The sequence below is a fragment of the Nostoc sp. genome (assembly GCF_036917615.1).
Classification (GTDB): domain Bacteria; phylum Cyanobacteriota; class Cyanobacteriia; order Cyanobacteriales; family Nostocaceae; genus Nostoc.
In genome coordinates this window covers 115,343-157,095 of sequence record NZ_JBALCZ010000057.1, presented here as the reverse complement: position 1 = coordinate 157,095, position 41,753 = coordinate 115,343, and the positions used below count along the sequence as shown (strand labels likewise).

Sequence of the window (41,753 nt, the reverse complement as noted above, 5' to 3'; positions counted from 1 at the left end):
AAGGAAACTACAGCACACAACGTATTAAATTTAACTATAATCGAATTGGTTAAATTTTCGTTACATAGTTAAAAATTTTCCCGCCGATTTACTTAGTCTATACTTCTCAAAAAATAAACTCACTCAAATTAGCGTTGTCAAAAACTCATCTGGCAGCATTGCCGGAACTAAAGAAACCACAAAATCGGGTGTGTTTCGCGTCACAATTATTTCTAAACCTGTCGTAAGCGCCGCAGCACTCGTTACCGCATCCTCAAAATCCTTAATTGGGCTATTTAAAGCTTGCCGAATAACTTCATCTGTCACGCTGGCAACTTGAAGGTGCTGCAATAACTTTGCTAATAGTTCACGCGCTACTTCATTACCAACTTTACGACGCAGAATATAGAAAATATTGGTTACTGCATGACCTGAAACATAACCTTGTACTTGATTCTGCATTACTGTATTTAATGCTCGTGCAGAAGCTACAATAAATGGTTGACGCTGTGCCAAAATATCGAGCAACACATCGCTGTCGAACAACACTCGTTTCAACCGTATTTCTCCTCTAAATAATCCACATAATTTTCTGTCGGATTTTCTTCTCCTAGCTGGATTACACCTATTAAACTCTGAGTCCAGGGGTCAAGGTCAGTTAAAGGTTCTAAGGTTGGACTGCCAGTAATAGACAATAGGGTTTCTTGTTGAGTCACATCTTTTTCAATCTGTTTATCCCAGGCTGCTGGATAGAATTCCGTAAACCAGGCATGAAAAGTAGCCAGACCCTTTGGTGAAAATACACTAATATCGGATTCGACATTTATAACCTGCTTGTCGTTTAAGTTTAATTCCTTCTTTTGTTTCTCATTTATTAAATCTCCACATAATTCTAATGCGAAAAGAAGGCTGTTCTGAAGTGTTAAATTTCTCCTTAATTCTTCTTTTTTATCCGGGGATGCTGTATAGAATTCTGTAAACCAGGTATGAAAAGCAGTTAGACCCTCTGATGATAGTTGACTAATAGCGAATTCGACTTTCCATTCCGCTAACAATTCACGAACCAAAATGTCAAAATTATGTACAACTGGCAAAGTTAGGTTTTCAATATATCCGTGAGCAAGACGATTACGAACTTCAAAACAAGCTTGAGCAAGGTCAAATTGAGAGATTGATAACTCTCCCAAAGAGTACAGATGTCTTAGTAATCCTATGACTGGGAAACGTTCAATAGGAATTGACACATCAATTGCTCGCTTTCTTAAAGCCCCCTCAAAAATCCTCCAAATATAAAGAAAAGCAGGTTCAATTTCATTATTTTCAATAAGCTTATGTGCTTGGTCAAACCGATCAGTTAGCTCTTGCCATGAAGGAAGTTGTTCCGATGTTCCAGGTAATGACTTAGCTTCTATATCTTCAAGAGTTACCAATAAAAAATGCCAACCTGGATGCATATTAACTTCTTCTGCTAAAGTCTGTAAACGCTCCACAGAAATTCGGCTCAAGCTGGTTCTTATTTCGATTACTAAACCTGAGTTATTCTTAGTAGCAATCATATCTGGTTGGTAGTTATCCAAATTGAAGGGTAATTCATCCGTTTTTGGTTTAATCAAAACTTGAAATCCTTCATTAACATACTTATCTGTCAGAGATTTTATCTTCTCATCATGTAGAGCTTTAGTATTGTTAATCATAAGTATTTTTCCAGTGGTTGAGGTTCACTAACTTTTACATAAACACACTCTTTACCTGTGATGACAGCACGCTGTAATAAGGAAGGTAGACTTTTAATCTCAATCGGATCAGACAGAAACCGACGATGACTATCTACATCTGATACTAAACTATCATCTTCAAAAACTAAGTCTACAAGTGCATCCTGAATTGGCTTGATAATGTTGTCGATGTCAGCCGGAAACTCATCACAAAGATAAACTAGCGTCAGTTGTAGATCACCTTCTTTAATGGGACTATTATCTTTCCAAACCTTTTGGGCTTCAAGCCGCACATAATTCTTCCATGCCTGAAGATTTTCTTTTTTCTTTGTCTGTAACGATACAGGCCGTCTGGGAATGAGAAATTCAAAAGATATTATTCGCATTCCAAGTGCATATCTTGATAATTAGTTAACAAACTTATAGCAATTTTAACAGATGACTCCTGATATGTTGGGCATATCTACACTTATACAATAGGTACATGCGAGTTAATTTTATTTGTACCTACCTACTTAACATTAGGCAGGAAATACATCCTTAATCAGTTCAGCCTCTATGAAAAGACCAAAATTCCCGACCTTTTACAAAAGTCGGGAATATATGTTTATCACGAATGACTTAGGGATGCTATCTGACCAAACACTTTGACTGCTGCATAAGTTAGGAGTTCTCCCCATCTCCTTCATCTCCCTCTATTCTGACTGAATCGGATTGTCTCTAGGGTTAACCAACCTCAGCAGTTTTTGCTTAATTTGAGTATCGAATACTTCCCATTTCATTTTCGCATAGGCGGAATTTTCGTTGCTACCAGATAAGAAGCCCATTGGAATTTCAAAGCCGCCTGCGCTTGTCCTTCCACCACCAAAAAACCGCCCGGCGCTATCTTGCCCAAAGGCTTCTTTAATGAATTCATCAGGATCAAGGGTAAGTTTGGTGGTTCTCAGGGAGCCGATGACTATTTCTAGTTCTTCGTCTTCATCGTGAACAATGCCATAAACTACGGCAGTGTGGACGTTTTCTTCGGTGACGAGAAAATCAGCCGCTTGGGGGATGGCATCGCGGTCATCGTAGCGTAGGTAACCAACACCAGCAATGGAAAAGTTATTTTGAACGATGCGGTTTTTGAGCGATCGCTCGATCACATCCATTACCCGCTTGGAACAGTTCGCCTGTAAAATGGCGTTCAGCAGTTGGGCGTCATAAAATCGGCTTAAATACGCAGCTGCCATAAAGTCTTCTTCTTGCGCTTGCATTAGCCGATTTGTATCCGATCGCAAGCCGTGCATCAAGGCAGTAGCGCATTTGACGTGTTGATTTATGCTGGTATCTAATGCTAGTAATCCCGTTTGCAGGTATTGAGTAAAAATTGTTGCCGTCGCTCTTACATAGGGACGGATATCCTCAAACTCTGATTGGAGATCACCTTGGATACTGTGATGGTCGATGAGGACTACTAAGGGAATTCCAGCCTGCTGCACCGCTGAGAGTAGCTGTGAAGTGGTTCCCTGGTTATCAATTAATACAAAACCTTGATAAGATGACAAATCTTTGGTTTTCAAGGTTTGCGGCGTCCAGCGTTGGATAGGTAAATTAGTCAGCCTCACCAAGGCAATATTCTCTTGATGGCTCAACGCGCCAGCATAAATGATTTCACATTTGATATCATATTGCTGGGCAATTAACTGGTAAGCCCAGGCACAGGAAAGGGCATCAGGGTCAGGAAAATCTTGCAGAATTACCAGTTGGCGATCGTGTCGGTGTGCCAGAAGGGTTTTTTGCAGTTCTTCTGACTTTTGTTGTGCCAGAGAATTACCACGGTGACTGAGATATATAGCTCCTTCACCTACCGATGGCGGTAATGACGGACTCTTAAATGTAACTTCCACTGGCGCTTTCTCGATTTCAGGTTCCTCTGGGTTTGGCTCTGTAGTCAATGACAAACTCTCAAACTGAGTAACGGGAGAATTCAAGTACATAGGGAACTTTTTTAAAGTGTGAGGCTCCTTTAATTCAGAAATACTACGATCAGCAATTCACTGAATTTGGCCACATTATTATGATCTTCGCAAAAATATCAAGACATTGCACTATACATCTAAGTATATTTTTTATCAGTGACAGCGCTCAACATCAACTAATATTTCAGTAGAGGCTGTATAGGTGCTGGAAACAAGGAAGTTTAGTATATCGGACTGGATCTGGCAGCATAAATCTGTTTTAGGAGCTTTTTTTCTCTTCCGTAAATTGAATAATCGAAATTTTTATCTGACTTAGGGTATACTTTCTATCTTATACTTTGGGGCTAGTCTTTGATATTTGAAATATTCTTATGCTCATACTCTCATTCTTGTGACTATTGAGCAATTAACAATTATTTTTGATGAACAACGCGTGTTTCATATCCCCTTTGAAACTTCTGATAATTCCGGGAAGATGGGGAGCAAAAAGGAAACCCCATACACAAGTGTAGAGGCTTGAACGTTGACCAATTGCGCCTGTCTACCAGACGCGATCGCGTTCGTTGCAAGCCATAGGATTGCCAATTTAACAATCCATAACTCAAGTTATTGGCACTTTCCAAAGGCAAGAGGGCATCTCTTATTTCTCCTCTGCCGCTCTGCTTCTTTGCTCAAAGACCTATAACATACTTTTGCCACTCTGTGTGCAGTCCACTTTTAAGATGTTTGCTGACCTCGAAATAGAGACTGCTATAAGGTTGGCGGGGGGGATGACGCAAAGGCATATGAGCTTCGTGGGGAGTGCGACTACCTTTTTTGACATTGCAACGGACACAAGCGGTGACAATGTTTTCCCAGGTATCGCCGCCGCCGCGCGATCGCGGTATTACATGGTCTAGGGTCAACTCATCCCCTGTGTAACCACAGTATTGACAGGCATGACCGTCACGGTGCAATATATTTCGGCGAGTCAGAGGAATTTCTTTATAAGGAACACGTACATAATGACGCAACCGGATCACGGTCGGCAACGGGAAATCCGCATAAAGGAATTTACCGTTGTGTTCCACGCGTTCTGCTTTGCCCTTGATTAACAGAACCGCAGCGCGACGCCAGCTCGTTATATTGAGAGGTTCGTAAGAGGCGTTTAAGACTAAAACCTTCCCCATTTATCTGCGCTCAGGGTATTAGCTTTACATAAATGTTAACACAAATACACCCTGCTAGGGAGATGAGAATAAATTATACTTTCGGGAGAACTCTAAAATTAAGTTCTGAGTGAGGAGTTAGGAGTTTGGAAGTAAAATTTATTACCTGACGCCAAGAGGCTTACCGGAGGCTAACGCAATCGCGCAGCGTCTGGTAGAGAAGAACGCAGCCAAAAGTTGAGCGCTAATATTTACTTCTAACTCCCAACTCATAACTCTTAACTTTTACTTTAATAACGCAACATCTTGTATCAATTCCAATATGAAGGGTAAACTTCCTATTTAATCTGATCTCGCTTTCAGGAGCGTGTATAGATAGATAGCTTGGAAGTTTAGCCGTAGTGCGATAGGAGTCAGTACAAATGTTAAGTCGTAAACAAATCCCTGGTGTAGTTCCTAATCAGCAGTGCGACACCTATGCGTGGTTTTCGCAACGAGCCTGGGTAGAAATTGATTTAGGGGCGTTGTCGTACAATGTACAGCAATTAGTGCAGTTTTTATCGCCGCATACCCAGTTGATGGCAGTAGTAAAAGCTGATGCTTATGGACATGGAGCGGTAACAGTCGCCCAAACTGCAATCCAATCGGGAGCTAGTTGGCTGGGAGTCGCTACAGTTCCAGAAGCTATTCAATTGCGAGAAGGCGGGATTCAAGCCCCCATTTTGATTTTAGGGGCAACTCATACACCAGAGCAGATTCATGCGATCGCCCACTGGAAACTTCAGCCGACACTCTGTAGCCCTAAACAAGCTTTGGTATTTTCCGATATCCTAAAATCGATGAATTATGGTTCCCCTATCCCAGTACACATCAAATTAGACACGGGAATGTCTAGGTTGGGAACTAATTGGCAGCAAGCTGGTGAATTTGTGCAATTAGTGCAGCGCTTACCACATCTTTCCATTGCCAGTATTTATTCCCATTTGGCAACAGCAGATGATCCTGACACCACGGCAATGGAAGAACAGCATAAACGATTTGAGGAAGCGATCGCCCAAATCAAAGCAATGGGAATCCAAGCGCCCTGCTTGCACTTGGCAAACTCAGCGGCTGCACTCACAAATCCGGCATTGCACTACGACATTGTCCGAATAGGTTTAGCTGTTTACGGACTCTACCCAGCGCCGCATTTACAAAATGCGATCAATCTCAAACCAGTTTTGGAACTTAAAGCACGAGTTACCCAAGTTAAAACAATTGCCGCAGGAACAGCTGTTAGCTACGGTCATCAATTTATTGCCCCGCGTGAACTGCGCCTCGCCGTCGTGGGAATTGGCTATGCTGACGGTGTTCCTCGCAGTCTTTCCAACAAAATGCAGGCGTTAATTCGCGGTCAGCGGGTGTCGCAAATTGGGACAATTACAATGGATCAGTTGATGCTGGATGTGAGTGCCATACCCAATATCCAAGAAGGAGAAGTAGTCACCTTACTAGGGCAACAGGGAAAAGAACAAATTTCAGCCGACGATTGGGCAGAACAATTAAACACTATTTCTTGGGAAATTCTCTGCGGGTTCAAGCATCGTCTGCCTCGTGTTGCAGTCATGTAATTGGGTATGGGGCGTAGGATATTAATTTCTCCCTTGTCCCCCATTTTTCCTTTCCATAAATAATTTATTATGGTATTATGATAAACTGATGCGGATATGGCGGAATTGGCAGACGCGCTAGATTTAGGTTCTAGTTCCGAAAGGAGTGAAGGTTCAAGTCCTTTTATCCGCATTTTTAATTTTGCGATCACTCAGTTATTTGATAAACGCTGGTTTGCTTTACAGAATCTGCTGCGTTACACCACCTAACACACCCTAAATATTTGAGATAAATTTAAGATTAATAGGATTTATGCAATCGTGACGAAAAACCAAGCCTTTGCGATTATTTCGCTTCTCTACGAGAGGCTGCGCCAACGCTCGTAATGACGTAAAATCGTAGTCCGTGCGTAAGTCCGGATTATTTTCTCTATAAATTCAGCCTTTGATTTTCAAAAAAAATTAGATCGTTCCGCTTCGCTACACTCAAAAAGGGTAAAGAAAATAAGAGCAAAGGGCTAAAGAGCTAAACTGTAAAGGGCTAAAGAGTCCTCACAACGGCGCAAACTACACGAAAACCAATACTGTTGCCGCGGATGTCGCGCGAGTAGGTGATGTAGCGAGACGCGGAACGGCAGACTTCAGGATTGTTACCCCAGGAACCGCCCCGCCGCGTGTGATATTGATTATCATTATCTATCCATGCACCGCCCCGCCGCGTGTGATATTGATTATCATTATCTATCCATGCACTTCCATCTTTAGGCGCTCCTTTATAGCTCTCATGCCAACTATCTTGACACCACTCCCAGACATTCCCGTGCATATCGTATAATCCAAAGGCGTTGGCTGGAAAACTGCCTACTTCTATAGAAGCGTAAGTAAAATTTCCATCGTAGTTGGCTAACTCACTTGTAATCGTCTCGCCAAAATTAAAGGGTGTCGTTGTTCCTGCACGACAGGCATATTCCCATTCAGCTTCACTAGGTAGACGATATTGCTTGTTTGTATATTCGGAGAGGCGATCGCAAAACTCAACTGCATCGTTCTCAGATACTTGCTCTACTGGTCGTTTATCTCCCTTGAAATAAGATGGGTCTGCTTTCAGATCACGATTAACTTTGGGTAGTGCTGCTACTCTTTTCCATTGCGCTTGGGTAACTGAGTATTTACCCATCAAGAATGATTGAACCGTCACTTCATGCTGAGGTTTTTCCCAATCACTTCCTTCCCCGAATGGTGAACCCATCATGAATGTGCCATCGGGAATATACACCATTTCCAAGCTGACACCATTTCCTAAGTCTTCGGTGAAATATTGGGCTTTACTTCTGTCTCGTTTCACCTCTTGACCATTTGCATTTACCTTCACCACCTCAAACTGAAAAAACTGTAGTTCAGCTTGATATGCTGTAGGTGCTGGTTCAGAAACTACTGATCTATCTTCCCTTGGTAAAGTAATAACTTCAGTAATTTTTGGAGGTACAGAAGACTCTCCAAGTCGCTGGGCAATTCTAGAAAATGCCTCAATTGCTTGCATATCGGAACCCCTAGCAGCCACATTCACGCGAATCCATAACTGTCTGGCTAATTCCCACTCTCCTTTGACTTCCGCTTCAAAAGCGTCATTTTTTATCGTGGTAATATCATGGAGAGTGGCATAATCAGGCAACAAAATTAAGTGTAATTTGGTGGCTGGTTCGGCGATCGCATAGGGATGTTGTGGAGTTTTCCGGTGCGCTTGATTTATTTTGGGAACTCTCCATTGTAAATATCGCTCCAGCCTTTCTACTGTGGCACAGTTTCCTTCACCTGCTATCCTCAACCCTTCTAACAACGCTTGGGTAAATGAGCCGTGTTGCAACTGCTCAATTTCATAAGACTTTTGACTGGGACTGCAAGAGTAAAAGGTGACTACTCCCTGATGTTCTTCACCAATACCCTTTCCTCGCCTGCTTCCCTCATCGCGGCAGGCATCTAAAAACAACACTACATTATCTGCTCCACTACGGCGCAATCTTTGGGTAACATAATCAACAGGGATTGCCGTATGTTCTACATCGCCTGGGTCGCTATCCATCAGCATAAGATAGTCTCGATCAGCTTCACGACAACCGTGGCCTGCAAAGAAAAACCAGAGATTATCCTCTGGTGCCAATAGTGGGTTTTCAAAGTTTACCCTTAAAAACCGCCGCAAATTACCGTAAGTAGGCTGAGTGGGAATATGTGTTGGAGAGGCGGGAATTGGGGGAGAATCCTCTGTAAACAGAAACACTCTGTCAAACCGCACTTCCTTTTCAAACCAATCGCGCATAGCAAGGGCATCAAGTTTGGCGTAGTTTAAGTGCTGAAGATTGTTGTACTGATTAATGCCGATCGCGATCGCCCAATTTTTAGCCATTTCTGCGTTGGTGTTGACTAATCTCTTCTTCTCTATTGCAAGTTTACGTGTTACTACTGAATAATAGTAATGCACTGTCATGCAGTTCGATAGTCTAGAACTAAAAAATAATTGCCTGCCATGACCAAACCTCAAATTGTCGTCAGAATTCCCCCGTATCTTCTAGAAAAGCTTAACAACTACGCTCAACAGACTGGCACATCTAAAACTGAGGTAGTAGTTGGCGCTTTGGCGCACTATTTAGGATGTGTTGAAAATTTACCATTAAATCAAAGAGTTGCCGAACTCGAAGCGAGAACGGCGGTGCTAGAAGCTTTGGTAAAAGCTAGTTAAATCAAGAATAATTTCAATAATTAAATTTATGTCAGCAGAAAATTCCACCCCAAAAACCATCTGGATTATTACCGAAGAAATGGCTGAAACATCAAGTACCACCAATGAAACATTCAGAAATATTGGAGCAAGAAGCAGTGGAGATAGAGGAGGACGACTCGGAGTTGAAACCACTGAAGAAATAGTTGTGAGTCGAAAAAAAGACGAAATAGTAATTACTAGACACAAAGTAGAGGTAACTAAACTAAAGCAAGAAATGAAGGGGTTTCTGGAAGCAATGCGGGAAATGCTTGATGAAGCTGACCAACCCGATTCTAAGATGCAGCTTAATGAGGTGGAACTCTCAGTAGAAGTCAATGGCGAAGGACAAATCAGTTTGTTCGGGATTGGTGGTGGTAAAGCCGGGGGAAAAGGAGCGATGACTTTTAAATTCAAACGGAAATAATTGGTACTTGAATATGGGAAGGAATTGGGCGATTGTTGTTGGGATTAATCACTATGAGAACCTGCGATCGCTAAACTTTGCCAAGCGAGATGCTTCTGTGATGGCAACTTGGTTTCAACAAGAAGCCAGATTTGATCGAGTTTTCCTCTTCACTGACGATTCTCCCCCAATTGCAGCAAATTCACCAATTCCCACTCAGCCGACTTTCGGTCATGTGCGGAGATTCTTACGGGCACAGTTTGAGAATATTCAACCACCTTTATTAAAGCCAGAAGATAATTTATGGTTTTTCTTTGCAGGTCATGGCAATCGATATAAAGATCAAGATTATTTAATGTTCTCAGACAGTGACCCAGGGGATGTAGAACATACTGCTATTTCTGTTGATTTTATAACTCAAAGACTACGCCGCAGTGGTGCTGATAATGTGGTGTTGTTTTTGGATGCTTGCCGAGATGAAAGTAGTCGGGGGGGATTGGGAATTGGTGAGCAAAGGCATCAAGGAGTTATTACCTTTTTTTCCTGCACACCTAACCAAAAGTCTTGGGAGATTGAGGAATTACAACATGGGTCATTTACCCATTCCCTATTAGAAGGATTGCGACTACAGGGAGAGGCTAATTGTGCCACAGTAGAGCGTTTAGCACAATATTTAGGTTATCAAGTTCCCCATCTGAATACTCGCTATGGAAAGCCTGCACAAAATCCTTATCTCCAGGCAGAACCGCCCTACAAAATGTATTTTATTTTATTAGAGCAAACTGCCACACTTAGAGACGTAGAGCCATTAAAATATCAAGCTTCTCAAGCTGAAAACAGAGGTGATTTATCATTAGCAAAACAATTATGGGTGAGAGTGTTAGCTGTATCCCGTGGTGATTGGGAGGGAATTGAAGCTATTGAAAGGATTGCTGTGCGTCAGCGAGGAAACTTGCAACAGATAAGCCCAACTTCTGATAGCAGTGATTCGTCAAGCGGAGGTAGATCGGTAAGTTCTGAACCAGTGCAAAAATCATTTGTTCAAAAGCAAAAAGAACACCAGCAGAATTTAGTTCGCTATGAGCAAGCATTCTTAAAAGAAATTAAGCGACAATATCCCCTCAGTCAAGTAACTCGTAGTGAGTTGAACCAATTGCAGCAATCTTTGCAAATTAGTAACGATGAAAGGGAGCAAATTGAACAGCCAATTCTTGCTAAAAAGGATACAGAAAATCGGAAACGTCAGCAAGAAGAAGCAGAGAGATTACAGCGGCAGCAAGAGGCAGAACGGCAGAAGCAGCAAGAGGTAGAAAGACGCCGACAGCAACAAGAAGCGGTAACAACAAATGGTACAACCCCAGCGAGAATAACCAGACAAAAGTTTTTACAATGGGTTGGCTTTGGAGGAGCAGGTTTGCTGACAGCAGTTGTAGGTCGTGAAATTTTTAAGAGTCAATCATCGACACCTAAATCTACTAATCAACCTGCTAATAAATCGACAACTATCTCTGTAGCTGAACCTAAGTATATTACCCCTACTGAAGGAGGATCTAAAACATTTGGATTACCCTTGTGGACAGTTAAGTTTGAAACGGTAACGGTAGATAAAAAGGGACAGGTAATTAAAAGAGATCCTAACAAGCAAGCTAAGTTCTTTAAGGAGGACTTAGGCAATGGTATAACTCTGGAGATGGTTGAGATTCTTGGAGGCTCCTTTAATATGGGTTCGCCACCCGGTGAAAATGGTCGAGCCGTAAGTGAAGAACCACAGCACATTGTAAATGTGCCTGCTTTTTATCTGGGCAAGCTTGAAGTGACTCAAGAACAATACCAGCAAATAATGGGCAGCAATCCTTCCTACTTCAAGGGAGCAAAACACCCTGTAGAGAGCGTGTCCTGGAATGAAGCAGTAGAATTTTGCAAAAAGCTGAGTCAAAAGACTGGGCGCAAATATCGTCTACCTTCGGAAGCTGAATGGGAGTATAGCTGTCGCGCAGGAACGACAACACCATTTTACTTCGGCGAGACGATTATAACTGAGTTAGCTAACTACGATGGAAATTATACTTACGTTTCTGAACCAAAAGGAAAAAAACGTGGAGAAACAATAGAAGTAGGAAGTTTTCCACCCAACGCCTTTGGATTATACGACATGCACGGGAATGTTTGGGAGTGGTGTCAAGATACTTGGCATGACAGTTATAAAGGAGCGCCTAGAGATGGAAGTGCATGGATAGAGAATGATAATCAATATCTAATGTTGCGGGGCGGTTCCTGGATCGACTATCCTAAAGACTGCCGTTCTGCGTCCCGCAACTACCTCAATAGGGCGGAGCGCGGCAGCATCATCGTCCTCATTATTGGTTTTCGTGTTGTCTGCGCGGTTGGGAGGACTCTTTAGCCCTTGACACTTTAGCTCTTTTACCCTCTGCCCTTCTTTCCTTTACCCTTTTTGAGTGTAGCGAAGCGGAACGATCTAATTTTTTTCAAAAAACAGAGTTGATCAAATTAGGATTGGGGGCTACTGTGGCAATCCTAATTCGGGTTTTTTGTATGAATCGGAATTTCCTGACCTTTTATCGCGCAAACTTTTTGGACAACCAGAAAAATTCACCTGGAGACGCCGATTAATTTCATACCTTTTTTTGGTATATTTATTAGCCATTCTAAATTAACCTGAGTTCGGGATAATAAATCCTCAAAAGTCTTGATTTCTCATTGTTTGGTCTAAAGCTCTGTTTGAATCTATTATCAATAAGGTATATTGTTGAGATTAGGCTCATTTGTGAACCTTATTAACAAAATGATTCCACTTTAATCGCTTCTTTTATCACTTAGAGTTTTGCTCAGTCATTACAGAATAAGCTTTTTAGCTTCTGGCTTAACCCGAACTCAGGTTAAATTATGTTTTATTTTTGTCAGTAAAGTCAGTATTATTCCTGTGGTCAAATTGAAGTTACTTGATGGAAAGTAGCTTCATCTAGTCCTTAGCTAGTTAAAGACTAGATTTTACTTAAGTGTAAATACAGAAGTTCAAATATATTACCGTCAATAAAATCAGTATTATTCCTGTGGTCAGATTGGGGTTACTCAATGGAAAGTGGCTTCATCTACTCTTGGCATTTTTATGTCTTATTCTCGAAAGATGTTTATAAATCTCAGTAACAGTAAGTAAATTAATCACAATTTACGAATTTACTAAGATTTGCTCATCTGAAAATAACGCTACTGTCGTTGAGTTTCACCACAAACCTATATGTAAACTGATGTAATTTAAAATACAAAAGTTGGATGCCTTTTACTTGATTTCAATTGTGGAATAACTCTGCACGAATTTAGCTTACACATATCGAACTTAGCTGAAGTAAAAGCAAAATGAGCACAACTCCTATAGGTAGCTACAGGTTGTTCCAGAAACTACATCCGCTATCTCTGTTGGCACAATTAACCAGTCGGCGTGCTACAGGTTGCTTAAGCGTATTTACCGGGATAGTTTCTTGGTCAATCTATCTAGAGGACGGTAAACTTACTTATGCCTCCTATTCAGATAAACTATTTGAGCGCCTTGACAGTCACTTGCGACGCTTGAGTGAGCAAATTCCTGCTCTCAACAGCGCCACTCGCGTGCAGATGCGGCTGATGTTTGAGACGAAGAATGAACATCAATCAATACCAAATGCGGATTACCAAGCTATTTGTTGGTTAGTAAATCAGGACTATATTACCTCTGTCCAAGCAGCAAGCCTGATAGAGGAATTGGCAAAAGAAGTGCTGGAATCATTTCTGTGTTTAAAAGAAGGTAGCTATGAATTCAGTCTAGAAAAATCTTTGGATGAACTACCAAAGTTCTGCCGCCTAGATTTACGGTTACTTGTTGAACAGTGTCAAAAGCAGTTACGAAATCGGCAAAATATCCAGTCATCAATTCCGGCTGGTGGGGGTTCCCAAGTTTTATCTACAACACAACCGTCTCAAGTTCAGCCACAACTGCAAATAAAACTTGGGCAAAAATTGCCGAGACTCATCAATTTTGATATTCCTGAGAATAATAAAACTACTCAGCCACCTGTTAGGAAAAAACTATATACAATTGCCTGCATCGATGATAGCCAAACAGTTTTGAATTCCATCAAGCACTTTTTGGATGAAAACACATTTTCAGTTGTGATGATCAACGATCCGGTAAAAGCTTTAATGCAAATTCTCCGGACTAAGCCCGATCTGATTTTGCTAGATGTTGAAATGCCAAGTTTAGATGGCTACGAACTATGTTCTTTATTACGGAAACATTCAGCTTTTAAAAATACACCGATCATTATGGTGACTGGTAGAACAGGATTTATTGACAGGGCAAAGGCTAAAATGGTCAGATCATCAGGATATTTGACCAAGCCTTTTACACAATCAGAATTGCTGAAAATGGTTTTTAAGCATCTTGGTTAATTTAGTAACAACCAATAACTATAACCAAATTTAATCGCCTTAAGTTACTTTTTAGGAGATTTAATAGTGAGCCTGACTTTGCTTGGCACAATTTTGATTGTAGAAGATTCTCCCAGTGAATTGGAATTAATGAGCCATTATCTGAAAGAGAGTGGTTACAACGTAATTAAAACTTCTGGTGCAAAAGAAGCTTTAGAAAAAGCTGTGTTAGAAAAACCAGATGCGATCGTTACTGATGTGGTAATGCCAGAAATGAGTGGATTTGAATTGTGTCGTTTTCTGAGAAGAAATCCGATTACTGCAAAAGTGCCGATTGTGATTTGTAGTTCCAAAAATCAAGAAATTGACCGATTGTGGGCGCTGCGACAAGGTGCAGATGCTTATATAACTAAACCTTACACCCGCGAACATCTCCTACGTACTATTAAATCAGTGGTAATTTGAATCAATGACTAGTACAAACATTACTCTTTCTTCAAAACCAACCCCAAATAACTTAGCAGATGGTTATCTGAAGTTTCAGCTAAATCAACAAACTCCTGCTGTTTTATCAATGAGGCATACGCAAGAAGCAATTATTGTGCCTGTTGAATCTATCACCTCAATGCCTAATATGCCCCCCTGCATATTAGGATTAATGAATTGGCGGAGTCGGATAATTTGGGTAGTTGATTTGCCAAAAATGCTCAATTTAGAATCTCTAGATTATCGACTGCGGCAGTACAATGTGATCGTTATCCGAGTGGAATCATTGGTGTTGGGCTTAGTTGTGCAAGAAATAAAAGGTACAACCAAGTTTGTAGCTGATGCTATTCATTCTCCTATAGGACAAGTAGCATCCAGTTTAGTTCCTTATTTATCTGGGTGCGTTGTGCAAGACAAAGAAATATTACTGGTATTAGATGCACAGGCAATTGTGCAGTCTTCTATTCTCCGCAGTGATTAGGGTGTACTACTAAAAAAGATTTTTAGTGTTCTTATTCACATATTTAGGAGAACTACTTTTATGTTTAATAAAACCAACACGAATCGAGCTAGTGGCGCTCAAAATCGAGCATCAGTGATTTCATCCCAAAAAGCCATTGGAACTGTAGTAAAGCTACCAAGTAAGCCGACTACTGAAACTGCTAATAATTCTTCTTTGAATCAGGCTATTGCCTATTTTACAAGGCTAGGATTGGTTAAGAAAGCGACTATTTTAGCGATCGCAATCGGTACAATACCAGTATTGGGCATCGGCGCGATCGCTTTTAGTTTTGCCAACAAGTCGATTACGAAGCAAATTACTCAATCTCAACAAGCCGAAGCCACTGGCTTAAGTGATAAAGTTAACCGTTTCATGCTGGGAGGCTACGGTGATATTCAGGTAATATCAAGTTTGCCATTTTTGACAAATCCCCAAGCTAGTGTCAATACCACTACTCAAGAAAAACAAGCAGTCCTAAATCGGGTTGTTGAAGCTTACAAAGTTTATGACAGTGTTGGTGTTTTTGATCGCCAAGGTAACTTGATTGTGCAATCTACAGGCGAACCCCTGGATAATCAAAAAGACCATAACTATTTTCAAGACGCTTTGCAAAAAGATACTCCTGTGATCAGCAAACCGGAAGCAGCAAAAAATACTGGTGTAGTGAGTATCTATATAGCTGCACCTGTAAAAGAGACAGGGACGGGCCAAACTATTGGCGTGGTACAAGCACGTATGCCCGTAAAATCTTTAGAGGAAGTAATCAAAAACTACGTAGCTAATGGACAACAATACCATTTGCTCGATGCTTCCGGAACAGTTTTCTTAAGTCCACAAAAGGAATTATTGGGGAAACAGGCAAAGGGAGAGTATTCTAGTTTAGCTAAACTGCTAGCAGCCAAAAAGGTAGATAGTTTTATAGAAGTTCCCAAAACTCACAAAAAACAAGAACTAGTCAGCTACGCACCAGCTAGTAAGTTAGATGGGTTGCCAAATTTAAACTGGCAGGTACTTTTATCCACAGACACAGCAACTGTATTTGAGCCGCAAAGACAATTGTTGTGGACTATAGCCATCGGCACAGCCCTGACAGTATTTATTGTGGGTGCGATCGCATCTCGGTTAGCTAAACTTACTACACAGCCAATTCTGAATGCGACTGCGGCATTAGCAAAGCTTGGTCAAGGTAAATTCAATACCCGTCTGGAAATCGAAACAGAAGACGAATTAGGGTTATTGAGTGCAAATATCAACCAGATGGCTGAACAATTGCAGGTCTTGGTTAAGGAACAGGAACTGGACGTTGAAGGGGCAAAATTACTAGCAGATATTACCCTACGGATTCGGAGAATTCTCAAAACTGAAGATATTTATCACGCAGCAGTCAAGGAAGTTCACCGAGCCCTAAAAACAGACCGGGTAATCATTTATAGTCTGAATCCAGATACTTTGGATGGTGTCGTCGTTGCTGAATCGGTAACTGGTAATTGGCCGAAAATGCTGGGAGTGCAAATTGACGACCCCTATTTTCGGGAACGTTATCTAGAAACTTATCACGATGGAGAGGTGCAAGCAGTTGCCAATATTCATCAAGACCAAAGCCTGAAAAATGCTGAAGGTTACATTCAACTTTTGGAAAAATTTGCCGTCAAAGGTAATTTGATTGTACCAATTCTTGCCCAAGACCAGCTTTTAGGCTTATTAATTGCTGATCATTGCGAAACTCCTCGTGTTTGGCAACAGCCGGAAATTGACTTGTTTCAACAGATAGCAACTCAAATCGGCTATGCCTTAGAACATGCCAAGCTGTTAGAAGAGATAGAACAATCTAGGAATGTTGCAGTAATCGGTTCTGACGACGAACGGCATCAAAAAGAAACACTGCAACAGCAACTTTTAGAACTACTCAACGACGTAGAAGGTGCAGCCAGAGGCGACTTGACAGTGCGTGCAGATGTGACTGCTGGGGAAATAGGCACTGTTGCCGATTTTTTCAACTCCATTGTCGAAAGCCTCCGGGATATTGTTACTCAAGTTAAACAAGCTGCTACCCAGGTGAATACTGCCATTGGCTCTAACGAAGGAGCCATCCGCGACTTAGCAGAAGAAGCACTCACACAAGCTGCTGAAATCAACCGCACCCTCGATGCAGTTGACAAAATGACCCAATCCATGCAATCAGTAGCCGAAAGCGCCGAAAAAGCTGCTTTCATTGCCAACCACGCTGCTCACACCGCCACTCAGAGTGGACACGCGATGGATTTGACAGTACAAAATATCCTGTCTTTGCGGGAAACCGTTGGTGAAACCGCTAAGAAAGTGAAACGTTTAGGAGAGTCTTCTCAACAAATTTCCCGCGTGGTGTCCTTGATTAATCAAATCGCCATCCAAACCAACTTACTAGCCATCAACGCTGGTATTGAAGCAGCGCGTGCAGGTGAAGAAGGTCAAGGTTTTGCCGTAGTTGCTGAAGAAGTCGGCGAACTAGCAGTACGCAGTGCCGCAGCAACCCAAGAAATTGAACAAATTGTGGAAAATATCCAACGAGAAACCAGTGAAGTGGTGCAAGCGATGGAAATAGGAACTACCCAAGTGGTGGAAGGTACGCGCATTGTGGAGGAGGCTAAACAAAGTCTGAGTCAAATTTTGGATGTATCGCGTCAAATTGACTCCTTAGTGCAGTCAATTTCCACTGCAACTGCATCTCAGGTGGAAACATCACAAAGTGTTAGCCAATTGATGAAAGATATCGCCGCTGTATCACAACGCACCAGCGATTCTTCTCGCCAAGTTTCCGAATCTTTGCAACAAACTGTAGAGATTTCCCAGCAGTTGCAAGAGACTGTCGAGACTTTCAAAGTTAGTTAAGTTTGTCATTAGTCATTTGTCCTTTGTCCTTTTACCTTTGTCTAAAACTAATGACCAATGACCAATGACCAATGACCAATGACCAATGACTAATGACTAAGGACAAAAACTATGCTACAAGACAAAGAATTAGAAATCCAGATGCAGTTTCTGGAAGAAGCAACTGATTACTTAAATACCCTAGAAGGAGTATTGCTGGAAATCGATACTACTAACCGCATCGATTTGGATAAAATCAATGCTGCACTCCGGGCCACTCATTCTATTAAAGGTGGCGCGGGAATGATGGGATTTAAATCGCTAAGTGATTTAGCTCACCGTCTGGAAGATTCCTTTAAAGTTTTAAAAACTAAAAAAAATTCTCTAGAAATTGATACTCAGTTGCAAAGTTTATTGCTATCTGGAGTTGACTGGCTGCGTCAGATTGTAGAATTGCTTGCAGAAGGAAATGTTGTCGAAGATCAGTGGTTAGAAACCTTTTGTTTCCCAATTTTTGATCAGCTGCACGATCGCTTGGGCGACCCCATCCCTGAGGATGCCTCAACCATGCTATCCCCAGAAGATGGGCAAGACGTTATCCCCTTGCTATTTGGAACAGAAGTAGAAGAGTGTTTGCAGCGTTTAGAATCTGTATTGGCAGATAGCCAACAGCCCGGTTTGCATGAAGAAGTTGTGATCATGGCAGCTGAATTGGGCGGTTTAGGGGAAATGCTCCAGTTGGCAGCTTTTACCAAACTTTGTGAGTCAGTAACGCAGCAATTAGAAACTGTTAGCAGCTCACGCATTCCAGAAATTGCCCAGTTAGCATTGCAAGCATGGCGGCGATCGCAAGCTTTGGTATTGACAAATCAACTAGATAACTTGCCTACAGAACTTGACTTTGGTAGTTATACGCAATCTCAGCCACTATTACAAGCAGAAGTAATACCACATATCGCCACAGATACAAATAACACAGATATCCTTGATCCAGAAGTAGTGTCAACATCTGTTTGGCAACCAGAAATAACTAAAGATGAAGCGATTGCTGCAAATTTTACATTTTTGGATGCAGAATTTACAGATGATGTTAATGCGGTCAATGTCACTGAGCAAAATACAATATTTGCTAGAGAAAATAATCCTCCAGATGCCAGATTTAGCGAAAGCAAAGGAGAGCCGATTGGCGTTGGTAAAGAGCGGGATCATGAAAATAGCGTCCGAGTTCCTAGCAAACAACTAGAGCAAATTAATGATTTATTTGGGGAACTGATTGTTCAGCGGAATGGGTTAAACTCACAACTAGAAAGATTACGCAAACTTGTTCGGAACCTGAATCAGCGAGTACAAGTTCTCGACCGAGAAAACCAGAATTTACGTACAGCCTACGATAAAATTTCTACTCAAGCTGCCATGTCTAGTGGGGTGCATAGACAAGAAGCGGCTTTTCAACAGACATCGCTAGCTGAGAATAGCCACCAAACACAAGGTATAGACAGGGAATTTGATCCCTTAGAAATGGATCGCTATAACGAATTAAACCTGCGATCGCAGGAAGTTATGGAAACCATTGTTCAAGTACAGGAAGTCACAACTGATGTGCAACTCAGTGTAGATGATACAGACCAAATTGCCCGGAAACTAAATAAAACATCGAAACAGTTACAGACCAAACTAAATCACATTCGGATGCGGCCGCTGTCCGATTTAGTCGAACGTTTTCCTAGAGCTTTACGCGATTTAAATGTAGAGTATGGGAAAAATGTCAAATTGAAAATTGAAGGTGGCAACACTTTAATTGAACGCAGCATTTTAGAAGCTTTAAACGAACCTTTAATGCATCTGTTAAGGAATGCCTTTGATCATGGTATCGAAGACTCTGCCACCCGCCGCCTTCTGGGTAAACCAGAACAAGGATTGATTGAAATTAAAGCTACCCACCGCAGTAATCGCACCCTAATTACTATCCGTGATGATGGTTGGGGCATTTCTCTGGAGAAAATTCGCACCCGCGCCCTAGCTATGGGATTGGATGCTTCTCTACTTGCTAATGCTAGTGATGAAGAACTGTTATCACTAATTTTTGAACCAGGTTTTAGCACCTCCGAGGAAGTGACAGCATTATCCGGTCGCGGTGTCGGTATGGATGTGGTTCGCAACAATCTTAAACTGATTCGAGGAGATGTCAAAGTTGATACGGAACCAGGAGTTGGTACTACCTTCACCTTATCAGTACCATTTACACTTTCCGTTGCCCGAGTTCTGCTAGTAGAAATCAACAAAATGCTATTGGCATTTCCCACAGATGTCATTTCAGAAATATCTTTACTCCAAAACGAGCGAGTTTTCCAAATGGCAGGTAGCGAAGTTCTAAATTGGCAAGGAACCATGCTACCACTAATTCGTCTGACTGGTTATTTAGAGTTTAATTGCCTGCGCTACGATACCTCAGAATTAGAGACTCCGGCAGCAATTAATGCTAATAGCGTGTTAGTAGTCAAAGGTAATAATCAGCCAGTAGCAATTCAAATAGACCGTTGCTGGGGTGAACAGGAGGTTGCTATTCGCCAAGTCGAGGGAAATATACCTTTACCTGAAGGCTTCAGCAACTGCACAATTCTCGGTGATGGTCGAGTAGTGCCACTAGTTAATGTTAATGAGTTGCTATATTGGATTGCTACTAATCGGCGGACTCCCAAAGGAACTCAATTACCATCAGCAAGATTAAAAACACCGTTTTTGATATTTGATGAAGAAAAAATATCAGCAGCCTCTGTTAAGCAGAAAGGCACAATTTTAATCGTAGATGACTCGATTAATGTTCGCCGCTTTTTAGCCCTGACCCTTGAAAAAGGAGGATATCAAGTAGAACAAGCTAAAGACGGTCAAGATGCTTTAGAAAAACTCCATAATGGATTGAGAGTTGAGGCAGTAATTTGTGATATTGAAATGCCTCGCCTTGATGGTTATGGTTTTTTAGGTAAAGTAAATTCAGGCGTTGATACAAAAAATATTCCAGTTGCTATGCTGACTTCTCGTAGTAGCAAGAAACATCGGCAACTAGCTATGCAATTAGGGGCACGGGCTTACTTTTCTAAACCTTATAACGAGCAAGAACTACTCCAAACGCTGGAGGAAATAATTTGTAATGTTGCAGAAAAGGCAGCGTCTAATTAAAAATTGATAATTCACGCCGTGTGCAACTTATTCTTAGAACCCCTCTCCAAACCTCTCCCCTACAGGGAGAGAGGCTTTGATGCTTGCTCCCCAACCCTAGTAGGGAAGGGGTTAGGGGTTAGGTTTGAGAGAAAGATGTTTACGTGCCACTGGGATTAGTTGAGCGCAAAAAACAATCCAAGCATAAAGATAATGTTTCTTCAGAACAGAAGTCAGACAAAGCTCAGGGTGATATTTCTCCAGAACAGGGGTCAGAACTGTACAAGGAGACAGAAATCACCAAAATATTTGAGCATGATGCTTTTTTAGATGAAGTTCTCAAACAGAAGAACACACCTAAAAGTCAAGGTAAGCGAATTGCGATTATTGACGAACCAGGTGCAGGAAAGACAACACTGTTAAGTAGCTAGGCGTAATTAAATATAAGACGCTCAAGGGCATATCCACTATCTTATATTTAATTGTAACCACCTACTTACCACTGCTGACTCTACCATAAATTGTCTTAATTGGTATATTATTAATTTCATTGAATTTTTGGGCGGCAATCATTTCTGCTGCACATTGCCCTAAACCCGGTTTTAAATCACCTTTTTTCGCTTCTATAATCACGATGACAGGAGCTTCAATAAATATTTGTTCGGGTGAGCGGCTAATTAAAAAATTACACACTCCACTTAAATTTTGTTGGGAATGGGATCAACAAGAGCGATCGCCAACTTGCGGAATGTAGAATTTAGGATAAATCACCGATTCGCAGTATGATTTCACTGAGCTTGATTATCGTCTGTTTTAGCTTGCAATTGCTGAAGCTGAATAGTTAAACCAGTAACGCGGACAATTAATGCGATCGCTACTCCTTGATTGAGCATATTTACTGCAATTTCTTGAGCTTTTTGTTCAATACCCTGTTCAAGCCCTTCTTGTAGAATATCTTGATAAATCACAGATTCGCGCCTAATATGACTCGGCTTGATTATCGAAAGTTTTAGCCTGTAATTGTTGAACTTGTTCAATAGTTAAACCTGTGACATCTGCTATTGTTTCAATATCAATACCTTTGTTAATCATTTTGATGGCAATTTCTTGAGCTTTTTGTTCAAGCCCTTGTTCTAATCCTTGTGCAAGCCCTTCTTGCAAAATATCTTGATAAATCACAGACTCGCGCATAGTATCACTCCGCAAAATTTTTTTAATCAACTCTTTATCTAGTACTAGCCCAGCTAATACTGCTGTTGATGCAGCAACATTACTGCGGATTTGGGTGTCGTTTAGTGCTTCAATAACTTGGGCAACTTCTTCTAAAGTTCGTGTTTTATCCTCGGTTTGACTTAAAGCTGCAAACGGTAGCAAACCTGGAGAATTGAAAAATACTTCGGTTGGCTGTTCCCAAAGTCGAATTACTTCAAATCTGTGCAGGCTATTTTCTAGAACAAATTCCGTTTTATAGACTAGTTCAGAATCGCTTGGTTTGAGGTAAATCACTACCTGACGCATTCGTTTATGGGGAAATTTTCGATACACCCGCAAACGATAATCACTCATCCGAAAGGGAATATCGGCTTTGGGTACAGTTTGGAATTCAAGATGGAGAACAACCTCATCCAACTGTAATAAAATTAGTGCATCGGCGCGGATGGGTTCGAGGGATAATTCAGATGGACTAAGTTCGGTAAGTATAATTGGTTTACCGAGTAGCCATGTTGCAAAGTCGGCTGAAAATGACTCTGCGAGAAACTTGCAGACGTTATCGAACATAACCTGCAATTATATCAGTAATGTTATGCCTCTAGAAATTAGGAACGAATTAGGTAATATTTCCCTCTTGACTAATGGCCCCTAACTCCTGACCATTAACTAATGACTCAAGTAGATATTCTCATCCTATCAAATGGCCCAGGTGAGGTAACAACCTGGGTGCGTCCAGTAGTGAAGGCGTTGCGGCAAGAACTAGGGGATGACCGTTCTGTGGTGAGGATTTCTGTGGTATTATCACCTTGCTCAAATGCCAGTGGTAAAGAAGCAGCGATCGCTCTTTCTTACCCAGAAGTAGATAGAGTACAGGGAGCAGAGCATTTTTGGCAATTTTTGCTTTGGGGCAAAACATTTGAAAATTGGGACTGGAGAAGTCGCGGTGTAGTTGTTTTCCTCGGTGGCGATCAAATTTTCCCCGTAGTTATAGGCAAAAAGCTCGGATATCGTACAGTGGTTTACGCCGAATGGTCAGCCAGGTGGCATAACTGGATTGATCGCTTTGGCGTGATGAAATCCGAAGTTGCTGCCCGTGTCCCCCAGAAATATGCTCACAAATTTACCGTTGTCGGTGATTTGATGGTAGAAGCAGCAGGTGAAGCAGGGGAGAGCCTAGATTCAAATTCCCCTTTGCCTATCACTTCATCATTCAAAACTGAATTGATTGGTTTACTGCCTGGATCAAAAGCGGCAAAATTAGCCCAAGGAGTACCATTAACTCTAAGCATTGCCGAATACGTTCACGCAAAAAGACCTCAAACCAAATTTGTGATTCCTGTAGCCCCAACTTTGGATTTACAAACTTTAGCTACTTTTGCTGATCCTCAAAAGAATTCTATTGCTGAAATCTTTGGCTTTGGAGGTGCTTGCTTAATTGTCCCAGAGGATGCTACAGGCAAGGCATTGCTCAAAACAGCAACGGGCTTAACTGTGGAACTTTGGCAAGAAAATCCTGCCTATGATTTATTATCCCAGTGCTGCATCTGCTTGACTACGGTGGGGGCAAACACTGCCGAACTCGGTGCTTTAGGAGTGCCAATGCTTGTTTTGCTGCCAACTCAGCAACTTGACGCCATGCGTTCTTGGGATGGTTTACCTGGGTTGTTGGCAAATCTGCCAGGAGTAGGTACGCCTTTTGCCAACGTGATTAATTGGCTATTCCTAAGATTCGTGAGACGCAAAGGTTTATTAGCATGGCCAAATATCTGGGCACAGGAAGAGATAGTGCCAGAACTTATGGGTAAACTTCAACCGCAAGAAGTTGGGGAAATGGTTTTAGACTTTTTGGCGCATCCAGAAAAATTGGATGATATCCGCGCTAAACTCCGTAATATTCGCGGCGAAAGCGGTGCAGCCCAGAAGATAGCACAGATTGTTGGTGAGGAAATTGGGAAGTAAAGGGAATGGGAAACAATTCAGAATTCAAAATTATTCCTTCACTTCTTCTACCTAATCCGAAGATTCTCCATCCCTGCGCCCAAGTTCATAAATGCCAGCACCCATACAAGCTAAGATACCTGTACTAATTCCCCAGCTTTCACCTAAACTAATTTCCAGAACCCAGTTACATAAAGCACCAACTACCAAAAAAGGCACAATGCTAAATAATGAAGCGTAGAAAGAGTTTTGAGATTCTCTAGCTTTACGAGTCTTTTCAAATTCTGATTGGCTGGTATAAAGCGATCGCTCGGCAAAGTTAAACCAGCGGTTGAGTTGCTCGATTACCCATTCATTGACTCTGGAAAAAGCTAGATATAGCGCCAATGACCACAAACTCGCTCCGGCGATCGCGATCGTGTCTAACTCAAAGCGGAAAGGCAAAATTTCAGTCAGCATGGCTTATGGGAGTACTGCAAAGGGTCAACTTTAGCTGTCAGTAGATGCTAAATAAACCTCTTGTGCAATTTTAAGCATAAAGGTTGACAAGATTTCAACTACTTGGCAACTCTTTAGGCTAAAACTTTTTTTGGTAATGTCACAAAGCCTTTAAGCATATCGGTAGGCGCAAGAGATAGCCCCCCGTCATTCATCGTTTCAAAAATGGTATAGGCATCCTCGTCAGAGTAAGCTGTAATCTCAACGATGTGGACATTCTCTATTAGCCAGTCAATAAAGTAAGGTAAAGCTTCTTTAGTTAAATCTTGTGGAAAATATTGTTTAATATCGACATAACGCGCAACAATATTCTTTACTGACTCCGGTTGATCAGTGTCATCAAAATGAGTCTCGTTGAAGAGGGCTTCCATATAAGCATTACGCTCCTCAACATTTAAATTAAAAGACTTCTTATCATACTTTTGGGAGTAAATTAATTCTTTAAGCTTTCCTTCATCCGTGTGTTCTTTTTGAAGAATATGCAGAAAAATTAGCAATAGGGTTAAGGTAGTCAACCGTTGCTGTCCATCAATAATGAATTTTTGACTTTCCTTATGGCTAATAATAATTGACCCCAGGAAGTAATGCTCGTATTTTTCAACAGCTTGGCGTTCATGGCTTGGCTCAAAGTCATTAAGGAACTTGCCTGCTAGGTCTTCTAGAAGTTCTTGAAGCTGTTTAGTTTGCCATTTGTATTCTCGTTGGTAATAATCAATGGCGTATTTATTACCACTGAGAAGTTCACGAATAGTTTTAGCGTCGCCCCGAATCTCTCTATGTGTCATGCTTCCCCCACTAACAATCTGACATAAAACACCTTCTGTCTCTGCTTCTAAAGCAAAGATATCTGCTGCTATTTCTTCCAAATTTAGCAACGGTTTGAACGTACAGTAGACGATCGCATCTCAAGTTGTAACAGTTTAAAGTACTGTGGTGTCTGCTTTGTAATAAAATAAGAGCCTTAATTTTTATCCAACTTTTGACGCAACTGCTGATAAATCACTTCTAACCACACGGTAATCACAGGCTTACCTTCATCCAAAGATGCGATCGCTTTTTTTCTGTTAGACTCCACAAGCTTAAGCGATCGCTCCTGCACTTCCGACAACAACATAAACCGCTTACCTTTACCTGAAATAAATAACTCTGGCTCTGGGTCTTTCAGCTTTTTCAGCGTGGTACTGGCTATGTCAAAACTTAACCCCACAGATAACCAATATGACATTGCAGCCAGTTCCACTAAATTAGACTTGGAGTAATATAATACTACGTCCAGTCCCATTCTCACTGATGACAGGAACAATCACCCCCCTTTCTCGCCAATACTGTAGCTGACGGAGGATGCAGCCTGTGATGTCAGCAGCTTCCTTGCTTGTAAAAATGTCTCCTCTCCTGCATACAATTTATTTTACAGAAGGCTTGTTTAATACAACTGTATTAGTATTAGACAATATTGTTTTAAGATGATTAGTCAAATTACTATTCAGTGTCACACAATTTCACGACATAAATTTGTTAATGCGGACATTCTTTTGACAATACAGAAATTAATCTGTCAAGGCAGATAAATAATTAGTCAATCGACAAAATCAATCCATATTTTGCAGTCCCATCGCAATCTTACTGTGTTTCTCAATTTGTCCCATAACTTGTTTTGCTCGTTGAATCACCACCGCTGGTAAACCTGCCAACCTTCCCGCTTCAATCCCATAAGACTTATCAGCGCCTCCCGGTTGGACTTGGTGCAAAAAGATAATTTGGTCGGGTAATTCCTTCACCGTCACCTGATAGTTAGCCACATTCGGCAGAATGCTAGCTAGTTCATTTAACTCGTGATAGTGAGTCGCAAAAATCGTTCGCGCCCGAATATCCACTGCTATATACTCCGCCACCGCCCAAGCTATGGAAAGACCATCAAATGTCGCTGTTCCACGACCAATTTCATCTAACAGTACCAGCGACCTAGATGTGGCATGGTTGAGAATATTTGCAGTTTCATTCATCTCCACCATAAACGTAGATTGACCAGTTGCAAGATCATCTACTGCACCTACACGAGTGAAAATGCGATCGCATATTCCCAATTTGGCAAACCTAGCTGGTACAAAACTACCAATTTGTGCCATTAACTGAATCAATCCCACCTGACGCAAATAACAACTTTTGCCACTCGCATTTGGCCCGGTGAGGATAATCAAATCTGGATTGTCATTTGTCCTTTGTACTTGGTCATTTGTCATTTGTTCTTGGTCATCTGCTAATGACATAGGGGCTTCGCCTTCCCGCAGGGTATGACTAATGACTAATGACTCTTGACCCAATTGAGTCGAATTTGGCACAAAGAAACCCGCAGGTAAAGACTGTTCCACCACCGGATGACGCCCATCAACAATGTTTATCTCCCTTCCTGGCAACATTTCTGGACGACAGTAACCTTGATGCACCGCCAACTCAGCTAACCCACACAACACATCTGCCGCTGCCACTGCACGAGATAGATTGCGAATTACTTCCGCCTCTTGTGCTACCTCTTCCCGCAACGCCGTAAAAATCTCATATTCCAACTGATTTAAATCATCCCGCGCCGTGAGAATCCGGGCTTCTCGTTCCTTCAAATCAGGGGTGATGTAACGTTCTTCATTGGTCAGGGTTTGCTTGCGGATATAATTAGCGGGTACTTGATCAGCTTTGGTGCGGGAAATACTGATATAATAACCAAAAGTTTTGTTAAACCCTACCTTCAGTGTCGAAATTCCCGTCTTAGCCCTCTCATCAACTTCTAAATTGGCAATCCATTGCTGATCCGCTTCTACAGTCGCCTTTCTCTCATCCAACAGGGAATTCACGCTAGGGCGAATTAATCCGCCTTCTTTGATTAGTATGGGTGGTGACTCCACAAGATGCGCGTGTAACTTTTGTGCTAATTCTTCCAACACACTTGGAACTTTCTGCAAAGCCTTCAGGAATGGAGAACGCGCCTCAGTTACTAAGCTGGATAATTCTGGTAAGCGTGAGAGGGAATCTGCCAAAGCTACTAAATCTCTAGCATTAGCTGTGCCAGAACCCGCCCTTCCCGTCAAGCGTTCCAGATCATAAATTTGGCGTAATAACTGCCGCAAATCTTGACGCAGAGGCGTATTTTCCATCAATTCTTGGATGGTATCAAGACGTGCCCGAATGCCTTTAATATCAAGTAGCGGTTGCAATAACCACCGCCGTAAAGCCCGCCCACCCATCGCTGTACTAGTTCTATCTAACGCCCAAAGAAGGGAACCGTGATAAGTGCCATCCCGGACGGTTTGGGTAATTTCCAGGTTACGGCGGGTTTGATTGTCAACAATTAAGTAGTCGGTGACAGTGTAGGTGCAAAGTCTTTGAAGGGTAACTGGGTTTTCTTTTTGAGTATCTTCTAGGTATTCCAGAAGACCACCAGCTGCACGAACGGCAAGGGGAAGATGATCGCAACCGAGTCCTTCGAGCGATCGCACCTTAAATTTCTGCAATAATCTAGGTCTAGCTTCAGCTTGGGAAAAAGGAACTTGCGATCGCAAACTATAGCAAAATGATGCTGGCAAACATTGGGGGAGATGGGGCGAAGTTTCTCCCGGACGCAGCAAACTACCTAAATCGGGCGCATTTGTCGGAACCAGCACCTCTGAAGGTTGCAAGCGCATTAATTCCTGTGTCAGATGTTCTAAATCACTACCTTGAGTCGTGAGAAATTCACCTGTAGAGATGTCTGCATAGGCTAAACCCCAATGGTTTGCGGCAATTACTACTGCTGCTAAGTAATTATTGCGACTGGATTTGAGCATTCCCTCTTCCAGCAAGGTGCCAGGGGTAAGAATGCGCGTTACCTCTCGCCGCACCAATCTACCAGCAGCTTCAGAAGCATCTTCTACTTGGTCGCAAATTACTACTGCATAACCTTTTTCTACCAGCATCGTCGTGTAGCGTTCCCAAGCGTGGTGCGGAACACCAGACATCGCCACTCGTCCCTGTTCCCCAGCTTGCTTACTAGTGAGGACTAATTCCAATTCTTGTGCTAGTTTTACAGCATCTTGGAAATAGCATTCAAAGAAATCTCCTACCCGATACAGCAATACTGCGTGAGGATATTTATCTTTCGTCTCGACATAGTGCAGATACATTTGACTTAGCTTACTGCGGTCTACCTGTCGATGGTCGGAAATAAAAGTACTCGCGTCGGGCTTGTTAGATGGAGTTTCAGAGTGAGAAGCGGTCATAGATGCTATTGGGTTACGCACGGAAATTCCCCAATCTCTGATGATAGCTTGATGTTAGAGATCAATAGCGATCGCTCAAGAATTTTTTACTCTTCGTTATATTAGCTTGTTGATGTAGCCATTGTTGCTGTTAAAGTGGTAAATAGGCGATGGCTTGTCTACGACACGCTACGCGAACGCCAACACCTTCGGTGAACGCAGTATGGCGAAGCTTGGCGAACTTTAGCTACATTCAACAACGTTAAAAGCTTCAAAGCGTGTCTCCTTCTAGTTCTTTTTTCATACTTGCCATTTTTTGAATGACAGGTAGCTGTCTTTAACTGGATATACAAAGTTTCTTTAGAAATTTGCTTTACATTCTGATATTGTGCGATCAAACGCTCAATTCCATCTTCCCTAAATTCCTCCCCATAAAATTCTCTTAAAGCATCAATATCAGCATTTATTATAAGGCAGATCGGTTTTTTTTGTGGTTGTTTTAGTAGACAATTGGTGGGAAAGCGCCTTTAATAAAAGCTTAATTCGGATAGTTGAATGAATGCAGTAATCTTTTGCTTAAATCTGTCAGCTAGTAAGTGTGGAAGAAAGAACACAAAGAACCAAACTAGTAAGTCCCTCATACTGAATTGCTGGAAGTGGTTGGGAGTTGGATTTTTGGTGTTGGTGCTAATGCCGAGTCAGGTGTTAGCCCAGAAACCAACGAAACCTCTACGCGTGGCGACGGGATTAGCCACACCCTTTGTCTTTGAGAAAAACGGTCAAATTACTGGATTCAGCATTGATCTTTGGCATAGCATCACTGACGAGATGAATGTAAAGTCCGAGATATTTGTTAATCCAACGACTCAAGATTTGCTGTCTGCTGTTAAATCTGGTAAGGCAGACGTGGGAATTGGCAATATATCTATCACTGCCGAGCGAGATAAAGACTTTGATTTCTCTCAACCGATGTTTGAATCAGGACTTCAGATTTTAGTACTAAATCATCAAAATGGTGTCAGATCAGTACCTAGTTTATTAGCAGTGATTTTCTCACCTGCCCTAATGCAGCTTGTTGGCATCATTTTGGTAATTATTCTTGTGCCAGCCCACATTATCTGGTTTTTTGAACGCCACCGTTCTGAAGGAATAATCCCAACGTTGTCCTACTTTCCTGGTATTTTCAAAGCTTGCTGGTGGGCAGCAGCAACCCTGGCTACCCAAGCTGACGAAATGCCTAAGAGTGTAATCGGACGGGTAGTAGCCGTAGTCTGGATGTTTACCAGTGTTGTTTTTGTTGCCTACTTTACGGCTACAGTGACTACTTCGCTAACGGTGGATCAACTACAGGGAAATATTAAAGGTCCAGATGACCTAGTGTCCAAGCGTGTCGCTACTGTCATCAATAGTACATCGGCAACTTACCTGCATGAACAAAACATTCAGGTTCTAGAGTTCAATAAGGTTTCCCAAGCTTATGATGCACTCTTACAAGAAAAGGCAGAGGCAGTTGTTTTTGACGCGCCTGTTCTCCTTTACTACGCGTCTGGTGAAGGCAAAGGAAAAGTAAAAGTTATTGGCAGTGTTTTTCGCAAAGAGAACTACGGCGTTGTCTTTGGGGCAAATAGTCCCTATCGAAAGCCTGTTAATAAAGCCCTGCTAACACTACAAGAAAACGGCACTTATCAAAAGCTTTATCAAAAGTGGTTCAGCACCAATTGAACAACAGTTTCACTTTAGTTTTATGGTGCGATCGCTCAAAAATATCTTACCCTTTTGTCCGGCTGCTTCGGCGTGTAGGTGGAAGTGGTGGAGGTGGTTATTGGGATTTTAGCTTGTCATCATCAGTCAAAAATTCTACATTAAAACCCTTTTGGTGATAGTGCCAACCCAAGATTACAATACTGGCATCACCCATAGAAGTCTTTTCTACAGCTTGATTGGGGAACTTAGCGGCTAACTCTTTCAATTCTTTCTCTTCCCAAAGAACAATTTGCTCACGGAACTTAGCCCAAGGTGTGGTTTCATCAGCTGCATCACTTATGATTTCGGCAAATTTTTTAGCTGCTATACGTTTACTTTCTGAATTTGCTGTTTTAGCCTGTGCAATGTGATTACCTGTTTCTATAACAGCAGCTAAAGGAAGTACCAGCGTTGTTGATTTGGCGATTTCTGCCTGAATTTTTTGATTTACACGCTCAAAATCCCATTGATTATTACCAGCAGTTTCTCTACCTGGAACTTCTAACCAAACGCATAAAAGCGATGTATCGATGAGTAGCACCTTTCTGATATTAGTAACTATTCATTACGAGAAAGGCTTCTTTCAATTGCACCCATAGTTGTCATATCACCCAAAGAATATGATGCAAATAACTTAGAGAAATTATCAATATCTTCTAAAAGCGTAAGCTTGCTTTCTCCAGTTTCAGAATCGCGGTGTGCGACAACCACAAAAGGAACTATCTCTGGGCCTAAAGCATCAAGTAAAGCTGGGTTATGGGTAGTAATTAAAATATCAATTTTTCTTTTGCTGCCAATCTCTCGCAGTATTCTCACCAGTAATTCTGCACGTGATGGATGAAAACCGTTATCTATTTCTTCAATTACTATTTGACTACCTTCTGGTCGGATTAGTAATGCTGTGATAATTGCTAAAAAGCGGAGAGTTCCATCAGACATAGTTTTAGCATTTATTAATGTCGTCTCTCCAGGTTTCCATTCTTCTTCACAATAAAGCATCGCCTCAGTTTTAAGGGGAGCAACTGCTTCTGCAAATATTTTTTTTATATCGCCATCTGGTAAATTATTGACATAGGCAGATAGCGTTGCTTCTACTTCTACTTTACGCTCATCAGGTAATGCAGTGAGTACACCAGCTATATTTGACGCATCACTTTGCAAGACATCAGAGATTGATGAATAATCTCGCATTTTAGAAGGAATTGGATTTATAAAAAAAATATTTTCAAGACTATTAACAACCAAGTCATATTCTTTCAGTAATGGATGAACCAATGAGTCAATTTGTTTATCTCTATTATTAAAATGCTCTATAACTTTTGATTTTACCTCTTCTAGTAGTTGAATATTTTCATTAATAGATGCAATTAATGATTCTCCATTAGGAATCTTTTTTAATTTTTCTATATCACTATTATTTAAGTTTTTTAATAATGATGTCTTATCAATAATTTTTGTAAAATCTGAATTAATAGAATTTTTTGTTTGATTAATTTGTTCTTTGACTTCATAGTAAGGAATTAATGCTTTTTTAATACTTGGTAGTAAAGATTTATGGGAAATATATTCTTTATCCAAATCTTCTCTATTGTTATTTTTATTAATTTCATTTGGAGGCTCTATTATATTTTCTATCAAAATCTGAGCAATAGGTTTGGTTTGTACTGTAATGCTATAAAGGTAATCAATATTTTCATTCTCTCCCTGAATTAAGACTTTTAATGTAAACTGAGTTTCAGGTTTAAGTGCAGCCCACTCTATACCACCGCGAATAGATGGAAGTGTTTTATTTCCTGCTAAAGCTGCTTCAATATTCTCACCTCTAGCAATTCTTTGTAAAAATTCCAAAGCTTCAACTACATTAGATTTACCACTTGCATTTGTACCAATCAAAACAGTCAACGGGTCAAGTGGAAGCTCCGCATAACGGAAACTTTTCCAATTTTATAGGATAAGTTGCTTAAGCATGACCAACTCCAAAAATGCTAAAAATTTACTTTTACTATTTCGATAGACTTAATACAAAAATTTGCGCTCCTCTGCGTTTAAATTTAAACCTTCAATTTGCTAAGGTTGATACCAGCAATTGCGGGAATTGTTAACCCTAAATGTAACCGTAGCGCTAGCCAGTCACTTAAAGTTTCTTTTAACTCCTGCCTACATCCTTCTAGGGTTTTATAATTTGCCCAGACTCCTTGTAAGCTTGAAATTTCACCCCAATAAGTTTGATCATCTTCAATGATCTCATAAATCGCTAGTTCTATTGCTTGGTCAATGTAGCTTGCCAGCATAACAATTAAAAAATCCGGTACTCTACCTAAATTTAACTCCTAACAGTGGCGTAAGCAAAGCCCGCCGCAGGCATCGCTCAAAGTTTTTCATTCTTCAATATCTCAGCAAAAAACAGCAAAGCCAGCAGATAGAGTAAAAAATTGCGTAATTACTCTATCCAACTGGCTATATTTCGCTGCGCTTTTAGCAATTTATTTTTCTGATGGCAAATCTACGCTGTAAAGAGTCTTCCCTACCAAGTTACGCAACGTTACCGTCATCACCTTTGTATAAGCATCAATTTTCACTCCTCCAAAAAATTGGAAACCTTCACTTGGGGGTCGATTTGCTTTCGTCCCTGGAGGAAGGCTTTGAAATATCAATTGCGGGCCAAAGGTATTTTCCAATTGGTTGGGCCCAAATGTGCCAGAGTTCAGAGGCCCGGCGACAAACTCCCAAAAAGGCTTGAAGTCGGTAAACTGTGCTTTGGCAGGGTTGTAATAATGGGCTGCTGCATAATGTACATCAGCAGTTAACCAAACAACATTCTGGATATTCTTGTTTTTGATAAATCGTAGTAAATCTGCAAGTTCTAGTTCTCTTCCTAAAGCCGGGCCGTCTCCGTTAGCCCAAGCTTCAAAGTCTGTGCTACCATCTCTAACTATCAGTCCCAAAGGCATATCACTAGCAATTACTTTCCATGTTGCTTTTGATGACAGCAATTGCCTTTTTAACCATTGTATTTGTGTTGTGCCCGCAAATGCTGTGTCTTTACTTAATACTGGCTGATTATTAGGGCTATTTGGCCCCCGATAGGTGCGCTCATCCATCATGAAAATATCTAATAATGGCCCATGCTTGAAGGAGCGATAAATTCTCGCTTTGTCTGGCTCATTGGTTGTATACCCAATAGGCAGATATTCCAAAAATGCTTGTCTTGCTCTTTGGGATAACAAGTTAACATCCTTAACTGTATAACGGTCATCGTTGAGGATAATTTGCCCAGGATACCAATTGTTCCTTGTTTCGTGGTCGTCCCACTGTGCCAATATCGGAACTTCGGCGTTGAAACGCTTGATGTTTTCATCCAGCAAATTGTATATATAGTTGCCACGAAATTCGCTGAGAGTCTCTGCTACTTTGGATTTTTCTGGTGTAGTGATGTTTTTCCAAATAGTACCGTCGTCTAAAGTTACTTGTGATTGAATGGGACCATCGGCATAAATATTATCGCCAGAATGAATGAAAAAGTCGGGATTAAGTTGGCGCATAGTTTCGTAAATTTTCATCCCACCGAAATCAGGATTAATCCCCCATCCCTGACCAGCAGTGTCGCCACCCCAAACAAAGAATATATCTCGCCCAGATTTGGGGGGAGTTCGGAAAGTGCCTTTGACAGGAGCGCTGTAGCTGCCTTTATAATCTAAGTCTTGGAAGATTACCCGATAAAATAATTGTTGGTCTGGTGGCAGGTTCCTCAGATAAAGTCGTGCTGTAAAGTCACTATTTTTTAAAGCATTGGGCCCGACAACTCGCTGCACATTGCGAAAAGATTCGCTGGTAGAGTATTCTACGATCATTTTGGCGGGGCGATCGCTGCGACTCCAAATGACAATGCTATCGTTGCAGATATCTCCGCTAGCTACGCCATAAGGTATAGCAGGACGCATTTTATCTGAGGTGATAATGGCAGGTGCTTGGGCAAAAACTTGAGATTTTGATAAAAAATTTGTGGCAATAATTCCACCTGCTGTGATAGTTGAACGGAGCAAAAACTGGCGGCGGTTTAGCTTCAATGAGTGATTAGATTCCATGCTAAATAATGGCAAGCTTAAGAAGTATTACAGGATAAGTGTTTAGCACATTCTGTTATCCCAACAAGTAAAGATTGAGTTATCTAAGGGTTAATAAAATTTCTCTAATAATTTGATAATTTTACTTAATATAAATTAATTACCATCTGCTCTTTACCTTTGATTAAACTCTGCTTAAACTCATAACCTCAAAATAATTTAGCTACAAGTATTTGGTAACTTATTTCCTTTCTTGGAACAGGATTAATAAATAATAATTACTGTTTTAATCAGTGAGAAAACCTTTGGAAATAAGCAAGGAGATAAGAAAGTTAGAGTCAGCTTATTTCTAAACTTTGCAGTCTGCATTGCTTGCAAAAATTTATCATGAGGAAAACTGAGATGAAATTGCTTCCACGATTAGTGTTTGCTGCTAGTATTGCTCTGAGTTTGACTACTATAGATGCCAAATCTGCATCTGCTGCACTTATTAATTACACATTCACTGTTGATAGTCCTATAAATACAGGAAAAGGCTTTTTTAGCTTTGATGACTCAACTTTTAGTAATGACAACATTCCAGAAGCGCTAGTTAAGTCGCTTTCTTTGCAATTTGATGGAGATTCCACTGTTTACACCGAACAAGATGATTTAAACTACCCAGACTTTCCCATAGTATTTTCAACGACATACTTAACAGGACAAACATCTTCTGTGGGATTAGATTATACATTTGATCAGAAAGCTAATCTTTCCAGTTCTAGAAGTTACGAAATCGTTGGTGAGGATTTTACAATTTTTTCCAGCACTTCTCCAAATACTGAAATCTTCTCTGGTAAAATTTCTTATAAAAAAGTACCTGAGCCTACAACATTATGTGGTACTCTTTTTGCTTGTGGTCTTGGTTGGATATTGAAGAGAAAGGCAACATCAATCAAAAAGGTTAAAGTTTAACCTTTGTTTTGGGGACAGCTAATATAGTTTGTAGTAATATCAAATCCGGTAGCATCTGAATGATTAAAAAACCGCAGAGACGCCGAGGGCGCAGAGCAAGAGGAAGGAGGAATAATTCCGATATAAACGGATTTGATATAACTCATTAAAAATAATCAATAATTAATTCAATATTAAGTAATGAAGTACGATCAATTCGTACTTCATTCTTTATTTGCCGATGGCTCAGAGTTTTTCATTCTATGTAATAAACATGATCGTAAAAAAGCGATCGCAGTCAGAAAAGTAGATGAGCTAGACCTCTAGTTTGGCACAAATTTACTCAATCTCATTAGATTGTACCAACAATGTTATTCTGAACCAGAAGCGAATATTAAAACTGCGATCGCCCAAATTTAACTGGATTTTTTCAGCACTGATCTTCCCCGTCTTCATTGTCAGTTTTTTTTCACTTACATATTGAATTTTAACTATAAGTTCCTGCTCTCTCAGTAATGACTTTTACAGGTTCTGACACGATATCATCTAGCTTATTAAACTCTCCAGCCCGCCAGCTATCTGTTATATCCTTGATAAAACTAGCAATAGGAATCGCAATTAACAAACCTAGCACTCCTCCCAACTTTGCCCCCAACAACAAAGAAATTACCACCCACACGGGATTTAAACCAGTCAAATTGCCGAGAATTCGAGGTGCAATAAAATTAGAATTAACTTGGTCGATCGCAACAGCTACACCTAAGACTTCCACTCCTAACCAAAAGTTTTGCAACGCCACCAACAAACTTACTATGGCAATACCTACTCCCGTACCAAAGGGGAAGAGAGAAAACAAACCAATACCGATGCCAAAAAGTAGAGCCAAGGGAACTTGCAGCGCCAAAAACACCAGTGTAATTGTCACCCCTAACACAGCTCCCAATGTTGCTTGACCGATAAAGTAATTGTGGAAATCCTCTCGCAGTAATTTCCGCACTTTTAACCCAATATTAGGGGGAAACCACTGAAAAATCCCGTCCCAAAGACGTTCGCCGTTTAATATTAGGTAGATAGTCAGCACTACTGTCAGCAGCACGTTGAGGACAATACCAATGGTATCGACGGCAAAACTGAGAATTCTACCAGTGAAGGACTGAAGTTGGTTAGATAATCGGTCGAGAACTTGGGTAAATAAACCACTTAAATTAATCGGAAGCTGTTGTTGACTTAACGCCCAATCCTGGAAAGCTTGCAGCTGCTGAGTACCAGAATCAATCCAACTGGGCAAAATATTAGCTAGCTCGTTGATCTGTTGGATAATCAGGGGAACTAAGGTGATCCCTAAACCCACTAAAATCACTACAGTCAAAAGCAACACTCCTGCGATCGCCAGGTTGCGTTTTACACCTTGTTCCTGGAGAAACTGGATTGGATAGTTCAAGACAAAAGCCAGTAGAATGGCGGCGGCAATAACGCTGACCAAGGGTTGAAAATACTGCACAACCTGGAGCAATAGCCAACCATTGAGAATGGCAATAGGAAATGCCAATCCTATAGTTAACCATCGCGGGAGTTTGTTTGCTGATTGCATTAGTGGTGACTCCACAAAATCTTGAAGTTTATTTGGGCTTTTGGCTACTAGACTCATAAAAAAGCATATTGCTATCTAAAAGATAGGGCTATTAGTCAACAAACTATAGAATATTAAATTATTTAGTTAGGTAAACTGAGAATCAAACTCTTTTTGTATACGGTGGATGTAGTAGTGCGTTCCCTGAAAGGGTTGCCGTAGGCATCGCACTGCCTTCTATTATATTGACCTGACACACCTAATCCCATAACTGCCAAAATAGCAATGACAAAAAACCCATAGCCCAGACTAGATTAATGAACTTGCGCGTGCGATTATTGTTAGTTAAGTTCTATTTAAGCTCCATTACAGCTAGTTGGGCCCTGCTGCAAGCTGATAGAACATGGAAGCTTCAGGGGAGTCTAAACCAAAACCGCGTGTCGGTTGTTTGAGTGTAGGTATTGAGAAGGAACCTTAGTGAAACTGCGATCGCGCCAACAATTACCGCCAAATCGCCTGAGATTATTGAAGAAACCATCACACCATTAATTACCGCCACATCACCTAAAAATGATGAAACTGCGATCGCACTACTTACCGCCACATCGCCTGAGATTGGTGAAGCACCATTAATTACCCCACATTCCGCAGGTTAGTTAAAAAAGAAGATAATATTTTCGACAAGGAGCACCAAAAAACTGGAGAATCCATTGCCAATCCCTTGGTTAAGTTGGCAATTTACTTGATTTGGGCAAATGTAACCAAATGAATGTTTATTTGTTCATATAGTCATTGTACAGTGGCATTTTCTCTTAAAGAGCTTGATGTGCTTTGTAGTTTTTTAAAGGAATATTTTTTGTAAAAACAAATAAGCCTACGTAATATATGAAATTTTGGGATAAAAGTAACTTATTATCTATGCATAAAATTCGGTTTGTAGATTTATTTTCAGGAATAGGAGGAATTAGATTAGCCTTTGAACAGGCGGCTGATTCTTTAAATATAGAAAGTGAATGTGTTTTCAGCAGCGAAATCAATTCAGATGCTCAATTAGTTTATGAAAAAAACTTTGGTCAAAAAGCCTTAGGTGACATTCGATTAATTGATCAACTACCAGAACATGAATTTTTATTAGCTGGGTTTCCTTGCCAGTCTTTTTCTCATGCTGGCAAAAAAGAAGGGTTTGTCGATACACGAGGCACGCTATTTTTTGAAATAACAAGATTACTCGATACCTATAAACCACAAGCTTTTATTTTTGAAAATGTCCGAGGGCTTTATAGTCATGATCAAGGACAAACCTTAGCAACAATTAAGCATGAAATTAAAAAAAGAGGTTATAGTTTTCATGCTTTTTTACTCAACAGTGCAAACTTTGGCTTACCGCAAAATCGTGTCCGCATTTATCTGGTAGGAATTTTAGATGCTTCTCCCACTTTTGAATTAATTTCTGACGTGGGGCCTAAAGACTCGCATTCATATAATCCTCAGCAGTTATCTTTGTTTTATCCACCAAAAAAATCTGTGACTGTTGCCGACATTTTGGAAAGTAATCCAGATGAAAAATATAATTGCTCACAAAAGTTTGTCAATGCCTTAAAACGAATATTTAATAATGATTTAAATCGCTTACATGGGATAAGGCTGATTGATTATCGGGGTGGAAACTCTATTCATTCCTGGGATTTAGGATTGCGTGGCGAGTGTAGTGCCGAGGAAATTGAACTAATGAACCGTTTCATATTAAAGAGGCGGAATAAAGAATTTGGACAAGAACAAGATGGCAAACTATTAACTCAGGAGCAAATAGCTAGCTTTTTTGAACATCCCAATTTAGGGGAAATTCTGAATTCACTAGTTACCAAAAAATATCTAAGATTTATTATTGATAAATATAAACCTCTATCGGGTAACTTTTCATTTGAAGTTTATAAGTTTGTAGATCCAAATAAAATTTCGGTAACGTTGGTTTCTAGTGATGCTAATAGATTGGGAGTTTATCACAATCAGAGAGTGCGGCGATTAACTCCGCGAGAAGCTGCAAGGCTGCAAGGTTTTCCTGATACTTTTATACTTCATCCCAATGATGATAAGACTTACCATCAACTAGGAAATTCTGTGAGTATTAATGTAGTTAAAGCTGTGGCTCAGGAAGTGATCATGAAAGCCTTATATCATACTCAAGAAAGAATAGATACTGGGCAATCACTTTATTCCTTAACACCCTTAAACCACAAATCCTAGAACTACATTTATGCCATCCTTAACAAGACTATCCCAAGCAGCAATTTTAGCTTGATATTCTGGATCTTCAGCATCTTGCTTGAGGGCTGCAATCATTTGTGCTGCCAAAATTTGGCGGCGTGTTCTGCCAGCAGTGTATTGATGTATGCACTACGATTACCCTGTGCATACTGATCTACAAATCGCAGAATATCTTCTTCTAAGGTAATTGTGACTTTCAGCATCTATATGAATTTTTAGTATTACTATTTAGTATGATTTTATCATCATATAATTTGCCGAATCTATGCACCTTACCGAAGAAAGGTAAATGATAGTAAAGCGTAGACGTGTAAAGGCTTGCCGTCATTCATCGCTTTAGTCTATTTTTTTAGCTATAGAAATTAAGCGGACAAATATTTTTGGCAATCAATATCAATCTTCTGCCCGCAACAACCAAAAGCCGCTATAAGTCATCCCGGAATCATCGGGTTGCACTAACAAAAAATGCAATCCTTGGCTTTGCTGTTTCCGTTGTTCAAATGCTTGCGCTGCTGTTGTAACTTCTGGATCTTCAAATGTGGCAACAATCCACCTATCCACCAAGCCAGCCTCTAATATTAAGCCATCTGGTGCGCCAGATATGTAGTTCAAGCCTACGGGACGGGCTTGCTGCAACCACCGTGCTAGGCGCATCGATTGCCGTCCACCATAAATTACTACACCAGGGACGGGAACTGTTGACGCCAAACCCAAATTGATGGGTTTCAGAAATTCTGGTATATGCAAAATGGGAATGGGGCGATCGCTAAACCTCGTTTCCACATCACTAGCAGCCAGAGTCGCAAAACGCCATTGTTCTCCCCAGAGGTTTTCTGGTAATGGTGCTGGGGGCGGTTTATCCAGCACTGAAGGATATTGCTTTTCTTCTAACCACTGCTTCAACGCCAAAGTGTGGCGGGTAGGTTCGACATTAATACTTAAATTGCGTCCAGCCGCCTCAATTAAGCTTAAAGACTGAGGACGAAACACCTGAATCACATCTGGCAATTTTTCACCAGCGGCGAATTCAAGTTGAGCAGCAACCCAATTAGAATTTGCTGCTGACTGGAGACAGGTAGCTTTATACTCAAAGCTGCGAGTTGCGTCACAAATCAACAACTCCCATAAAATTTGTCCAGATGCATCTGACAACGGACGACGATAAAAATCAGCCTGCCAAATTTTCATACGCGGGAAGTGGGTAGTGGGGGAAAAGTAGGCGAACAGAGGGAGCAGGGGGGCAGAAGAGTGGAGTTCAAAGACTCATTCACCAGTATCAAAGACTCGTTAGCGAGTATAAAAGACTCGTCAGCGAGTATCAAAGACTCATCGGCGAGTATCAAAGACTCGTCGGCGAGTATCAAAGACTCGTCGGCGAGTATCAAAGACTCATCGGCGAGTATCAAAGACTCATCGGCGAGTATCAAAGACTCATTCACGAGTATTAAAGACTCATTCACGAGTATTAAAGACTCGTCAGCGAGTATTAAAGACTCATTTACCTAGTATCAAAGACTCGTCAGCGAGTATTAAAGACTCATTCCCCATGCGCCATGCCCAGTGCCCAATTCAAAAAGCCTGAATCCACTCTTTAACAGAATATTCCGTCCAGATGCCATTTTTCCAGTAGGGATCATTTTCAATCAAGTGGCGCACAGTGGCTTCGTCTTCAGCTTCGTAAATTCCAAAAACTTTTGTAACATCTTTGGTGGGGCCAATGGTAATCAGCACACCGGATTCTTTCTGTTTTGCTAATCCGTCTAAATGAGCTTGACGGTAGGGGTCGCGTTTTTCGATAACGTCTTCGCAGTAAGTTCCCCAGACTACATATTTAGGCATAATTACTTGTTACTCCTGCTGGTTAATAAGATATTGTTCTGCCAAAAGCTTGAGTCGATCTCCTTCTAAAATGAGATTGTCAATTGCTCCTTTGATTTCAAGGTATGGCTGACGAGATAATTTCTTTTCTCTTTCAATTGCACGTCGAGTTTCTGCCCTCAACCTTCCAGCCCACTTGTGTTTCCCAAAAATGTCCAAGCCAACCGACACAACACTATCTGTATGAGATTGACTTGCTTCATGATGAATATTACGTATATTTGCATTAACCTCCTTTTTGATCGCTCTGAGTTGCTTTTGTAATAAAGAAATTTGCTTAACCTGTAGTTTGACTGATTTAGGACTATCAAGTGTGAGAGACATCTGTGATTGCGTCTGCTGAATTTGTTGAGTTATTTCCAGCGTGTTTATAATATGCCCCGATCTAGAGTTTAAAATTTTTGGCTAATCTTTACAGAAGAATATGAGGCAAAGCCTCAAGTAAAGCATTCCCAGGTTGAAC

General features: G+C 41.0%; 40 protein-coding genes, 1 tRNA gene and 1 pseudogene. 18 read left to right on the top strand and 24 right to left on the bottom strand.

Going from position 1 to position 41,753, the window contains the following annotated elements; translation table 11 throughout:
- Positions 1 to 123: 123 nt before the first annotated feature.
- The 5 genes from V7K85_RS19435 to V7K85_RS19415 form a co-directional block, all read right to left on the bottom strand.
- Positions 124 to 528 (bottom strand): PIN domain-containing protein, encoded by a 405-nt coding sequence (locus V7K85_RS19435; RefSeq protein WP_334815628.1) that lies wholly within the window; start codon positions 526 to 528, stop codon positions 124 to 126.
- A gap of 5 nt (positions 529 to 533) precedes the next feature.
- A complete protein-coding gene (locus V7K85_RS19430) occupies positions 534 to 1,673 on the bottom strand; it encodes a hypothetical protein (RefSeq protein WP_334815616.1) in 1,140 nt (379 codons plus the stop codon).
- Complete coding sequence (locus V7K85_RS19425; protein WP_334815614.1) at positions 1,670 to 2,080, bottom strand: RusA family crossover junction endodeoxyribonuclease; 411 nt, start codon at positions 2,078 to 2,080, stop codon at positions 1,670 to 1,672. The genes V7K85_RS19430 and V7K85_RS19425 overlap by 4 nt, the downstream gene beginning before the upstream one ends.
- Positions 2,081 to 2,389: 309 nt before the next feature.
- The gene (locus tag V7K85_RS19420; protein WP_334815612.1) at positions 2,390 to 3,673 is read right to left on the bottom strand and encodes a DHH family phosphoesterase; all 1,284 of its coding nucleotides are present in this window, start codon (positions 3,671 to 3,673) and stop codon (positions 2,390 to 2,392) included.
- Positions 3,674 to 4,326: 653 nt separating this feature from the next.
- Positions 4,327 to 4,824 (bottom strand): HNH endonuclease, encoded by a 498-nt coding sequence (locus V7K85_RS19415; RefSeq protein ID WP_292794940.1) that lies wholly within the window; start codon positions 4,822 to 4,824, stop codon positions 4,327 to 4,329.
- 401 nt (positions 4,825 to 5,225) lie between these two features.
- On the opposite strand from V7K85_RS19415, the gene alr reads away from it, so the two are divergent.
- Positions 5,226 to 6,413 carry an alanine racemase gene (alr, locus tag V7K85_RS19410; RefSeq protein ID WP_334815610.1) on the top strand — a complete coding sequence of 396 codons (1,188 nt, stop codon included), beginning with the start codon at positions 5,226 to 5,228 and terminating at the stop codon, positions 6,411 to 6,413.
- A 90-nt stretch (positions 6,414 to 6,503) separates the two neighbouring features.
- Positions 6,504 to 6,585: transfer RNA gene (locus V7K85_RS19405), tRNA-Leu, on the top strand.
- A 348-nt stretch (positions 6,586 to 6,933) separates the two neighbouring features.
- On the opposite strand, the gene V7K85_RS19400 is transcribed toward V7K85_RS19405, so the two are convergent.
- A complete protein-coding gene (locus V7K85_RS19400) occupies positions 6,934 to 8,793 on the bottom strand; it encodes an SUMF1/EgtB/PvdO family nonheme iron enzyme (protein WP_334815608.1) in 1,860 nt (619 codons plus the stop codon).
- Positions 8,794 to 8,913: 120 nt separating this feature from the next.
- Between V7K85_RS19400 and V7K85_RS19395 the strand changes: the two genes are divergently transcribed.
- The 9 genes from V7K85_RS19395 (at position 8,914) to V7K85_RS19355 (ending at position 21,394) form a co-directional block, all read left to right on the top strand.
- The gene (locus tag V7K85_RS19395; RefSeq protein ID WP_298910263.1) at positions 8,914 to 9,126 is read left to right on the top strand and encodes a DNA-binding domain-containing protein; all 213 of its coding nucleotides are present in this window, start codon (positions 8,914 to 8,916) and stop codon (positions 9,124 to 9,126) included.
- 28 nt (positions 9,127 to 9,154) lie between these two features.
- Positions 9,155 to 9,571, top strand: coding sequence for a Pepco domain-containing protein (locus V7K85_RS19390; RefSeq protein ID WP_334815606.1), 417 nt, complete (start codon positions 9,155 to 9,157; stop codon positions 9,569 to 9,571).
- 13 nt (positions 9,572 to 9,584) lie between these two features.
- Positions 9,585 to 11,951 carry an SUMF1/EgtB/PvdO family nonheme iron enzyme gene (locus tag V7K85_RS19385; RefSeq protein WP_334815604.1) on the top strand — a complete coding sequence of 789 codons (2,367 nt, stop codon included), beginning with the start codon at positions 9,585 to 9,587 and terminating at the stop codon, positions 11,949 to 11,951.
- A 974-nt stretch (positions 11,952 to 12,925) separates the two neighbouring features.
- Positions 12,926 to 13,993: a response regulator gene (locus V7K85_RS19380; protein WP_334815602.1), complete on the top strand. Its 1,068-nt coding sequence runs from the start codon at positions 12,926 to 12,928 to the stop codon at positions 13,991 to 13,993.
- Positions 13,994 to 14,059: 66 nt separating this feature from the next.
- Positions 14,060 to 14,437: a response regulator gene (locus tag V7K85_RS19375; RefSeq protein ID WP_334815601.1), complete on the top strand. Its 378-nt coding sequence runs from the start codon at positions 14,060 to 14,062 to the stop codon at positions 14,435 to 14,437.
- A gap of 4 nt (positions 14,438 to 14,441) precedes the next feature.
- The gene (locus V7K85_RS19370; RefSeq protein WP_334815599.1) at positions 14,442 to 14,939 is read left to right on the top strand and encodes a chemotaxis protein CheW; all 498 of its coding nucleotides are present in this window, start codon (positions 14,442 to 14,444) and stop codon (positions 14,937 to 14,939) included.
- 60 nt (positions 14,940 to 14,999) lie between these two features.
- Positions 15,000 to 17,828: a methyl-accepting chemotaxis protein gene (locus V7K85_RS19365; RefSeq protein ID WP_334815597.1), complete on the top strand. Its 2,829-nt coding sequence runs from the start codon at positions 15,000 to 15,002 to the stop codon at positions 17,826 to 17,828.
- 111 nt (positions 17,829 to 17,939) lie between these two features.
- The gene (locus V7K85_RS19360; protein WP_334815595.1) at positions 17,940 to 20,984 is read left to right on the top strand and encodes a hybrid sensor histidine kinase/response regulator; all 3,045 of its coding nucleotides are present in this window, start codon (positions 17,940 to 17,942) and stop codon (positions 20,982 to 20,984) included.
- A gap of 143 nt (positions 20,985 to 21,127) precedes the next feature.
- Positions 21,128 to 21,394: a hypothetical protein gene (locus tag V7K85_RS19355; RefSeq protein ID WP_334815593.1), complete on the top strand. Its 267-nt coding sequence runs from the start codon at positions 21,128 to 21,130 to the stop codon at positions 21,392 to 21,394.
- A 67-nt stretch (positions 21,395 to 21,461) separates the two neighbouring features.
- Here V7K85_RS19355 and V7K85_RS19350 read toward each other — a convergent pair.
- The 3 genes and pseudogenes from V7K85_RS19350 to V7K85_RS19340 form a co-directional block, all read right to left on the bottom strand.
- Positions 21,462 to 21,665 (bottom strand): annotated as a pseudogene (locus V7K85_RS19350) (hypothetical protein); the annotation flags it as partial.
- A gap of 86 nt (positions 21,666 to 21,751) precedes the next feature.
- A complete protein-coding gene (locus tag V7K85_RS19345) occupies positions 21,752 to 21,931 on the bottom strand; it encodes a hypothetical protein (RefSeq protein ID WP_334815589.1) in 180 nt (59 codons plus the stop codon).
- A gap of 10 nt (positions 21,932 to 21,941) precedes the next feature.
- Positions 21,942 to 22,742, bottom strand: coding sequence for an Rpn family recombination-promoting nuclease/putative transposase (locus tag V7K85_RS19340; protein WP_334815587.1), 801 nt, complete (start codon positions 22,740 to 22,742; stop codon positions 21,942 to 21,944).
- A gap of 102 nt (positions 22,743 to 22,844) precedes the next feature.
- Between V7K85_RS19340 and V7K85_RS19335 the strand changes: the two genes are divergently transcribed.
- Positions 22,845 to 24,134, top strand: coding sequence for a lipid-A-disaccharide synthase (locus V7K85_RS19335; protein WP_334815584.1), 1,290 nt, complete (start codon positions 22,845 to 22,847; stop codon positions 24,132 to 24,134).
- 51 nt (positions 24,135 to 24,185) lie between these two features.
- On the opposite strand, the gene V7K85_RS19330 is transcribed toward V7K85_RS19335, so the two are convergent.
- The 5 genes from V7K85_RS19330 to mutS all read right to left on the bottom strand — a co-directional run bounded on the left by V7K85_RS19330 (position 24,186) and on the right by mutS (position 28,858).
- The gene (locus V7K85_RS19330) at positions 24,186 to 24,572 is read right to left on the bottom strand and encodes a hypothetical protein (protein WP_334815582.1); all 387 of its coding nucleotides are present in this window, start codon (positions 24,570 to 24,572) and stop codon (positions 24,186 to 24,188) included.
- 113 nt (positions 24,573 to 24,685) lie between these two features.
- Positions 24,686 to 25,477: a DUF262 domain-containing protein gene (locus V7K85_RS19325; protein WP_334815580.1), complete on the bottom strand. Its 792-nt coding sequence runs from the start codon at positions 25,475 to 25,477 to the stop codon at positions 24,686 to 24,688.
- Positions 25,478 to 25,572: 95 nt separating this feature from the next.
- Complete coding sequence (locus tag V7K85_RS19320) at positions 25,573 to 25,836, bottom strand: hypothetical protein (protein ID WP_334815577.1); 264 nt, start codon at positions 25,834 to 25,836, stop codon at positions 25,573 to 25,575.
- A 19-nt stretch (positions 25,837 to 25,855) separates the two neighbouring features.
- The gene (locus V7K85_RS19315) at positions 25,856 to 25,954 is read right to left on the bottom strand and encodes a hypothetical protein (protein ID WP_334815626.1); all 99 of its coding nucleotides are present in this window, start codon (positions 25,952 to 25,954) and stop codon (positions 25,856 to 25,858) included.
- A gap of 246 nt (positions 25,955 to 26,200) precedes the next feature.
- Complete coding sequence (mutS, locus tag V7K85_RS19310; RefSeq protein ID WP_334815575.1) at positions 26,201 to 28,858, bottom strand: DNA mismatch repair protein MutS; 2,658 nt, start codon at positions 28,856 to 28,858, stop codon at positions 26,201 to 26,203.
- Positions 28,859 to 29,515: 657 nt separating this feature from the next.
- Here mutS and V7K85_RS19305 point away from each other — a divergent pair.
- Positions 29,516 to 30,559 (top strand): transporter substrate-binding domain-containing protein, encoded by a 1,044-nt coding sequence (locus V7K85_RS19305; RefSeq protein WP_334815624.1) that lies wholly within the window; start codon positions 29,516 to 29,518, stop codon positions 30,557 to 30,559.
- Positions 30,560 to 30,656: 97 nt separating this feature from the next.
- Here V7K85_RS19305 and V7K85_RS19300 read toward each other — a convergent pair whose 3' ends face one another.
- From V7K85_RS19300 to V7K85_RS19285, 4 genes are all read right to left on the bottom strand, one after another.
- Positions 30,657 to 31,121 carry a hypothetical protein gene (locus V7K85_RS19300; RefSeq protein ID WP_334815573.1) on the bottom strand — a complete coding sequence of 155 codons (465 nt, stop codon included), beginning with the start codon at positions 31,119 to 31,121 and terminating at the stop codon, positions 30,657 to 30,659.
- 17 nt (positions 31,122 to 31,138) lie between these two features.
- Positions 31,139 to 32,482, bottom strand: a complete 1,344-nt coding sequence (locus tag V7K85_RS19295; protein WP_442940602.1) for an AAA family ATPase — start codon at positions 32,480 to 32,482, stop codon at positions 31,139 to 31,141.
- 149 nt (positions 32,483 to 32,631) lie between these two features.
- Entirely contained in the window at positions 32,632 to 32,871 is a 240-nt protein-coding gene (locus tag V7K85_RS19290) for a type II toxin-antitoxin system HicB family antitoxin (RefSeq protein WP_334815571.1), read from the bottom strand.
- Between the two features lie 192 nt (positions 32,872 to 33,063).
- A complete protein-coding gene (locus V7K85_RS19285) occupies positions 33,064 to 34,665 on the bottom strand; it encodes an alkaline phosphatase D family protein (protein ID WP_334815569.1) in 1,602 nt (533 codons plus the stop codon).
- 381 nt (positions 34,666 to 35,046) lie between these two features.
- Between V7K85_RS19285 and V7K85_RS19280 the strand changes: the two genes are divergently transcribed.
- Positions 35,047 to 35,598: a PEP-CTERM sorting domain-containing protein gene (locus tag V7K85_RS19280; protein ID WP_334815568.1), complete on the top strand. Its 552-nt coding sequence runs from the start codon at positions 35,047 to 35,049 to the stop codon at positions 35,596 to 35,598.
- Positions 35,599 to 35,778: 180 nt separating this feature from the next.
- Positions 35,779 to 35,904, top strand: coding sequence for a hypothetical protein (locus V7K85_RS19275; protein ID WP_334815566.1), 126 nt, complete (start codon positions 35,779 to 35,781; stop codon positions 35,902 to 35,904).
- Positions 35,905 to 36,064: 160 nt separating this feature from the next.
- Here V7K85_RS19275 and V7K85_RS19270 read toward each other — a convergent pair whose 3' ends face one another.
- Entirely contained in the window at positions 36,065 to 37,168 is a 1,104-nt protein-coding gene (locus tag V7K85_RS19270) for an AI-2E family transporter (protein ID WP_334815564.1), read from the bottom strand.
- Between the two features lie 440 nt (positions 37,169 to 37,608).
- Here V7K85_RS19270 and V7K85_RS19265 point away from each other — a divergent pair, with 440 nt between their 5' ends.
- The 3 genes from V7K85_RS19265 to dcm all read left to right on the top strand — a co-directional run bounded on the left by V7K85_RS19265 (position 37,609) and on the right by dcm (position 39,391).
- Positions 37,609 to 37,803, top strand: a complete 195-nt coding sequence (locus tag V7K85_RS19265; protein WP_334815562.1) for a hypothetical protein — start codon at positions 37,609 to 37,611, stop codon at positions 37,801 to 37,803.
- A gap of 113 nt (positions 37,804 to 37,916) precedes the next feature.
- Positions 37,917 to 38,009, top strand: a complete 93-nt coding sequence (locus tag V7K85_RS36575; protein ID WP_442940601.1) for a hypothetical protein — start codon at positions 37,917 to 37,919, stop codon at positions 38,007 to 38,009.
- A gap of 23 nt (positions 38,010 to 38,032) precedes the next feature.
- Positions 38,033 to 39,391: a DNA (cytosine-5-)-methyltransferase gene (dcm, locus tag V7K85_RS19260; RefSeq protein WP_334815559.1), complete on the top strand. Its 1,359-nt coding sequence runs from the start codon at positions 38,033 to 38,035 to the stop codon at positions 39,389 to 39,391.
- A 92-nt stretch (positions 39,392 to 39,483) separates the two neighbouring features.
- Here the strand turns inward: dcm and V7K85_RS19255 are convergent, their stop codons facing one another.
- The 5 genes from V7K85_RS19255 to V7K85_RS19235 form a co-directional block, all read right to left on the bottom strand.
- Entirely contained in the window at positions 39,484 to 39,615 is a 132-nt protein-coding gene (locus V7K85_RS19255) for a hypothetical protein (RefSeq protein ID WP_334815557.1), read from the bottom strand.
- 190 nt (positions 39,616 to 39,805) lie between these two features.
- Complete coding sequence (locus V7K85_RS19250) at positions 39,806 to 40,600, bottom strand: Tab2/Atab2 family RNA-binding protein (protein ID WP_334815555.1); 795 nt, start codon at positions 40,598 to 40,600, stop codon at positions 39,806 to 39,808.
- The gene (locus V7K85_RS19245) at positions 40,597 to 40,872 is read right to left on the bottom strand and encodes a hypothetical protein (protein ID WP_334815553.1); all 276 of its coding nucleotides are present in this window, start codon (positions 40,870 to 40,872) and stop codon (positions 40,597 to 40,599) included. Before V7K85_RS19245 ends, V7K85_RS19250 begins: the two co-directional genes overlap by 4 nt.
- 109 nt (positions 40,873 to 40,981) lie before the next feature.
- A complete protein-coding gene (locus tag V7K85_RS19240) occupies positions 40,982 to 41,251 on the bottom strand; it encodes a YciI family protein (protein WP_334815551.1) in 270 nt (89 codons plus the stop codon).
- A gap of 9 nt (positions 41,252 to 41,260) precedes the next feature.
- Entirely contained in the window at positions 41,261 to 41,614 is a 354-nt protein-coding gene (locus V7K85_RS19235; RefSeq protein WP_334815549.1) for a hypothetical protein, read from the bottom strand.
- Positions 41,615 to 41,753 lie beyond the last annotated feature (139 nt).

Coding starts and splice junctions, on each gene's coding strand:
- V7K85_RS19430 (WP_334815616.1), bottom strand. CDS start 1,673: ATGATTAACAATACTAAAGCTCTACATGATGAGAAGATAAAATCTCTG.
- V7K85_RS19425 (WP_334815614.1), bottom strand. CDS start 2,080: ATGCGAATAATATCTTTTGAATTTCTCATTCCCAGACGGCCTGTATCG.
- V7K85_RS19420 (WP_334815612.1), bottom strand. CDS start 3,673: ATGTACTTGAATTCTCCCGTTACTCAGTTTGAGAGTTTGTCATTGACT.
- V7K85_RS19415 (WP_292794940.1), bottom strand. CDS start 4,824: ATGGGGAAGGTTTTAGTCTTAAACGCCTCTTACGAACCTCTCAATATA.
- alr (WP_334815610.1), top strand. CDS start 5,226: ATGTTAAGTCGTAAACAAATCCCTGGTGTAGTTCCTAATCAGCAGTGC.
- V7K85_RS19400 (WP_334815608.1), bottom strand. CDS start 8,793: ATGGCTAAAAATTGGGCGATCGCGATCGGCATTAATCAGTACAACAAT.
- V7K85_RS19395 (WP_298910263.1), top strand. CDS start 8,914: ATGACCAAACCTCAAATTGTCGTCAGAATTCCCCCGTATCTTCTAGAA.
- V7K85_RS19390 (WP_334815606.1), top strand. CDS start 9,155: ATGTCAGCAGAAAATTCCACCCCAAAAACCATCTGGATTATTACCGAA.
- V7K85_RS19385 (WP_334815604.1), top strand. CDS start 9,585: ATGGGAAGGAATTGGGCGATTGTTGTTGGGATTAATCACTATGAGAAC.
- V7K85_RS19380 (WP_334815602.1), top strand. CDS start 12,926: ATGAGCACAACTCCTATAGGTAGCTACAGGTTGTTCCAGAAACTACAT.
- V7K85_RS19370 (WP_334815599.1), top strand. CDS start 14,442: ATGACTAGTACAAACATTACTCTTTCTTCAAAACCAACCCCAAATAAC.
- V7K85_RS19365 (WP_334815597.1), top strand. CDS start 15,000: ATGTTTAATAAAACCAACACGAATCGAGCTAGTGGCGCTCAAAATCGA.
- V7K85_RS19360 (WP_334815595.1), top strand. CDS start 17,940: ATGCTACAAGACAAAGAATTAGAAATCCAGATGCAGTTTCTGGAAGAA.
- V7K85_RS19340 (WP_334815587.1), bottom strand. CDS start 22,742: ATGTTCGATAACGTCTGCAAGTTTCTCGCAGAGTCATTTTCAGCCGAC.
- V7K85_RS19335 (WP_334815584.1), top strand. CDS start 22,845: ATGACTCAAGTAGATATTCTCATCCTATCAAATGGCCCAGGTGAGGTA.
- V7K85_RS19330 (WP_334815582.1), bottom strand. CDS start 24,572: ATGCTGACTGAAATTTTGCCTTTCCGCTTTGAGTTAGACACGATCGCG.
- V7K85_RS19320 (WP_334815577.1), bottom strand. CDS start 25,836: ATGTCATATTGGTTATCTGTGGGGTTAAGTTTTGACATAGCCAGTACC.
- mutS (WP_334815575.1), bottom strand. CDS start 28,858: ATGACCGCTTCTCACTCTGAAACTCCATCTAACAAGCCCGACGCGAGT.
- V7K85_RS19290 (WP_334815571.1), bottom strand. CDS start 32,871: ATGCTGGCAAGCTACATTGACCAAGCAATAGAACTAGCGATTTATGAG.
- V7K85_RS19285 (WP_334815569.1), bottom strand. CDS start 34,665: ATGGAATCTAATCACTCATTGAAGCTAAACCGCCGCCAGTTTTTGCTC.
- V7K85_RS19280 (WP_334815568.1), top strand. CDS start 35,047: ATGAAATTGCTTCCACGATTAGTGTTTGCTGCTAGTATTGCTCTGAGT.
- V7K85_RS19275 (WP_334815566.1), top strand. CDS start 35,779: ATGAAGTACGATCAATTCGTACTTCATTCTTTATTTGCCGATGGCTCA.
- V7K85_RS19270 (WP_334815564.1), bottom strand. CDS start 37,168: ATGCAATCAGCAAACAAACTCCCGCGATGGTTAACTATAGGATTGGCA.
- V7K85_RS36575 (WP_442940601.1), top strand. CDS start 37,917: ATGTTTATTTGTTCATATAGTCATTGTACAGTGGCATTTTCTCTTAAA.
- dcm (WP_334815559.1), top strand. CDS start 38,033: ATGAAATTTTGGGATAAAAGTAACTTATTATCTATGCATAAAATTCGG.
- V7K85_RS19255 (WP_334815557.1), bottom strand. CDS start 39,615: ATGCTGAAAGTCACAATTACCTTAGAAGAAGATATTCTGCGATTTGTA.
- V7K85_RS19250 (WP_334815555.1), bottom strand. CDS start 40,600: ATGAAAATTTGGCAGGCTGATTTTTATCGTCGTCCGTTGTCAGATGCA.
- V7K85_RS19240 (WP_334815551.1), bottom strand. CDS start 41,251: ATGCCTAAATATGTAGTCTGGGGAACTTACTGCGAAGACGTTATCGAA.
- V7K85_RS19235 (WP_334815549.1), bottom strand. CDS start 41,614: ATGTCTCTCACACTTGATAGTCCTAAATCAGTCAAACTACAGGTTAAG.